Annotated in this window: 37 protein-coding genes and 1 rRNA gene (1 of these 38 cut by a window edge); 19 read left to right on the top strand and 19 right to left on the bottom strand. The window is 26.7% G+C overall.

The window, feature by feature from the left end:
• The 6 genes from EI91_RS02100 to EI91_RS02075 all read right to left on the bottom strand — a co-directional run.
• The coding region (locus EI91_RS02100) for a hypothetical protein (protein ID WP_036452547.1) at window positions 1-4285 on the bottom strand (4285 nt) is incomplete at its 3' end.
• 113 nt (window positions 4286-4398) lie between these two features.
• Window positions 4399-11082, bottom strand: a complete 6684-nt coding sequence (locus EI91_RS02095; protein ID WP_036452545.1) for a hypothetical protein — start codon at window positions 11080-11082, stop codon at window positions 4399-4401.
• Between the two features lie 189 nt (window positions 11083-11271).
• Window positions 11272-13317 (bottom strand): ATP-dependent zinc metalloprotease FtsH, encoded by a 2046-nt coding sequence (gene ftsH / locus EI91_RS02090; protein WP_036452543.1) that lies wholly within the window; start codon window positions 13315-13317, stop codon window positions 11272-11274.
• Window positions 13318-13365: 48 nt separating this feature from the next.
• Window positions 13366-14244, bottom strand: coding sequence for a tRNA lysidine(34) synthetase TilS (gene tilS, locus EI91_RS02085; protein ID WP_036452542.1), 879 nt, complete (start codon window positions 14242-14244; stop codon window positions 13366-13368).
• The gene (gene pth / locus EI91_RS02080) at window positions 14225-14800 is read right to left on the bottom strand and encodes an aminoacyl-tRNA hydrolase (RefSeq protein WP_036452539.1); all 576 of its coding nucleotides are present in this window, start codon (window positions 14798-14800) and stop codon (window positions 14225-14227) included. The genes tilS and pth overlap by 20 nt, the downstream gene beginning before the upstream one ends.
• 2 nt (window positions 14801-14802) lie before the next feature.
• Window positions 14803-17013 (bottom strand): ATP-dependent DNA helicase, encoded by a 2211-nt coding sequence (locus EI91_RS02075; protein ID WP_051789171.1) that lies wholly within the window; start codon window positions 17011-17013, stop codon window positions 14803-14805.
• Between the two features lie 288 nt (window positions 17014-17301).
• On the opposite strand from EI91_RS02075, the gene EI91_RS02070 reads away from it, so the two are divergent.
• From EI91_RS02070 to EI91_RS02060, 3 genes are all read left to right on the top strand, one after another.
• The gene (locus tag EI91_RS02070) at window positions 17302-18732 is read left to right on the top strand and encodes a DnaA ATPase domain-containing protein (RefSeq protein ID WP_036452536.1); all 1431 of its coding nucleotides are present in this window, start codon (window positions 17302-17304) and stop codon (window positions 18730-18732) included.
• A 134-nt stretch (window positions 18733-18866) separates the two neighbouring features.
• On the top strand, window positions 18867-19979 hold the full coding sequence (locus EI91_RS02065; RefSeq protein ID WP_036452533.1) for a DNA polymerase III subunit beta: 1113 nt from the start codon (window positions 18867-18869) through the stop codon (window positions 19977-19979).
• 10 nt (window positions 19980-19989) lie between these two features.
• The gene (locus tag EI91_RS02060) at window positions 19990-20205 is read left to right on the top strand and encodes an RNA-binding S4 domain-containing protein (RefSeq protein WP_036452530.1); all 216 of its coding nucleotides are present in this window, start codon (window positions 19990-19992) and stop codon (window positions 20203-20205) included.
• Window positions 20206-20230: 25 nt separating this feature from the next.
• On the opposite strand, the gene EI91_RS02055 is transcribed toward EI91_RS02060, so the two are convergent.
• From EI91_RS02055 to EI91_RS02045, 3 genes are all read right to left on the bottom strand, one after another.
• Entirely contained in the window at window positions 20231-22357 is a 2127-nt protein-coding gene (locus EI91_RS02055; protein ID WP_051789170.1) for an ATP-dependent Clp protease ATP-binding subunit, read from the bottom strand.
• 94 nt (window positions 22358-22451) lie between these two features.
• On the bottom strand, window positions 22452-23180 hold the full coding sequence (locus tag EI91_RS02050; protein WP_036452528.1) for a hypothetical protein: 729 nt from the start codon (window positions 23178-23180) through the stop codon (window positions 22452-22454).
• Window positions 23180-23782: a ribonuclease HII gene (locus EI91_RS02045; RefSeq protein ID WP_036452525.1), complete on the bottom strand. Its 603-nt coding sequence runs from the start codon at window positions 23780-23782 to the stop codon at window positions 23180-23182. Before EI91_RS02045 ends, EI91_RS02050 begins: the two co-directional genes overlap by 1 nt.
• A 36-nt stretch (window positions 23783-23818) precedes the next feature.
• Here EI91_RS02045 and EI91_RS02040 point away from each other — a divergent pair, with 36 nt between their 5' ends.
• From EI91_RS02040 to EI91_RS02030, 3 genes are all read left to right on the top strand, one after another.
• Window positions 23819-24340, top strand: a complete 522-nt coding sequence (locus EI91_RS02040) for a hypothetical protein (RefSeq protein WP_036452522.1) — start codon at window positions 23819-23821, stop codon at window positions 24338-24340.
• Window positions 24341-24432: 92 nt separating this feature from the next.
• Entirely contained in the window at window positions 24433-26205 is a 1773-nt protein-coding gene (locus EI91_RS02035; protein ID WP_036452520.1) for an ABC transporter ATP-binding protein, read from the top strand.
• A complete protein-coding gene (locus EI91_RS02030; RefSeq protein ID WP_036452517.1) occupies window positions 26205-28016 on the top strand; it encodes an ABC transporter ATP-binding protein in 1812 nt (603 codons plus the stop codon). Before EI91_RS02035 ends, EI91_RS02030 begins: the two co-directional genes overlap by 1 nt.
• 23 nt (window positions 28017-28039) lie before the next feature.
• Here EI91_RS02030 and EI91_RS02025 read toward each other — a convergent pair whose 3' ends face one another.
• Together EI91_RS02025 and EI91_RS02020 are read right to left on the bottom strand one after the other, a co-directional pair.
• Entirely contained in the window at window positions 28040-28735 is a 696-nt protein-coding gene (locus tag EI91_RS02025) for a ribonuclease HIII (RefSeq protein ID WP_036452514.1), read from the bottom strand.
• 9 nt (window positions 28736-28744) lie between these two features.
• Window positions 28745-29680 (bottom strand): Cof-type HAD-IIB family hydrolase, encoded by a 936-nt coding sequence (locus EI91_RS02020; protein WP_036452511.1) that lies wholly within the window; start codon window positions 29678-29680, stop codon window positions 28745-28747.
• A 204-nt stretch (window positions 29681-29884) separates the two neighbouring features.
• On the opposite strand from EI91_RS02020, the gene pyrH reads away from it, so the two are divergent.
• The 10 genes from pyrH (at window position 29885) to fusA (ending at window position 41745) form a co-directional block, all read left to right on the top strand.
• Window positions 29885-30601 carry a UMP kinase gene (pyrH, locus tag EI91_RS02015; protein WP_036452509.1) on the top strand — a complete coding sequence of 239 codons (717 nt, stop codon included), beginning with the start codon at window positions 29885-29887 and terminating at the stop codon, window positions 30599-30601.
• Entirely contained in the window at window positions 30601-31152 is a 552-nt protein-coding gene (gene frr, locus EI91_RS02010; protein ID WP_036452505.1) for a ribosome recycling factor, read from the top strand. The genes pyrH and frr overlap by 1 nt, the downstream gene beginning before the upstream one ends.
• A 91-nt stretch (window positions 31153-31243) precedes the next feature.
• Entirely contained in the window at window positions 31244-32596 is a 1353-nt protein-coding gene (gene mnmE / locus EI91_RS02005; protein ID WP_036452502.1) for a tRNA uridine-5-carboxymethylaminomethyl(34) synthesis GTPase MnmE, read from the top strand.
• 1 nt (window position 32597) lies between these two features.
• Window positions 32598-33410: a TatD family hydrolase gene (locus EI91_RS02000; RefSeq protein WP_036452499.1), complete on the top strand. Its 813-nt coding sequence runs from the start codon at window positions 32598-32600 to the stop codon at window positions 33408-33410.
• Complete coding sequence (gene rsmA, locus EI91_RS01995) at window positions 33400-34182, top strand: 16S rRNA (adenine(1518)-N(6)/adenine(1519)-N(6))-dimethyltransferase RsmA (RefSeq protein ID WP_036452496.1); 783 nt, start codon at window positions 33400-33402, stop codon at window positions 34180-34182. Before EI91_RS02000 ends, rsmA begins: the two co-directional genes overlap by 11 nt.
• Window positions 34183-34328: 146 nt before the next feature.
• The gene (locus EI91_RS01990; RefSeq protein ID WP_036452493.1) at window positions 34329-35858 is read left to right on the top strand and encodes a DUF2130 domain-containing protein; all 1530 of its coding nucleotides are present in this window, start codon (window positions 34329-34331) and stop codon (window positions 35856-35858) included.
• The gene (locus EI91_RS03530; protein WP_051789169.1) at window positions 35851-38469 is read left to right on the top strand and encodes a UU173 family protein; all 2619 of its coding nucleotides are present in this window, start codon (window positions 35851-35853) and stop codon (window positions 38467-38469) included. Before EI91_RS01990 ends, EI91_RS03530 begins: the two co-directional genes overlap by 8 nt.
• A 227-nt stretch (window positions 38470-38696) precedes the next feature.
• Window positions 38697-39107: a 30S ribosomal protein S12 gene (gene rpsL / locus EI91_RS01980; RefSeq protein WP_036452491.1), complete on the top strand. Its 411-nt coding sequence runs from the start codon at window positions 38697-38699 to the stop codon at window positions 39105-39107.
• A gap of 50 nt (window positions 39108-39157) precedes the next feature.
• Window positions 39158-39628 (top strand): 30S ribosomal protein S7, encoded by a 471-nt coding sequence (gene rpsG, locus EI91_RS01975; protein ID WP_036452487.1) that lies wholly within the window; start codon window positions 39158-39160, stop codon window positions 39626-39628.
• A 26-nt stretch (window positions 39629-39654) separates the two neighbouring features.
• Window positions 39655-41745, top strand: coding sequence for an elongation factor G (gene fusA, locus EI91_RS01970; protein WP_036452485.1), 2091 nt, complete (start codon window positions 39655-39657; stop codon window positions 41743-41745).
• Window positions 41746-41871: 126 nt separating this feature from the next.
• On the opposite strand, the gene EI91_RS01965 is transcribed toward fusA, so the two are convergent.
• From EI91_RS01965 to serS, 3 genes are read right to left on the bottom strand one after another with little or no spacing between them, the layout of a single operon-like run.
• Complete coding sequence (locus tag EI91_RS01965) at window positions 41872-42654, bottom strand: PQ-loop domain-containing transporter (protein WP_051789168.1); 783 nt, start codon at window positions 42652-42654, stop codon at window positions 41872-41874.
• Window positions 42655-42684: 30 nt separating this feature from the next.
• Window positions 42685-43515 (bottom strand): HAD family hydrolase, encoded by an 831-nt coding sequence (locus EI91_RS01960; RefSeq protein ID WP_036452482.1) that lies wholly within the window; start codon window positions 43513-43515, stop codon window positions 42685-42687.
• A gap of 37 nt (window positions 43516-43552) precedes the next feature.
• A complete protein-coding gene (gene serS / locus EI91_RS01955) occupies window positions 43553-44821 on the bottom strand; it encodes a serine--tRNA ligase (protein WP_036452480.1) in 1269 nt (422 codons plus the stop codon).
• A 236-nt stretch (window positions 44822-45057) separates the two neighbouring features.
• Here serS and rpmH point away from each other — a divergent pair, with 236 nt between their 5' ends.
• The 3 genes from rpmH to EI91_RS03730 are packed head-to-tail and all read left to right on the top strand — an operon-like array spanning window position 45058 to window position 47790.
• A complete protein-coding gene (gene rpmH / locus EI91_RS01950; protein WP_027333701.1) occupies window positions 45058-45204 on the top strand; it encodes a 50S ribosomal protein L34 in 147 nt (48 codons plus the stop codon).
• A gap of 11 nt (window positions 45205-45215) precedes the next feature.
• A complete protein-coding gene (gene rnpA / locus EI91_RS01945) occupies window positions 45216-45548 on the top strand; it encodes a ribonuclease P protein component (protein ID WP_036452475.1) in 333 nt (110 codons plus the stop codon).
• Window positions 45535-47790: a membrane protein insertase YidC gene (locus EI91_RS03730; RefSeq protein ID WP_036452472.1), complete on the top strand. Its 2256-nt coding sequence runs from the start codon at window positions 45535-45537 to the stop codon at window positions 47788-47790. The genes rnpA and EI91_RS03730 overlap by 14 nt, the downstream gene beginning before the upstream one ends.
• A 48-nt stretch (window positions 47791-47838) precedes the next feature.
• On the opposite strand, the gene EI91_RS01935 is transcribed toward EI91_RS03730, so the two are convergent.
• The 5 genes from EI91_RS01935 to EI91_RS01915 form a co-directional block, all read right to left on the bottom strand.
• Complete coding sequence (locus EI91_RS01935) at window positions 47839-49158, bottom strand: aldehyde dehydrogenase family protein (protein ID WP_051789167.1); 1320 nt, start codon at window positions 49156-49158, stop codon at window positions 47839-47841.
• Between the two features lie 122 nt (window positions 49159-49280).
• Window positions 49281-49589: a thioredoxin family protein gene (locus EI91_RS01930; RefSeq protein WP_036452470.1), complete on the bottom strand. Its 309-nt coding sequence runs from the start codon at window positions 49587-49589 to the stop codon at window positions 49281-49283.
• Between the two features lie 143 nt (window positions 49590-49732).
• Window positions 49733-49838 (bottom strand): 5S ribosomal RNA (gene rrf, locus EI91_RS01925).
• Between the two features lie 39 nt (window positions 49839-49877).
• Entirely contained in the window at window positions 49878-51158 is a 1281-nt protein-coding gene (locus EI91_RS01920) for a DNA cytosine methyltransferase (protein WP_036452468.1), read from the bottom strand.
• A 281-nt stretch (window positions 51159-51439) separates the two neighbouring features.
• Window positions 51440-52497, bottom strand: partial view of a DUF4011 domain-containing protein gene (locus tag EI91_RS01915; RefSeq protein WP_036452466.1) — the 3' portion only. It continues 3766 nt past the right edge of the window; only the last 1058 of its 4824 coding nucleotides appear in the window; its start codon lies beyond the right edge, outside the window — the gene reads right to left on this strand; its stop codon occupies window positions 51440-51442.

The raw sequence follows: 52497 nt of genomic DNA, 5'->3' as shown, positions 1-52497 counted from the left end.
CGCTAATTCAATCATGAACTAAATTTTGAGCTTTTGATGCATTTTGTTCAGTAAATAATCTATTACTAAATTTTTCTGGATAAGCTAGTGAATAAGTGACACCGAAACCAGAATCGCTAGCTGCAACAATATTTTTGCTATTTGCTTCACTTAAATCAAATGAATTAACTTCTTTTAATAATTCAGGATTGTTAGCTAAAGCAATTAATGAATTTAAAAACTCGATTTTTGCTACCATCGGTAAATCTAGCTGCATAGCTTTAAAAAATAAACTGGTCAAGCTATAAGCTGGTTTTAAATATGAATATTTATTGCTTGCATTAAATTTATCAAATAATCCTAATGCTTTTTGCACAATTGAATAAAATAAAACATTATTTGATGTATCTGTATTATTGATAAAGTAAGCAAATAAGTCTGAAATACTCATTTGTGGAGCTAAATTCTCATCATTTCCATGGTACTGAACGAAAGCTAAAATTTTTGTTCAAATATTGATTTTCTTTTTAATTTCTTCTTTAGAATAAATTATTTCATTATTTTGATCATCAACTAATTTTCAACCAAAAAATAGGTTTAATGTTTGACGATCTCCTTTGGATAAGTCATTTAATTTTACAGAATCTAAATCTTTAATTTTTTCAATAACATTAGCTAAATTCATAAAGCTATTAACATCGTTATCATTTTGCTCAGCTTGATTCTTTTGTGCTGTTAAACTTAATAAATCAAAGTAATCTAGTTTATCATGATCTGCAGTTGGAATAGTTAAATAAGTATCTTTATCTAACTTGATTGAAGTTCCTTTTGATGATAAATTAAACATATTTATAAGTATTTGCTTAATTTGTTTGTTTGAATTTGGAACATTAAAGAAAGTTTTTAATAAGCTATAAATTCAATCTGTTTGTGTTAAGTATTTTAAAATGTAATGTCTATTCAGTGTAACATCTGTGTTAAAAGTTTCATCAAAAATCTTTTCTTGTAAATCAAACCGATCAGTTTTGATACGCTCGTTAACCAAATTAATAAAAACATTTAAATCGAATACATTAATTAATTCTTTAATACCACGAATTATATTTTGATAGTGTAATCCAGATAAATTTGGATTTTCATCAACTTGTCTTAAAATAGCTTCAATATTGAAAGGTAGAGATTTTAATAAATAAGAAAAAGGATTATTAGAATTATTAATATCTAAAATAAAAGATAAATTAACATTATCAATAATATTCATTAAGGCTTGCTTAAAGTTATCTCAGTTAATTGATTGTAAAAATCATAAAATCATTTCATGATATGAAAATTTTCTTTGGTAAGCTAATTCATTTGGATGCTCTTGGACGTATTCATCAGTAAGTCTATTACCATTTATATCAAAATATTTGTTATATTCGTTTGTAAAGAAATCATTGGTGAAATCGGTAAATCTTTTAATATCAATTGCATTTACTAAATTGATTAAATTATCAAGGACTACAACAGGATCTTTAACTAAATTTATAAAAGAAGCTCAGTTGATAGGATATTGTGCTAAATCTCCGATAGCAACTTTCATAAAGTTGTCAAATTTTTCAAATTGTTGAACTAAGTATTCTTTTTGTTTGTCTTTTGGATTTTCTAAAATTTTTTGTTTAATTCTAGTTAAAATTGAAACCAACATTTTATTAATATAGTCACCATTACTACTATGCGTCATTTCGTATAGAGTGTCTAAGATTAATTTCGGAACAATATTTAAGTTTACACTTCCTTCAGAGAAAATACTTGCGAAGTTATTTTTTTCAGCAGCTATTGCAAAAGATTTTTGGAAATTATATAAAACATCCTTAGTAATAAAACCATCTTTAATTAAAGTTGTTTCTAATAAGTTTTTCTCTACTTTTTCTAACGCTTTATTTAAAGTATTAAAATTTGTAGCTTCTAAAACAACTTCACTATCTGGACCACGATATCCAAAAGGAACATAAAGTCAGTTTGAATATATATCTGATTTTGCAATTCAACCATCTTTCCCAATTTCAGCTTTAATAGTTAGTTGATTGTTATCACTATTAATCAAATTGAAAAATTCATCAATTGTAATTTCTCCATTTTTGTTAATTTTTAAACTAGTATTTTCTCAGTAGGAAATCTCTTGTGTACCATCTTTATATACTGGATGAATTAAAATTAACTTATTACCATTTCAAGTTACACCTAAATTAGCAAAATTTGGTTCTAAGTCGTATCCGTATTTAGATAATTTATAAATTTTCTTACCACTTAAAATTTGCAATTCTTTAGTATCATAGTCAAAAAATCTAACATCAGAATAAGTTAAATCAATATTAATATATTCTGGATCTGGGCTAACGTTTGACTTCGCTTGTGCAATAATGGTTTTTGAAACAAAGGGTGGAATTTGTTTACTGTTAAACACTTGTTCAGCATCTATTTTGTTTCCATAAATTGAAAAATCTTTTTCATCACTTGTAAGCTTATTTAAATTGTTTTTAATTCCATTTATTTCAGCATCACTATTTCCTGTGTTAACTAAGTGAAAAACATATTTTTCATTATTATTGAAAGAATCTACAGTAATTGATTGTCTAATTCCGATGTTTTCACGTCCAACTTTCTCTGCAATCTGATTGTAAATATTTTGCTTAGTAATTTTTAAAGCACCATTTTTAATAAAATCAAACTTTTCATTTCTAATATTTCTATTACTAATATCGTTATATTGCTTTAATGTTAAGGTAGGACCATAAGTTTCAATTCTTGCTATAGTCTGTGGATTTTCTAAATAATAAAAATCGTTAATACTTGTTGTCAGACTAATATTTTCATTTGAGACTTTCAAAATTTTACGATCTAAAGTTTGAGGTGAAATTTCTTGGTACTGCGGTTCAGCAAACCTTAAGTTAACTTGATTAGCTTCATCATAAGAAACAATTGAATTTGATTCTAAATCATTTAATTCTTTTAATGAACTTAAATTTCCTTGCGAATCATAATTTCTAATATATGACTTATGCAACTTAGTTCATAAAGAAAATTGAACCATTTCCGGTGTAATTTCGTTGTTTTTTTCTAAGTTTTCTATAAAACTTAGATAAGTTCCTGTTCAATCTTTTTTATGAAAATTATCATAGGTTAAACGATAATGTTTCCTAGTGTAAAAAGTGTAATTTTCTTGTAACGCTGTTCATTCATAAGGAATATGATATTTTTTATTTGCCTCAAATTCAAATTGTTGAGGTGCACTTGCAGTAATTTCATTTGAATTAAAAACATTACTATAAGAAAAAAGATTTTTTAAACTTTTTTCATAAATATTTTCTAAAGTGTCATTTTCATCAAAATTGATTAATCCATAGTCACCACTTTGATTTATTATTCTTCGAAATTTATCATCCGCTCCATTTTTTGGAAGAAACCCTAATGCACCTGCTACTGATTTTGAATTTAAAGTATAAATTAATTTGTTTTCTTCTTTTCATTTTCTAGCTTTAATTAAATCAAAAGTTGCTATTGGATTACTTTCTGATAAATTAATATACATTTCAGGAACTTGTGAAATAACAATAAAATCATTTTCATTGTTAATAGAAACTAAATCACTTAATTTATAGGTTTTATCAAATGCAAAAACGCTAGCAGAACTATTATTAAGAGTTCTAGAATTTATATTTAAAGAGTACTTTCCGTTTTCTTTAACATAAGAATTAATTAAATAATGATTTTTTAAGACAATTTGTTGCCCTTGATCTGTAAATTCTAAATTTAAAAGAGGTTGTTCTTCTAAGGTATCTTTTTCATTATTATAATTTGAATAAAGTGTTAATAAATCACTAGTTTTGATGTACTGACTAGCAAATTTTTCTTTTTCTTCTGGTGAAGAAAAGAAGTTAGATAAATTGAGATACTCTTGATTTTGTAAAACATTAAAATCAATGATTTTATAATTTTGCTTAAAATTAGGTTCACCATTTTGATCTACAGAAACATAACGTAATGCTTTATCGTAGTCAATATGAGAATCATTTTGAGTTAAACCATTAATATAGTATCCATTATTGTAAGCATTTCCGTTTGCATTTAAATTAAAATCTACTGTTAAATCATGAGTTTTAGACTTTAGTTTATAAGAATTATATTGTCTACTCATTGATTGATAAGTATCATTAAGTAAAGTGAAAATACCTGAAGTTAAGAAAATTAAAATTGTTAAACCAGCTACAACTACTTTGTTGTTTTTAAATAGCGATCTTCAAACCTCTTTAAATAACCTTTTCATAAATACCTCTTTATCTTTGAATTAAATTATTAAATGATTATACTAAATTTTAGAATTAAAAATTTTTAGCTGTATTTCTCTAATTTAAAAGAAAAAATCGCCTATGCGATTTTTTATTTTGCACTTCTAGTTCTTGCTGTTCTTAATTGCTGTGGAATAATAACTTCTGTTGGATAAGTAAATAATTCTTTAAATTGTTGCATTGTGCTAATTTCCGTATTTTTATCTAATTCTTTGATAATATCAAAGAACTTGTCAAGGAATTTATCAGTAATAAGTCATTCTTTAAATTTATTTGTTGCAGATATAAAAGTATCATAATCTTCGTATCTTCAAGATCAAAATTGACCAACAGTATTTAAAATATATGGAATATTTTCTGATTTAGCTCTTTCTCCAGCTTTTTTATAAAGTTCATTAGCTGATAAACCTATTGTAGAAAATGAATTTTGTTTGTTACGTAACTCATTTTTACCTCAGTCAGTGTCTAAAACACCAGCTACTGCGGAATAAAATACATAGAAAATTGCTGTCATTTCGGTATTAGTAAGTCTTCTAAATACATTAGTTCAGTCACTACCTGATGAACTAGCACTTTTAATTTTTGCTTCTACATCAATAAAGTGTTTGTTTACATTAATAAGTTTAGTTAAAAAACCATTTTCATCGGCAAGTGAAGTGATATCAGTTAATGGATAAGTTTCAAAAAATACATATTTATCAATTTCTTCCATGTTTTTTGAAATTGGTTGCATTCATTTAAAAAATAACTGCGAAGCATCTAAAATGTTGTTTTTAATCTGATTCTCGCTTTTTGGTTGTGTATAGTATGCAGTATAACTATTTGCATTTGATTGTTGTCATCTAAATCCATCTCTCTTAATTGTGCCATTTTCGTAAGGAGTAACCATGTTTCAGTATTCTGGAGTTTTTAACAAAATTCTAAATGGTAAATATCTTAAAGATTCCATTTTTGCAAATCTTTTGTAACTTCCAAGGTAATCTCAATCTTTTGCTGCACCAAGAGCCGCGGTTATAGCTAAATTTCTGGTTGCAAGTAGGTTATTTAGAAATAATTCTAAATTACCAATGTTTTCAAAACTTATTTTTTCATCTGAATAAGCTTTATTATCTGTATTTACTGAAGATTTAAAATTCTCGTAAATTGATTGTACTGCTTTTTTATTATAAGAAACTTTTTTAGATAAGAAATCTTTTGGTTCAATTCTAATACCATTGATTGAAAATGGTTCATTTGCTTGATCGTAATAGAATAAATCTACAGCTTTATTGTTGTCATTTCTAACTGCTTTTACCATCTGAATTAATGTATTCTTAATTGCGTTTTCTAATTTAGTGTTAATACCATTTGAACCAACAAATGATTCAGGAGTTGAAATACTAATTTGTTCATCTGTTCCAGCAGTATTTAAAACATTATCAATTTCTGTATTTAAGATACCTAACTTAGACAATTGATTTTTAACTCTATTAGCAGTATTTTTTAAGTAATTAAATGATGTTAAAGCTTTAGTCTTTTCTGTTTTTTGATTTTCAATAATTACTTTATCATCTTTTAATATTTTTATAGCATCATTAATGTTTGATAATGTCTCAGTTCCTAAAGCTTCAGCTTTTCTAATAGCTTCATTAATTAAGCTTTGAACATTATCAAATCCTTTTTCTTGAGTAGATACTATATTTTTTACAGCTTTCTTTAAAGCTTCTAACTCATTTAATTTTTCTTCTTTTTCTTTGTTTGATTTTTCACTAAGTTCAGAATCCATTTTTTTAATTAATGCTTCAAGTGTTTGATTAGCTTGTTCAATTTCTCCAGCTGTACTACTATCTAAATTATTGTTAGAACTTGTAATTCCATTTTCTAATGGTTGAGAATTAATTTTTGCATTATTTAATTTAGTAATTAAATCTAAAGCTTTTTGTTGTGTTGCACTAAGTTTGTCTAAATTTAATTTTTTATCACTAATTTCTTTTTCAATATTTGATTTAGCTGTTTGTAGCTTTTTAAGCATATCATCTAGTAATTTGCTATCGCTAGTTTTAGTTAAACTATCAACATCTTTCAGAGCTTCTGTTTTTAAAGGATCTATATTAGATAAGATATTTTGTCTTGGGTTAGTGTTAATTGCCTGAATTTTGTTTTTTAAATCTTGAATTGCTTCAAATGTTCTTTGTTTCTTAAGATCATTATCAGCAATTTTGTTAATAGCGTTTTGAACAACTTTAACTAAATTACCAAGAGATTCTTGAAGAGACGGAACTGTATTATTTTTTAAATCTTTTTGAGCTTTGGTAATTGCTGCTTGCACTTTATTTTTTTGGTCTATAAGAGCAGAGTCTTTTAATGCTGTCATTAATTTTTTAGCCTCTGCAATTTCATTTTCTAAAGCTTTTTTACTTTTTAAAATTAAATCATTTAAAGCATTTGCTTTATCTTTTGCTAATGTTTTTAAATTATTAATTTTTTGTCTAATCTCTTCTGAACTTAAGTTACTTAAATTGTTTTTAATTTCATTAAGTTTATTTTTTAATTCATTCTTAGAATTTATTTGATTATTTTGATTGAGTTTAGCAAGTATCTTTTCAATTTCCGCTTCTGCTGCTGAAAGTGAAGCAATTTGATTTATTTTTGCTTCTTTTTCTCTTTGGATACTATTTTGAGCAGTTTTTAATTTTTGAATAGCAGATGTTATTTCTTCAATTGAATTTGATTTTGTTACTTTGGCACTACCGTTTTGACCATTAATTGCTTCATGAATCATGTTTTTAACATTTTGTAAATTTTGATCGCTTGAATTTACAATTGATTTAACATCGTTTTCAAGTTGTCTAAGCTTTTCAATTTCTGAATTTTTATTTTTATTTTTGTTATATTCATCAACTTTTTGTTGAGCATTTTTTAATGCTTCTTCTAAAGTTTTTTGTCTTTCTTTAATTTGAGAAACATTGAGTGAATCAATATTATTTTGAGCATTATTAATAGCGTTTTCTAAATTAGATTTTTCTTCTGATAAATCTGTATCAGACATTAAATCTTTTAAGGCATTTGCTTTATCAATAATTTTGTTTAAAGCTGCTTTAGCCACTTCTTTTGCAGTAACAATATCATTTTGAGCTTTGTTAATAGCATTTTCTAAATTACTAATTAAAGATTTAATGTCTACAGCAGGTTTGTTTGTTACTAATTGATTATTATTAGGATTAGTTAGATTAATTGAGCTTTGTAACGCAGTTGTGTCAACGCCATTTGATTTTAAATCTTCTAGTACCTTCTTAGCTTCTTCATGTTTTGTTTTTAATAAGCTTAAATTATTTTCTTTTTCTAATTTTTCAGCAATAAGTTCTTCTTTTGTGTTTTTTAAAGAATCAATTTCGTTTTCAATCACTTTTAAAGTTGAGTTATCTTTTGTAACTTTTTTAGATTTATCTACCGCTTGATTAGCTAATTTTTTAATATTATCAAAATTATTGACATTAGCAGGTACTAATCCTAAAATTTCTTTTTCAAGCTCTCTTAATTCATCATCTTTAGCTTGTTTTTGTTTATCTAAGTTATTTTTATATTGTGTTTCTTTAGCCTCATCAAGAGCAGCTTGTAAAGAACTTAATTTATTTTTTAATTTTAAAACTGTATCACCATCTAGTGGACTTGCTGATTTAATTGCGTTTTCTAATTTTGCTTTTGTACTTGCAAGTGCAGATTCGCTCATTGTTTCTGTTAAACTTTGTGCTTGCTCAATTAAATTATTTAAATTTTCAGTAGCTTCATTTTTTGCAGCTGTCAAAGTATTATTCGCTTCATTTATTGAATTATTAAGATTTTCTAAAAGTTTTCTAACTTCTATCGAATTTCTTGAAGGAACTTCAGCTTGAGTATCATTAATTACATTTTCAATAGTTGATGAGCTTAATCCATTATTTTTTAATTTTTCAGAAATCGTTCTTGCTTGTTCAATCTTTGCATTTAAAGTATTAATTTCTTGTTCTTTTGCACTTTTTTCATTAACAGCTTTTTCTTTTGCTTCCTCTAAATTCTTAATCGCATCTTTAATTTCTTTAAGTGTATTAGTAGAATTAACAATATTAGCTTTTTTTAATGCTTCGTTAATATCATTATTAACATTTTTGTAATTATTATCATCTATTTTTTGATTGTCGAGAGCTTCTTTTGCTTTTTCCAATTCTGTTAAAGCGTTTTGTTTTTCTTCTTCATTTATTTTTTTTGCTCTTTTAGCTTCATCAATAGCTGCTTGTAGTTCAATCTCTTTTGCTTTTAATTGTTCTTTAGATAAATCATTATTATTTTGTTCTGCATTAGTAATTGCGTTTTGAAGTTTTTTTAAATCGTTTTTAAGTTCAGGATCTCTAAGATTATTCGCTAAAATATTTGCTTCAACAATTTTATTATTTAAATCTTCTAACGCTTTATCACTTTGTTTTGAAATTAATTTATTTGCAGATTTAATTGCGTTTTCTAAAATTTCATTAAGAGTATTTACTGCATCAGAGTTTTTTGTTCCTAAATTATTAGTAGACTTTTGTAAAGCGTTTTCTAAATCCGACGAATTAAGTCCTAGTTCTTTTAATTTACCAAGTACTTGTTTAGCTTTCTGGACTGTTTTATCTATTTTTTCTAAACTTTGAATTTTATTTTGTTTTTCTTGGTTAATAAAATCTTTTTTAGATTCTATTTTTTTAATTGCATTTTTAATTTCTTCTAAAGTGTTTTTATTAGTTATTTTTTGTGAATCATTAATTGCTGAATTAATTAAATTTGTGATATTATCAAGCATTAAATCTTGATTTGGAGTAAGTGTTTTTAATTCCTCTTCAAGACTACGTAATTTATTAATTTCTGCTTCTTTTTGCTTTTCTCTTTCAGCTAAATTACTTTTTGCTTTACTAATTTCTTTGTTTAAATTTTCTAGTTCTTTGTTTAATTCCGGAATAGTAACACTATCATTACTATTAATAGAATTATTAATTGAGTTTTCTAAAGATTTAGCTTGATCACTTAAGCTTTCTTTATATAAATCTGTAATTAAACCTTTTGCTTCTTTAATTTTTTCATTAATTTGAGTTTGAACTTCAGTTTTGCCATTTTGAATTTTTTCTTTTGCTTTACTAATTTCTGTTGTTAAATTTTTAACACGTTCTTCAATTTCATTAGAATCTAAATTACTAATAGCAAGAAGCGAATTATTATTAGCTGTTTCTAATTCTGTAGAATCAAAATCATTATTTTTTAAATCTTTAATAACTTGATCAGCTTCAGAATTAAGACTATTTAAATTATTAAGTGCTGTCTCTTTAGCATCTTTTTCAACAGCTGAACTCTTAATTAATTCATTAATTTTTTCAACTTCCTCATTAATAAGATTTTCTTTTTTATCATCTGATAAATCACTAGCAGAATTTTTAATCATATCTAAAAGAACTTTTGAATCTGAAAGCTCATTTTCAAGATTTGATTTAATATTATTAAAATTTGAATCTTTATATTTATCTGAATTAATTAAATTTTCTAGTTGATTAATTTTGTTTTCTAATTTTGTTTCTGATAGTTCCTTCTTACCTTTTGAAGATTTAATAGCATTTTCCAAATCAGAAAGCATTTTTTTAGCTTCATTATTATAATTATTTAAATCAGATAAATTTTCTTTGTTCTCAGGTTTTGAGTTATTATCTAAAAAGTCTTTTAATTTTTCAGGAATTGAAATAGTTTCATCATTTTTATACTTATTAAACAAGTCATTTAAGTCTTTATTTAAAGTTTCTGCTTCTGTTTTTTCTCTAATATTTAATTTATTTAATTCTTTATTCAATTCTTCCAAAGTCTTTGTTAAATTATTAACACTATCATTAATCTTTGTATTTTCACCTTTTTGAATTAACTCATTTAATTTGTCGAATACTTTATTTTGATTTTTATCATTAATTCCGTTAGCTAAGCTTTTTATTTCTTCTGTCTTATCTTTAATTTCTTTAAATAATTTTGCTTGCTTTTTACTTTTTTCAATTAAATCCAAAACTTCTTTTTTAAGTTCATCTAGTTGATTATTATCTAAATTTTCTGAGTTTTTTAAGTTTTCTAATTTATCAATTAATTCGTTTAGTTCATTAGCGAAATCTTTTTGATTATTGTCACGTAATTGTTGTTCTTTATCTTGTGCTTGATTGATTAATTCTAAAATTTCATTTCTCTTTAAATTATTTATTCTATCAAATTCATTTATTTGATACTCTAATTCATTTTTAGCGTTTTCTATGTTATTTTTAGCTTCCAAAATATCTTCAAATAAAGAATCTATTGTTAAATTTATAGCATTTTCTAAAGAATTTTCTAATTTCTTGGTAGAAATTGTAGGGTGTTCTGATTTAATTTTTTGATTATAACTATTTCCTAGATTATATGCATCTTCTAAATCTTTTAGAAGCTGTAAATATTTATTAATTTTTTCTTCTAGTAAATTAACATCATTTATTAATGACTGAAATTTATCATTAAAATCACTATCTAAAACTTGTGAAGAAAGTTGGTTAAGAGCAGTTCTCTTATCTTCAATTTCTTCATTAAAAATTGATACACCTTTTTCGTTTAATTTTGCTTGTAAGTCTTGAAGTTTATTAAAAAGATCTTCAACTGTCAGGTGTTCAATTTCATTACCTTCTTGTTCTTTTGTATCAGTGTTTAAAAGACTAGTTCATATACCTCCACCAATAGCAAAAGCTGCAGTTACTGCTCCTGCTGTAATAATAGTTGATTTTTTACTCATAAAATACCTTTCACGACATAAGAATGTCTATATTTTTATAATTTTTATGCATTTAAGTTTAAAAAATATTTAATAATATAAATTAATTTATATTTTACTTTACTTTATAAAAATACGTGATTTTTATCTATTTTTTGGTATTTTTTTTATTAAAAATGAAATAAAAAAACGCATTTAGCGTTTTTTAAATTATTTACTTTCATTTAACTCTGGAGTTTGTTTATTTTTTTCTTCAATTATATTTTCGCTCTTTTTAATTAAATCGTCAACACTTTGAAAGTGATCTTCTTCAATTTTCTCATCTACTTTTTTAGGAGGGAGTTCAAGATGTTCTGCTATATAATCAATCTCTTCAGAAATAATTGTTTCTTTTTCTAAAAGTAATGTTTTGATTAATTCTAATAATTTTGTGTTTTCTTTAATAACTTTTATAGCAATTTCTTTTGCTTCTAAAATAATTTTACGAACTTCCAAATCAATTTCATGACTTATTTGATTAGAAATACTTGAACTTGTTGCTAATGTTTTACCTAAGAAAGGACTTCCACCTTCTTCTTGATATTTAATAGGTCCTAAATCACTCATACCAAATTCAGTAACCATTCTTCTTGCGATTGAAGTAGCTTTATTAATATCATCAGAAGCACCAGTTGTAATTTTATCTGTACCATAAATGATTTCTTCGGCAGCTCTACCACCCATGAAACTAGCAATAGATGCTAAAAGTTCTTCTTTTGTATAGTTGTACTTTTCATTTTCGGGCATCATTAAGTTGTAACCACCAGCTTGACCACGAGGAATAATTGTTATTTTTTGAACTTTATTCCCTCCTGGAATTTTAATACCTACAACTGCGTGACCGGCTTCATGATAAGCTACAAGAGTAAGTTCTTCTTGTGTAATTGTTCTAGATTTTTTAGCAGGTCCCGCCATAACTCTATCAATTGCTTCGTCAATTAAATCTAGACTAATAGCTTGTGCATTTTCACGTACAGATAATAAAACAGCTTCATTAATAACGTTTTCAAGTTGGGCACCTGAAAAACCAGGTGTTCTTTTTGCAACTCTACTAAAATCAACATTATCATTAAAACGTTTTCCTTTAGCATGTAATTTTAGAATTTCTTCTCTTTCTTTTACATCTGGTAATCCAACTGTAATTACACGATCAAAACGACCAGGACGTGTAAGAGCAGGATCTAAAACGTCAGTACGGTTTGTAGCAGCCACAAATAAAAGACCTGAGTTTTCTTTAATACCATCCATTTCAACAAGTAATTGGTTAAGTGTTTGTTCACGTTCATCGTGTCCTCCACCAATTCCACTACCACGTGTTCTTCCTATAGCATCAAGCTCATCAATAAAAATAATTGCAGGTGAATTTTTACGAGCTTCTGCTATAACTTGTCTTACTCTTTTTGCTCCCATACCAACAAAAAGCTCAACAAAGTTAGAAGCAGAAACAAAGTAAAATGGAACGTTAGCTTCTCCTGCTGTCGCTTTAGCTAGTAATGTTTTTCCTGTCCCTGGAGGACCACCGAGTAGAATACCTCTAGGCATTCTAGCACCAGAAATTTCGTATTTTTTAGGATTTTTTAAATAATCCACAATTTCTTTAATTTCTTCAATTGGTTCTTTATTTCCAGCTACATCTGAAAATTTCTTATCAGATTTAATTAGTTGTGCTGGTCCTTTATCACCAAAAGGATTTGCTCCACCATTCATTGCTTTTGATTGTGCTCTATAAAATCAAACAAATACAGCTGCAAGAATTAAAACAGGTATTAATGAAATTACAATTTGTAAGAATACACTAGGTCCTTCAAATTTTGTTCCACTAAATGAACCCATAACTTGTGGGTTTGACATAAAAGGAGTTGGCTTAATATCTGAAATTACTGGACCTAAATAAATTTCCGTTCCTGTTAATAAAGATCTTGAATTTTCACTTAATAAACCTAAATTACCATACACTAAAAATGACTGTAATTTATTATCTTTAAAATATTCAACTTTAAAAGTATTTGCAACTTGATCAAAAACTATACTTTTAAAATAAGTGCCGTCAGAAGTGTTTTCTGAAGCATCAACCATGAATTTTTGAAAATTACTTAATGTTTCTACTCGTGTGTTTACACCACGGAAAAATGATGCTCAAATTATTACTCCAGCAAGAGCTAAAAGAACAATAACTGAAAGAACAGTTGTTCATGCACTTTTTTTCTTGTTTTTCATAAATTCCTTTCTATATTATTTAATTTACAATAATATATAAATTTTATATTATTTAAATAATATTTGTCCCTTGTTTTTTATTAAATAAACATCTTTTTTGAGTAAATATTTGCTTGTTCTATTAGGTGATAGCACAAATTGAACTATTGAATTTATTTTTTTAGTACTTAATTCTATATTTTCAAATTGATTATTAATTAATTTGAAAATTAGTTCATTTTTATATTTTAGTAGCTCAAATAAATCTTGACTAAAATCTTTTTCTTTTCAAATTTTATATTCTAAATTAACTGAATTTTCAATATTTTTTAAACTAAGATTTTTATTTTTAAATCATAAATACATCAAATATTTTGAAAAAAAACTTTTATTTTGATTTGTTAATCTAATTTTATTTCTAGTATATTTAGGTATTTCATTTGTGTAATCAACTGCAAAAGGTATATTTTTCTTTTCACACTTTTTTAATATAGTTTTTTTAAAATATCTATTAACAAAAGGACGATAAATTTTCATTCCATTTAAGTAGCTATTTTTCTTAATACCGTAAAAGAAAGTAAATCTATGACTCTCTTTTTGCATAATTGCAGTTTCTAAAAAATCATCTAAATGGTGTGCTGTAAATAAATAATCAGCTTTTTCTTTAATATAAATTTCTTTAAAAAATTTATATCTAATTTCTCTTGCCCAATTTTGAAAATTACCACCTTGATAATCATTTTTATTCACACATAATTTAAGTAAATTTATGTTGTGTTGTGAACAAAAAACGGACACAATTTGTTCATCAATATAGCTATTTTCCCTTTGGTTGTAATTAATAAAAGCTACTGTAATGTTATATTTCTTATATTTATTTAATAAAAACATGCTGTCAGGTCCACCGCTGACAGCTAAAATTATTTTTTTATTTTTCAGAAACTTCATTATAAATTTTTTTTGAATTAAATTTATTCATTACAGCAACAATATCATTAAAAGCAAAATCAATTGAAGCATCAGCTGCACGTTCAATTATTTTGTTTAAAATTTTTAATTCATCTTCACTAAAGCGTCCTAAAACGAAATCACGTAATTGTGATTGATGTGGAACATCAATACCAATTTTTAATCTTTTAAAGTTTTTGTTACCTAATTGTTCAATTATGCTTAATACTCCATTATGGCTTCCGCCACTACCACCTATTTTAATGCTACTTTTACCTAACGGAAAGTCTTTTTCATCATGGATTATTAATATATCATCAGGTAAAATTTTAAAATAATTAGCTATCGCACTAACAAATTGACCTGAATTATTCATATATGTTAAAGGTTTAGCAATTACTAAGTCATCTATTTTTACGTATTCTCCGTTAAATTTGCTTTTTTGCATTGTAACATTTAATTTTTGACAAATACGATCAATAACTAAAAAACCAGCGTTGTGTCTTGTGAATTTATATTGATCGCCTGGATTTCCTAATCCAACAATTAATTTCATAATTACTCCTTCAATAAATTTAGTAAATTAGTATAAATATTTTCTTTTTTTCGTTCAGGATATATTAATAAATCTCGATAAAAATCTTCATTTGGTGTAATAATTGTCAGCTTTTGTTTAGCTCTGGATGTGGCTGTATAAAGCATTTTTTTAGTAAGCATAAATCTATGTGAAGGATGAACTAAAAACATCACATTATCAATTTCGCTACCTTGAAATTTATGTACTGTAACACCGTAACCTAAAATAATCTGCTCTCTAAATTCTCTTTCACTATATTCAATGTATTTTGTAATATTTGTAAATTCATTAGTAAAACTTACCACGATTTTTTTATCACTTTTTTTGAAAGGATTATTTTTAACATCTATTATTGTTCCAAAATCACCATTGAAAACTTCATCACCAATTCTATTTTCCGTTTGCATTACCCGATCATTTATTTTATAAACAACATCTGTCCCTAAGCGTTTACTTTTATACACCTCTTTTGCATCTGGATTAATTTTACTTTGAATTAAATTATTTAAGATAACTAATCCATCTGCACCTTTATACATTGGAGCAAGTAAAATAGTATTTTTTAAACCAAATTCTTTAACTGAATTTTCGTAAAGCTTTAATATTTTATTTTTTGAATCTAAAGTATCAAAGTTAAGTAGTTCTACTACACCATCACTAAAAAGTGGTGCCTTTTGCATTTTAATATTATTAAAATGTTGTCAAATTTCTTTCGAATCGCTTCTGAAAAAATCATATAAATATTTTGTTTCAAATAAATTCGCATTGATAATATCGCTTAATAAATTACCTGGACCAATTGCAGGTAATTGATCAACGTCACCAATTAAAACTATTTTCTTTAAGTTTGGTAAATTTGCCAATAATTTATAAAAAATATTTAAATTAACCATTGAAAACTCATCAATAATTAAAACTTTAATTAAATCACGATCTTCATCTTCTTGTTCTGGCTCATCATCATCTTTAATTTTTAAAAAGCTATGAATTGTCTTGACTTTTGCATTAATTTTAGAGCTAACATTAGTAGCAGCTCGACCTGTTGGTGCAAGAATTACATATTCTTTTTCATTTTTGTACCCATTTTCATTTAATGTATTTTTAATTTTTTCTATTAAAAAACTTTTTCCTGTTCCTGGTCCACCAGTTATAACTAAAACATTTTGAGTTAAAAAAGAATTGTAAGCTTCTTTTTGTTGCTCTGATAGTTTATTTAAAGTATCTAAGTTTAAACTTTTTAGCAAAAAAGATGAATTTTTTTGGATGTTTTTTAAAGTTTTAGATATAAACTCTTCTTTTTCGTATGTGCTAGTAAGGGTAAAGTACAAATTACCATCAATTCATTTAGTTTTAATAAAATCATTTTGAATTTGCTGTGTAATCATGTCTTGAAAAAAATCAAAATCCATGTCGATGTAGCTAAGCAAATTTGTTGCAACTTCTTTTGAATTAATAATCGTTGAATTATCTTCTTCTAAATCTTTCATAACTTTATGTAAAAAAGCTTTAAAACGCTGAATAGATTTAGGGTTTCAACCAAGTAAAATTGCAAAATTATCTATTTTAAAAAGATCGAAATTATAAGTTAAATACAAGTTATACGGATTATTCATTTTATAGTATTCGACAAAATTTTTAATTTCAAAAGTGTTGTTAAGAAATTCATATAAATCAATTAAATTATGTTCATAAAAAAACTTAATATTCTCATTATTTTCAGGTCCATTTTGAGTTAGACTTTTAACTAAATCACGATTATTTTTTTCAGAATAAAACTGCAAAAAACCTTGAAGTTGTTTTTCCGACATAAATTTTAAAAGATATTCTCTATTCGTGTCTAAATCATTAATTAAATCAAAAACTTTGTATCCAAATTCATCATTAATTATTTGTGCAGTTCTTTTACCTACACCAGAAATATTTTTTGAAAAAAAATCTTCTCAATTAATTTCAGTAACCTCTTCTAAGCAAGGTACATATTTAACTAGTCTTTTACTGTTTTTATATTTTGAAGAATTATCCGTAACTTCTATTTCATAGTTAGTTCTTAATTTGGGAGTGTACCCTGTACAAAACACTGTCATTGTTTGATTTTTTTTGGTATCTTGGAAACACATAAGTGCTCATTTGTTTTCTTCTTGTTTAAAAATTTTTATAAAAACACCTTTATATTTTTCTACTTCTGTTCTCATAATTATTATTAATTATATCAATTTTAAAAATGTGTAATTTTAAGTAAAAATAAAGAATTTTATATGTTAATAAAGTGTGTATAACTTATGTTTATTAAAATAATTTTCCACAACTTTAATAAACATATTTTAAACATACTTATTAACAATTTTTTTACTATGTGTATAAATATGCTTTATATCTATTTTGTAGGTATAAAAGTTGTGAATAAAAATTTAAAAATTAACTTAATAAATTATTTATATAAATTATTAATTTTAAACTAAATAAAATAATAAAATTATTACATGAGTAACATTGATCAAAATACGACTTTATTAAACACAAACGCTTCTTTAAATTCATATACAGAACAATTTAAAGAATTTATGCAAAACGAAATAAATGATAATATGATGTATCAAACATTTTTTAAAAATGTAAAAATAATTCGTTTTCAAAATAACATAGTAACTATATTAGTAAAAGTTGCTACTCCAAATTTTACAAATAAGATTAAAGTTATGTTTGATGACAATATTAATAAAGCAATTAAACAGATTTTCGGTTCAGGCATTCAATATCAAATTGTAGATAAAGAGATTATTGAATATGAAAAAGAAATTTCTAAAACAGAAATTCCTAATAGTGAACAAATTAATATTTTAAAAACAGAAAAAAATCAAAAAAACAATACAATTCATTCAAATTTCAACCAAAATTATCAATTTGATAACTATGTTGAAAGCGAGTTTAACAGTGAAGCTATTAGAATTTGTAAACAACTAGCATTTAATAAAATGGATTTACCAATTATTTATATTTCTAGTAAATCAGGGTATGGTAAAACACATTTATTGCAAGCTTTAGGTAACGAATTTATTAAACAAGGTAAAAGGGTTACTTATATTAATCCAACCAATTTTGCAAGAGATATTGCTGCTTTATTGCAAGAAAATAATCAAATTAAAATATCTAAAATTATCAAATATTATTGCGAGTTAGATTTAGTATTGTTTGATGATTTTCAAATTTTTGGAGATGGTCAAAAAAAAGCTACAAAAAACTTTATTTTTCAAATAATTGACGGTAGAATGCAAAAAGATAAACCTACTGTTATTGCTTGTGAAAGTGAAATAAATGAACTTTCTAATATGTTTGATAATCGTTTAATAACAAGATTTAGTTCAGGATTTATTACAAAAATTAAAACACCTAGCGATCGAGATTTAAATAAAATTTTAGATTTTTTACTAGATTCATGTGAAATTAAAAAAGAAACTTTGGATGATAAATCAAAAGAATTCATTGTTAGAAATCATTCATCTAGTGTTAGGGCTTTAAGTGGAGCTGTAAAAAGAATCAATTATTATAAAAAAGATATTATAAATGCAGATTACGTTTATGGTGTTATCGTTAATGCTTTCAAAGATGTTGTTAAAGGTAAAGAAAATATTACTCCAGAAATTATTCTAAAAACTGTGGCTAAATATTATGCTGTAACTACAAAAGATATTCTAGGAAAATCAAGAGTAGCTAACATCGTTATTGCAAGACATATAGCTATGAATATGTTTTCTCAAGTGCTAAATTTTTCATCAACTGAAATAGGAAAATATTTTCATAGAGATCATTCAACAGTTTTAAATGCACTTAAAAAATACAAAGATGAAAATGTAGATCAGTCAACTATTAAAGCTATGAGCTACTTAAAAGAAAAAATTTTCGGGATAAATTAGCTAGTTATTAGTTAATTATCAACAAGCAAAATGAATTAAAAAGGTTATTTTTTGAATAAAAAACTAAATTTTTATAACTTTTTAGATTTTTATCCACATATCCACAATATATATTTATTATTTAGGAGACAATTATGAAATTTATCATTTCAAAAAAAGTTATTGAAACAGCTGTTGATTTTCTTTACACATATGTAGATTTAGGTGATGTTAATCATTCAGGAAAAAATATAGGTTTAGAAATAGATTCAAGCTCTTTAAAATTTATTGTTAATACTAATTCATTTACAGCTAAGAAAGAATTCGAAGTTGATGAAGCAGATATTAAATTAGAAACATCAGGAAGAATTATTTTAAATGCAACTATTTTAAAAAATGTTATAAAGAAATTTGATAGATATATTACTTTTGAAACATTGAATGAAACTATTTTAATTTATGAAGGATTGACAAAATTTGAATTAGCAACATATCAAGATCCTAACTTTTTTATTGTTGATTTTAATGATTCTTATAATAAATTTGAAGTTAATTCAAAAGATATGGATAGAATAGTAAATGACGTTTGTGTTTCTACCTCATTAGCCTCAGATAAATTAAATTCAATTATGTATAAATGTGTTCATTTAAAAGGTGAAGAAAAAGGAATTCGTTTTAGTGCAACAGATTCATACAGAATGTCAACAGAAGTACTCAAAACTTTATTACCTATTAATATAGATGTTGTTATAGAAGCTAAAGCTCTTAAGAAAATAATTACAAAAGAAACACCTAAGAAAATTTTTGTATTTTTTAATACATCAAAATTAGGTATTTCATATGAAAATACAATAATTCAAGTTAATTTAACATCAATTAAATATATCGATACAACAAGACTTTTTGATTTTGGTATTAAAAATGTTATTAAAATTGATAAAACAGAACTTAATAATCTAATTAATAAAGCATTGTTTATAAACAGTGAAAAATCAAGAAGATTAGAATTTAATTTTTCTCAAGCTGGTATAAATTTAAATTTTGAAGTTCCTGAAATAGGATCAGCAAAAGCTCACACCGTAAATTATGAATTAGAAGGACCTGATTTTGAGATAGATTTAGATTATCTTTATTTAAAAGACGCAATTAGTACATTAGAAAATGGTAAAATAATAATAAGAATTAGTGATAAATATGATCGTTTACTTTTCACAGCTGAAAACGATACAAATAACAAACAATTAATTACTCCATTAAGAAGATACTAGAAAGGGAAATATGATTATAAAAATTAAAGGTGAATCTATTAAAGTAAGTCAATTTTTAAAAAAAATAGACGAAATTCAAACAGGTGGTGCAGCAAAATCTTTTCTAGAATATAACTCTGTCAAAATAAATGGTGAACCCGCAAAAGGACGAACAAGCAAAATTCGTCCTGGCGATATTGTATGAGTAAACGATACATTAATTAAAATTGAAGCATTAGAAGAATAAAAAAAGCAAGCTTAAACTTGCTTTTTTATATTGTTTTAAGAGAAAATTTATTATTAATTACCCTACAAATATATTGATGTTCATTAATTAAATCACCATTAATAATGTGTAAAGCAATTAAATTTTCAATATTTTTTTGAATGTATCTTTTAATAGGACGTGCTCCATATTCTGGGTCATATGACTCACTTAAAATTTTATTAATAGACAAATTATCAAATGATATTTTTATATTTTTTGATTGATAAATTCTTTTATTTAATTTATCTAGTTCTAAAGTAATAATTTTATTTAAAGATTCCTTAGATAATGGATTAAACTGAATTATTTCATCAATTCTATTTATAAATTCAGGCTTAAAAAATGAATTTAAAATTTTTCTAATAACATTATTTTTTAAAGGTTTTTGATTTCTTAAAATTTCTGATGCTCCTAAATTAGAAGTCATAATGATAATTAAATTTTTACAATTAACAAGTTTACCAGATGAGTCTGTAAACTTACCACTATCTAAAATTTGTAAAAAAACATTTGTTACTTCACTATGTGCTTTTTCTATTTCATCAAGTAATAAAATTGTATAAGGATTTTTTCTAATTTTTTCTGCTAAAGTACCGCTTTCGTTATATCCAACGTAACCAGGAGGAGAACCGATAATTTTAGAAACTGAATGTTTTTCCATATATTCACTCATATCTAGTCTTATCATTTGTTTTTCGTTATCAAAAAGCTCATATGCTAATTTTCTAGCTAGCTCTGTTTTCCCGACACCTGTAGGACCTAAAAACAGAAAGCTTGCAAGTGGTCTATCTGGATCGTTAATATTAGCTTTTGTTCTAATAATTGCGTTTGAAACTAGCTTGATAGCTTCTTGTTGGTCAATTAAAACTTTATTTAGGTTTTCTTCCATACTCAATAACTTATTTTTTTCTGTTTCTAGAAGTTTGTTAAGCGGTATTTTTGTTCATTTAGAAATAATTTGAGCAATATCTTCTTTAGTCACTAAATCTTTAATTAAAGAATCTGATAAGTTTTTATTATCATTTAATTTTTTTAATTCTTCTTCTTTGTTAGGTATTAAACTATATTTTATTTTTGATGCTAATTCATAATTACCATCATTTTGAGCATTATTCATTTTAAAATTTAATTCATCAATTTCTTTTTGAATTTTAGCAATTAAATTTAATTGCTCTTTCTCATAATTTCATTTTTTATTTAATTGATTAATTTTTAAATTTAATTTTTCTAGTTTATTTTCTAATTCTTTTATTTTTTCATTGTTATGTTTTTCTTTATTAGAAATTAAAGCTGCTTTTTCAACTTCTAAAGTTATTTTTTCTTGTTGAGCTTTTTCTAATAATTCCGGTTTAAAATTCATTTCAGTTTTAATTGTTGCTGCTGCTTCATCAACTAAATCTATCGCTTTGTCTGGCAAAAATCTATCAGTAATATAACGATTAGATAAATTAGCAGCTTCGATTAAAGCATCATCATCTATTTTTACTTTATGAAATTGTTCTAGTCTAGATTTAATTCCACGCAAAATAGTTATTGTGTCACTTACACTAGGTTCGTTTATATCTATTTTTTGCATTCTCCGTTCTAAAGCTGCATCTTTTTCAATGTATTTACGATATTCATCATAAGTTGTTGCTCCGATTAAGTGTAATAAACCACGAGCCATTAAAGGTTTGATAATGTTTGCGGCGTCCATACCAGAATCTGCACCTGTTTTACCAGTTCCGATTAACATGTGAATTTCATCAATAAATAAAATGATTTCATTTTTAGATTCTTCAACAGCTTTCAAAACTTCTTTTAATCTTTTTTCAAATTCACCTTGATAAGAAGCTCCTGCAATTAAAGATGCTAAATCAAGTTCTATAACTTCAGAATTTTTTAAATTTTCTGGTACTTGACCTTCTAGAATTTTAATTGCTAAACCTTCGACTATTGCTGTTTTCCCTACTCCAGGTTCACCGATAAGGACTGGGTTGTTTTTAGTTTTTCTACTTAAAATTCGAATCATTCTACGAATTTCTTCGCTTCTACCTATCACTGGTTCTAATTTATTTTCTTTAGCTAAATTAGTTAAATTACGTCCATACTTTTTTAAAGCACTTTCATTTGGTTCTCAACTTGCATTCATAATTCTCCCTTCCAACTTTCTTATATATTAATTTTAGCACTCTATCAAATAGATTGCTAAAAATAATTAAAATAAAAAAATTAGCAAAAGCTAATTAATTTAATACTTTTTTAATCGCTGCTTCATACTTAAATAAATTAATTTTTAATTCTTTTTGATATGTTTTAAAAAAGTATTTTAGTATAAATAAAACTGATTTTTCTAAATTTTCGGGTTTTACTTCGTAAAAATCTGTGTTTGAATTTGAAACAGGACATCAAGATAAATAAGTGATTAAAGAAAAAACAATTTGTTCATAGTAAGCGTCAGATTCACGCTTTTTAAACGCTAACGCAGTTCTAATATGACTTGGTAAATCAATTTCAATAGATTTAAAATTTCTAATTTTTTTTAAAATATAAGAATTTTTGAAATCAAATGAAATGTTAGTTTCTTCTAAACTAAATTTTTGATAATCAACTAATTTTATTTTGAAGTTATTTTTCATTTTTGATATAAAAATGAAAAATGAAATTAAAACATAGATTCAAATCAGAGATGAAAATCCTAAAATAATAATTGGAGTTAATCAAATAACTTTATCAAAATCTTGCGGTGCTTCATTTGAATTAAAATAATTTATCATAATAATTAAATAAGGAATCATTAAAGATATGGTGATGATGATTGAAATTCATAAAACATTAAATTTTTTTCAAATCCTTCTTTTTATATTTTTTGTATATAAACCTGATTTATATAAAAATTTAACTTCTCGAATTATTTCTAAATAATATAAAGTAAAAAGAGAAATTATAGCTCAAACTAAAATAACGTATTGCATTATATTCCTTTCAATATTTTTTTAATTGGTGCATAAGACTTTCGGTGTAACTGCGAAACTCCATTTTTTAAAAGTTCTTCTTGGTGCAATTTAGTTCCGTATCCTTTGTGTTTATGAAATGAAAATAATTCCGATGATTTTTCAATCATAAAATTATCACGCGCTACTTTAGCAAGAATGCTTGCAGCAGCCACATTAATTGATTTTTGATCACCTTTAATTAAATTGTGTAAAGGTAAACTGGTATCTATTTTTTCAAAATCTGTAATAACAACATCTAACTGTAATTGACTAATTATTTCTGTAAGGCATTGTTGCATTCCTAGTTGGGAAGCTTTTTTTGGACCAATTTGATCAACTATATCTGAATTAATAAATTTAATTGAGTAGGCTTTTGCGTTTGTTTTTATCCAAATTGACAATTCTTGTCTGTCTTTCTCATTTAATTTTTTAGAATCATTTATTTTTTCGTGATATTTTTTGGTTAAGTTTAAGACACAACCAGCGACTACAACAGGACCTGCTCAAGCTCCGCGACCGGCTTCATCCAAACCAATAACATTCAAGTGTAAAAAATTATTTTTTATTTCATAATCTAGCATATTTTAATTATATAAATATATTGATAAAATTAAATTATGATTAATACAGTAGAAGCTCAATGTGAAAGATGCCGCAAAACCTACCAATTTTTTTTCGGTGATTTGGATATAAATGTGCAAGTTAGATTTTTTTTAGAAATGATTAAAACAAAACAAATCAATCTATTAAAATGAGAAAATTTTCAAAAATTCTATTTTGATTATATGAAAAAGAATGTTGATAAAAATCTAGATGAAGCAGATGAAAAAGTTATTTTAACTATAAAAGAGTTGTATGATGAAATTTATAATTTTTTTAAAGAGAATGAAATAGAAATGCTACAAAAGAACATTTTATTAAATTTTTCTTTATCAGTTGTCCCTGTTTATAAAAAAGAGTTCTTTTTTAATGAAGAAAAAGCAGAGATTTCACATATGCAGCATTTAACATTAGAATTTCTTGGTAAAGAACCATACACAAGAAGTTTACTAGGGTACGATATTTTAGATGTTAATCCAGAAACTAAAAAAATACTTTGTCCTTATGATGGTCAATATTTGATGAAAGAATTAAACTAAAGTTTAATTCTTTTTTTCTTGCTGGAGCATGAAAAAGCTTTTTATTTGTTAAAATGGATTTTTCTTAACTAAAAAAATTTATAATTTTACATATGTGACAGCTATTTAAAACCTTACCGAAGACAACTAGAATTCGGATATTTTTGTGCTTTTTTATCTCTATTTTTCCGAGTTTTTTCGCTATGATAATTCCTCAATTTATAAAGCAATTTATTTGAATTAGTGATGCTTCTCAAAAAATAGATTATGTTGAAATTTTGATGTGAAAAATTCATCCACAAACAATTGAAGTTGTTTGATTTTTAGTTATTTTGACAGTTCTTGCAGGTTTTTTTGAATTAATTTTTAACTTTGCTTCAATGCGGCTTAGTGAATATACAATTAGTCATATTAGACATATTATTAGAATGAATTTATTTAAAAAATTAATTACTTTAAGTAAAGAAGATGTTGAAGAAATTACTTATGCAACTATAATTACTCGTTTTGGAAATGATATTAATAAAATTAATGGTGGTTTCTTTGTTTTGTGTCGTTCTTTTGCTAATGGTTTATTTTTACTTGTCTGAGGTTTTATTTTCGCTTTACTAACTAGTTTAAGCTTATCAATTGCTATTTTAATAACTTTACCTTTTTTCTTTATTGGTTCAGTTTTTGCAATACGTAAAATTTTTCCTTATTATCGAAAAGAAAACATTGTTTTAGATAAATTAAACGCAAGAGCAAAAGAAGATATCAATGGAATAGAGCTAATTAAAGCTTACAACTTAGAAAGTTTTAGAGCAAATGAGTATCAAAAAGAAAACAACGAATTATTTGATATTGGATGAAAGTCTATTAAAATTTCAGGAACTGCCTGACCTTTAATTAATTTTGCTGTATCTTTTGGTAATGTTATTGTTTACCTAATTTTAGGTTTAACAGCAGCAAAATTTACTAACGCTAATATCGGAACTTATGTAAGTAACGCTTTTTTATTTGGTTCATATTTACAAATGATTTCTTTTGGAGTTTTTCAAATTTGTTTTGAATCTAATAAACTTTTTCGAGCTGGAGTTAGTTCTAAAAGAGTTTTTGAATTACAAAATATTGAGTCAAGTATATCTAAAGTTGTTAGTGATAGAAAAATAAAAAACGGAAAAATTGAATTTAAAAATGTAACTTTTGCATATAGAGATAATCCGAATAACAAAGTTATCGATAATTTATCTTTTAGTATTCCTGCTAATACTTCTGTAGGTATTATTGGTAAAACGGGAAGTGGGAAAAGCACATTAACAAATCTGTTGTTGCGTGAAGTTTTACCTCAAAATGGAAGTATTTACATTGATAACCAAAATATCAATGAAATAGACACCGAAAATTATTATGGAAATATTTCGGCTGTGTTTCAAAAACCAATGTTACTTAGTGGAAGTATTTCAAATAATCTAAGTTTCGCACTAGAAAACGAAGACAATTTTGATAGCGATAAATTTATTCAAATTGCTTCAGCTGACTTTATTAATGAATATGAAACAAAAACTAATCAAATTATTGGACAACACGGAATTAATTTATCCGGTGGGCAAAAGCAACGCGTTGCTATTGCACAAGGAATAGCAAAGGAACCTAAAATTTTGATTTTAGATGATACAACGAGTGCTTTAGATAATAAAACAGATTATCAAGTTCGTCAAAATATTTTAAATAACTTCAAGAATATTACTCTAGTAGTTGTTGCTCAAAGAATCAAATCTATTCAAAAATTAGACAAAATTTTGGTTTTAGATAAAGGTAAATTAGTTGGTGAAGGAACGCATGAAGATTTATTAAAAAATAATAGTTATTATCAAGAAATTTACAAATCACAAAAGGAATCATAATGAGAAGATTTAACTTGCAACAAGAACCTCAAAAGTTTAAATTTAAAGATTTAAGAGATATTTTTAAGCTTGTTCCATTTACTAAAAAGAACTGAGTTGCATTAATAACTTTATTATTTTTTTCAGCGGCTGTAGGAGCTGCAATTTCTTGATTAACCGGATGATTGGTAAATTACTTTTTCAATGCTGTGAATTTTGAGCAAACTTGAGAAAAGAATTTTGTGTTTTATCTCATAATTTTAGCTGTTTTGATTTTATTTTATCTTTTTAATGTTCTGATTAATATTTTAAATAACTTAATTTTAGGCAAAATTTTTAATAAATATTCTTTTTTACTTCGTAAAGAAATTTATGAAAAAATCCAAAGCTTGCCAATGAGTTTTTTTGAAAATGAAAAAACAGGTGATTTAATGGCTGCAATAAGCAATGACACTCAAAATATTAGTGATTCTATTTCAAATATTGTGTCAAGTGTTTTAAGAGTTATTTTTACTTTCGTTTTTACTTTAACTTTAATGTTTTTATATGCACCTGTTTTAGCTTTAATTTCAATAGTAATTATCCCTTTAAGTGCAATTATTTTTCTTAAAATTATTGGTAAAACAAGAGCGTACTTCCGTAAAGCACAAAATGCTTTTGGAGCTTATAATGGTTATTTAGAAGAAGTTTTAGATGTGTTACCTCTGGTTAGAGTTCATCAACAACATAATAAAATTTTAAAAAGTTTCGAAAAATATAGCTTAGCAGAAAGAGATGCTGGTAGAAAATCAGTTCTTTTTTGACATGTTATGCGTCCTACATATAATTTTATTCACGTTATTAACAAATTAATCATTATTGCGTTAGCAACTTATTTTTACTTGCACGACATCCCTTCTTATGGAATTGTAGCTTTTAATTTTGGAGTAATAACTTCGTTTTCAATGTACATTAGTACTTTAACAAATCAAATTATGGCTATTATTGATTTTTCTAGCACGATGCAAAACGGACTTGCTTCATGAGATAGAATTAAAAGGATTTTAGACTTAGAAAGCGTTGATTTAGATCCTAGATTAACTGATTTAAAAGTTAAAGAAGGACAAATTAATTTTGATAATGTTAGTTTTTCATATCCGCTTAATTTAGATATTAAAGTGTTAAAAAATGTTAATTTCCAAATCAAAGTAGGTAATACTTTAGCACTTGTTGGTCATACAGGGTGTGGGAAAAGTACTATCGCAAAACTTTTAGCTAAATATTACAGTGCAACAACTGGTAACATTTATATTGATAATCAAAATGCAAAAGATATAACTGAAAAATCTTGACGTGAAAATATTGCGATCATTTCACAAGATGTATTTTTATTTGAGGATACCTTTTTAAATAACTTAAAAATAGTTAATCCTAAATTAAGCGAAGAACAAATTAAAGAAATTTGCAAGCTAACACAAATAGATGAGTATATAAATTCACTTCCTAAGGGATACGAGACAGTTATTCAACATAACGGAATTAATTTATCACAAGGACAAAAACAACTACTTTCAATTACCAGAGCTTTAGTCTCTGGGAAACAAATTATTATCATGGATGAAGCTACAGCAAATATAGACACAATAACAGAACAAAAAATTCAAAACACACTAAATTATTTAATGAAAAATAAAACAATGCTAATTATCGCGCATAGATTAAGCACTATAATTGATGCACATCAAATTTTAGTTATTAATCACGGTGAAATTATTGAAAAAGGAACGCACCAAGAGTTACTCAATCAAAAAGGATACTACCATAGCTTATACCAAAGTGGTTTTAACGATTAATAAGCAAAATAAAAGTCAAAGCACTAAGCTTTGACTTTTAATTTAAAGTTTGTTTTGCAAACCTCGTTTAATGCTTTTTTACCATGTAGTTTTTCAAATTCTAAAACTGTTTTTTGAGTTTCTAAACTTGCACCAAGCGGGAAGTCAAAATTTCATTCCTTCTTTTGATCTTCCATATGTTTGATTAGGTAATAGCGTGCAATAATTGATGCACAAGCAACAGATAAATTGATTGATTCGGCCTTTGTTACGAAAGCAATAGCTAAATCTAAATCGTGCAACTGTGCTCAGTTATCTTCTAAAACAATTTTTTTATAGTATTTATTAATTGAATTAATTGTAGAATAACGATCTACGATTACGAATTGAAATGCATTATTACGATTAATCAATAAATTTAAAGCTTTTTGATGAGTAAAAAACTTTAATTCATTTGCATTATAATTTTGTGACAATTTATTATAACCTGATTGTGATAATTTATAGATTCCATAAGGAATGTGATTTATTAATTTTGGTGCTATTTTTAAGATTTCTTTTTCTGTTAATTTTTTAGAATCATCAACACCCAAGCTAATTGCTCAATCATACAAATTCGTAGGTAAATAAGCTGCACAAGAAATTAAAGGTGTAAAGTAATCACCAACTCCTGTTTCATCAACTCCTGCTACTTGTAAATTTGCTAAATCAATATTTTCTAAATTATCTAAAATTCTCATAATAAGATTTTATTCTTCTTCAGTAAATTTTGCAACTTTTTTAGCTCTTAAAATTGATTTTTCAATTTCTGCTTGTGGATTATCAAGGAATTTATTAATATATCATCCAACTCCACCTTCTTTGTTAGTTTTACCACATCTAATTGTTGCGTATTTTTTAACATCTTTTGATGCGTTTGACATAGCAACCGAGATATTTGCAACTTTAAACATTGGAACGTCGTTAAATCCATCACCTAAAGCAATGGTATTTTTAACATCGATGTCGTAGTAACGAATAAGCATGCTAAGTGCTTTACCTTTATTAGCTGTAATATTTGTCATATCGAAAACAGGAGAAAGCCCTTCACCTTTTGATCAGTATGAGAATTCAGCTAAATCTCCATAACGTCTTTTAAGGTATTGTCTAAGTTCTTCAACATTAGTTGTTTTTTTAACGTCAAAAATAATTCCTGTTGGCATTAATGGTAATTTGTGAAAATCTAAACCAATTTTAAGGTTAGAAGATGTATCAAATCCAAAAACTTTTTCTAAATCAGCATCTCTGTGTTGCAATTGCACTCAATCTGGTCCTTCAATTGCGATATTTGATACTTCAGCGCTTACTTTTGGATCACCAAGTACGTAAAGTGCTTCGTTAAGATTTAAATATTTAATGTATGGAATAAATGCATCATCATAAGGGTGGTGAATGTGAGCACCATTATAGTTTGAAACAACTGTTTTTAAACCTAATTCTTCGTAAATAAATTTTGTACTTCTTCATGGACGTCCTGTAAGAACACAAACTACGTGCCCTTCATCGGTTGCACGTTTAATTGCAGCTACAGTTTGATCGTGAATTTGACCTGTGGCACTTGATTTTAATGTTGTACCATCTAAATCAATTGCAAAAAGGTATCTTTCTTTTTTTGTTTCTGAGTTTCTAAGTTCGTCTTTTTTCATAAGTCTCCTTTTTGACTTTAAAGCTAGTTATGTAGTCATTTTAGTTTATAAATTATATATTATTTTAACTTTTATGGTTACATTTCCATATTGTTGCAGAATCTATTTTTATATAAAAATTAATTATTCTTTAATATTTTGATATTTTTTTATGGTATTTAGGTAAAATTTTCATAGTATAAAATTACTTCGTTAAGGAGAAATATGAAATATAAACGAATTTTGCTTAAGCTTTCAGGTGAAGGTTTTGCAAATAAAGAAAAACATTTAGCAATTGATTATGAGCTTGTTTCTAAAATTGCAAAACAACTAAAAGAAGTTGTTGCACAAGGAATTCAAGTATCAATTGTGATTGGTGGTGGTAACTTTTGAAGAGGTGCTTCTGCTGAAAAAAATGGTATTCCAAGAAATAGAGCTGATTATATTGGTATGTTAGCAACTATCATGAATGGATTAGCTTTACGTAGTGGTTTTGAACACGCTGGACTTAAAGCACGTGTGCAAAGTTCTTTAAATATTGATAAAAGAGTAGCAGAATACTACATTAACGAAAAAGCATTAAAATATTTAGAAGAAGGTGAAGTCGTAATTTTTGTCGGAGGTACAGGTAGACCGTACTTTACTACAGATACAGCCGCAACACTTTATGCATCAGAAATTGGTGCTGATGTTATTTTGATGGGAAAAAATAACATTGATGGTATTTATGATGCTGATCCAAAAGTTCATCAAGACGCACAACGTTTTGATCATATTACTTATGATGAAGTTCTTGAAAGAGGTCTACAAGTTATGGACTTAACTGCCACAAGTATGGCGAGAGATAATAATATTACATTAGTTGTGTTTAATTTATTAGAAGAAAACTCAATTTTAAGAGCACTAGAAGGAACAATTAAACATACGGAGGTAACTAAATAATGGAATTTGATTTATATCAATTAGATTTTGAAGATAAGTGTGAAAAAGCTATTTCGCATTATCGTTTTGAAATGTCTAAAATTTCAACAGGACGTGCAAATCCACAAATTATTAAGGGAATTAAGGTAAATTACTACGACGTTATGACACCACTTGATGAATTAGTAAACATCAGTGTACCTGAACCTCAACAACTTTTAATTAAACCTTACGACATTACATCAGTAAAGGAAATTTTAAAAGCACTTGATAAAGCAAATTTAGGAATTACACCTGTTGATGAAGGTAACCAAGTACGTTTAACATTCCCTGCTTTAACAACAGACAGACGTAGAGAAATGGTAAAAAGCATTGCTAAATTTACAGAAGCTGCAAAAGTTGGAGTTAGAAATGCAAGACAAGATGCTAATAAAGCAATTAAAAACGATGAAGAATTATCTGAAGATATGCAAAAAAATTATTTAGATAGAATTCAAAAACTTGTTGATAAACAAACAGCAGTAATTTCTGAGTTAGTTAAACAAAAAGAAGATGAATTAATGAACAAATAATGATGCTCTAGCATCATTTTTTATTCAAATTAACTAATTTTTAATATGTATAATAATAATTAGTTAATAAAGCTAAAAAGGATGGTTTCAAATGTATGATAATATAGCAGCAATTAGCTCTGGAATGCATATTAATCAACCAATTTCGATTGTACGCGTGAGTGGACCTGATGCAGTTAGTATTGTAAGCAAAATTTTTAAAGGGAAAATTGGTAAAGATCACGAAATTACATATGGACATATTTATGATCAAAATGAAATGATTGATGAAGTGCTCGTAATGTGATTTGTGGGAAAAGAAAAGTTAGGACAAAAAGTTTTTAATAATTATGTGGGTGAACCACTAGTTGAAATTAACTGTCATGGTGGGATTGTGGTAACAAATACCATTTTAGAATTACTATTAAAAAATGGTGCTCGCCTTGCTGAAAAAGGTGAGTTTACAAGAAGAGCTTTCTTAAATGGGAAAATGGATTTAATTAAAGCTGAAGCAGTTCATGATTTAATTTTTGCTCAAACAAATTTACAAGCAAAAGCATCAATTAACCGTTTTAAAGGCAAAAGTTCTGGATTAATTGATCAATTTTTATATGATTTAGGATATTTAATTGGTCTTTGTGAAGTTAACATCGATTATCCTGAGTATGAGGATGTTGAAAAATTAGATACTAAAATCATGCAAGAGAAAGTTGAAAGCTTAATTAAACAGCTGCGTAATATTGTTAAGGTTTCAGAAGATGCTAGATTTATTTTTGAAGGTGTTAGGGTTGCTCTTTTAGGAAAGCCTAATGTAGGTAAAAGTAGTATACTTAATGCACTTTTAGCCGAAGATAAAGCTATTGTTACTGATATTGCAGGAACCACAAGAGATTTAGTTGAGGCTAGTTATCAAATTGATGGGATGTTATTTAAACTGGTCGATACAGCTGGTTTAAGAAAAACAGATGAAAAAATTGAGCAAATTGGTATACAAAAATCGCTAGGTCAAATAGAGCAAGCTGATTTGGTGATTCATGTTATTGACCCAACTCAACCAAAAGATGAATTTGATAAAAAAATAGAAGAAAAAACCAAGGAATTAGGAAAATTTTACTTAAAAGTCCAAAACAAGAAAGATATACAGTTAATTGAAGCTCAAGATTTAATTCATATTTCAGCCATAAATAATGATATTGAACCATTAGAAGAAGCTTTAGTTGAAAACTTCAAAAACATTGATATTATGGATGAAAAAATTTTTAATAATGCACGTCAGTTATCTTTAATCAAAAAAGCTTTAATGAGTTTAGAGGAAGCAAATAATTCTTTAATCGATGAGCAAACTTATGATGTTATTATTATTGATTTATATGAAGCATGAGATTCATTACAAAATATAAAAGGAAATGTAAATAGAGAGGATTTACTAGACATTATGTTTAGTAATTTCTGTTTAGGAAAGTAATATGAGTAAAAAAAGAAACAAATTTATTGATGCCCACTGTCATTTAAGTCTTAAATATTATAAAAATGAAGAAATTTTAGATGAAATTATTTTAGCTACAAAACATAATCGTTTAGAGTTTCTTATTGTCAATGGAGGACATGCAGAAGAAAATTTAGAAACGCTAAAGTTAGCGGAAAAATATCCAGAAATTGTTAAACCATGTGTAGGGTTACATCCAGAAGATAAGCTCAGCGAAAATGATGGTGAAATAATTGAAAAAATTGTTAATAATCAAGTTGTCGGGATCGGTGAAATTGGATTAGAGTACTTTTATGAAACAGAAAATAGCAGAGAAATTCAATTAAAAAGTTTAGAAAGTCAAATTTTGCTTGCTCTAAAACTTGATTTACCTGTTGTGGTGCATTTAAGAGATAAAGACGATAGTGAACAAGCGTATCAAGATTTTTATCAAATTATGAAAAAATATCCAAATCTAAGAGTTATGCTGCACACTTACGCTGGAACAAAAGAATGATCTGAAAAATTTTTAACATTTAAAAATTTATATTTTTCATTTAGTGGTGTAGCTACTTTTGGTTCTGCAGATCAAACAAGAGAGGTTATTAAATTTTTACCATTAGATAGAATTTTGACAGAAACAGATTCACCTTATTTAAGAGTGCATCCATATACCGGAGAAACAAATGAGCCTAATACAGTTTTATATGTATCTTATTATTTAGCTGGTTTAAAATCAGTTTCAATGGAAAAATTTGTGGATAGAGTAAACCGTAATTTACGTACGTTATTTAGGATTACTGATGCAAAATAAAAAAGAAGTATTTGCTAAAAAACAATTTGGGCAAAATTTTTTAAATGATAAAAATATTATTAACAAAATTCTGCAAGTCTTTCCTTATCAAAATAATAATGTTTTAGAAATAGGTCCAGGTAGAGGTGCTTTAACTAAAGAGCTCATTAAAGACGCTAAAGAAGTGATTTGTTATGAAATTGATGCCGATATGGTTGAAATTTTAAACAAAGAAATCCAGGCAGATAATTTTAAACTTATTCATCAAGATTTTTTAAAAGCTAATTTAAGTGATATTCCTGAAAACACATTTGTTATTGCTAATATTCCTTATTACATTACAAGTGATATTTTGTTTAAGCTTTTTCAAAACCGGCAAAAGTTCGCTGGATTACTACTTATGGTTCAAAAAGAAGTTGCTCAAAGAATTGTAGCGAAAAAGAATTCAAAAGATTATTCAAAGCTTTCTGTTAGTTCACAGTATCTTGCAAATTGTAAAATTGAATTTATTGTGCCTGCAAAATGCTTTGTTCCAGCACCAAAAGTTGACTCGGCTATTATTTCGCTAACATTTAAAAATTCAGAACAAACTAGTGATTGAGAAGCACTACAAGATTTTTTTAAACTTTGCTTTTTGGCTAGAAGAAAAAAATTGTCTTACTCTTTAAAAACGAAATATTCAGTAAAACAAATTTCGTTTGCGTATCAAAAACTGAATAAAAATGATAATTTAAGAATACAAGAATTAGATCTAGAAGAAATTGTAATCCTTTACGAATTGCTTAATCAATAAAAAAGTGCGGTGCATCATTGTGATGTTCCTGTGCTTTTTTTAATTTGTGAATTTGTAATAAATTAACAAAATTATGGTTAAAAATTTTATTTTGTTCTTTTATAGTTTATTTAAAAATATAATTTAATTATTAGATAAGGATGGGTATGAAAAAAATTAAATTTAAATTAAAAAATATAGATAACTATGAATTTGAAATATTAGAAGACGCTCCTAAAGGTTCGTATTTTTCTCTTTCAGATTGATTAACTGATGATACAGCTGCTATTCAAAAATTACTTAGTGAAAAACAAGGTCAAATTATTGAGAGTATTAAAATAGAAGCTCAAAAAAACATTGAAAATAACTGAGAAAATATTGGAGAAGTGCAAAAACTAAAAGAACAATTAAATAATCAAATTAATTTTTTAAAAAATCAGCTTGTTATTTTGGAAACAAAGCAAGAAACTGAAATTAGTAAGAATAAGCTTGATGTTGAAAAAGAATTCCGCGGAAAGTTAGAAAACGCTAATTTAGAAAACTTAGAATTAAAAAACAAATTAACTTTAAAAGAGCGCGAGCTGCAAGACATTTTTGTGCAAAACGAAAGAAAAATGCAAGAGCTAGTTCAACTAGCTGAAATCAAGAAAAATAGTTTTCTGCTAGCTAAAGAGAAAGAAATTGCTGAACTGAAACACGAAGTTGAAAAAGTTCAGTTTGAGACTAAAAATAAATTACTCCAAGAATTTAACGAAAAATTAAATGCTGAAAAATTAGTTTGAAATGAAGAAAAACATAAATTAGAAATAGAAATGGCTAAGCTTCAAGGTAAATATGAAGGTGTAATTACTAGAAAAACATCAACTGGTTTAAAAATTGCAGCTAATGAGTTTGAAGATGCAGTTTATGATACTATTTCAAATACTTTTGGAGTTTTCACAGATGAGGTACATTTTCAAAAAACAACAAAACCTGTTGAGTATCAAGATGCAAATAATATTACAAAAAAAGCGATGCCAGATTTTGAAGTAACCTTTTTTGATCCTAAAAATAACGAAATTCCAATTGGCAAAATAGTAATTGAAGCCAAATCAATTCAAAGCAACACAGGTTCTAAAAGCAATGTGGATTTTCTAAAAAAATTAGAAATTGATAGAAAAAATTTTAAAGCAGATAAAGCAATTTTAGTAACAGAGTTAAATCCTGAGGATGATTTTTTCATTTTGAATAATAAAGAGTATCCCAATATATACATAATTAGAATTGACATACTTAGTAACTTACTAAAATTATTTTTCTTAATTGCTAAAAAGGAAGCTGAAATGAAAAGTCAGTTTGAAATTTATAGATCTCAAACCCTTGAAAAAAATATGATTTTACAAAAGTTCAATGATTTTAAAAATGAAATTATAAACATTCAAGTGAAAAATTTAAATAACTCTGTTAATGTTCTACTTAAAGAAGTTAAAAAATTAAGAGATTCAGCTTTAAGCATAGAAAAAATAGCAGAAACAACAATTAAAAGACAAACAGAACTAGTGGAAAGTAAAATTAATAATTTTAATATTGAACGTAAAATTATTTTACCTTTAGAAAAATTAAATCATTTTGATAAAGAAATTAATATTTTTGAACCTGAAAAAGAAATATCAAACAAGATTGAAAAATCAAATGCATTGGAAAATATAGATGAATAAAGAGATTTTAGTAACCTGAACAAACTTTAAAAGGATTTTTGATAAAAACCCAATTTTAATTTTTGAAAAAAAAGCAAATTTTAAAGAAAAACTTTCGAAACTGTTTAATGATATTAGTTTTAAAAAAATTCAAAGCATAGATATAGAAGAATTGAAAGAAGAAGACATTGAAAATTCTGATAATTCAGAAATTGATATCGAAGAGTATGAAAATGGTGCACAAAATCTAGAAGAACAATACTTTGAAAATATTTTTGATTTTGATAATTTTAAAAAGATTACTCATGAATTTGAATGATTTGATTTTGATGATAAAAGTTCTAATGAACTTTCTCAAAATGATAAATACATGATTATTAAAGGTAATAGCTTTAATCAGTATAAATTACAAGCTATTGAAAACTATATAGAAAAAAATAATTTAAAAAGCAGTCAAATTAAGTATGTTAGTGTTAGAAACTCAAATGATGATAAAGCTAAAATCACAGAAAATTTAATTAAACAACAAGATGTTGACTTAATAGTTAATCCAGTATTTATTTTTGAATACAAATATAAAGAAGTTACTTTTAAATTTGTATTAACCGCTCTTTTATATGATAAACGCGAAAATAAACTTGTAGATTTAAGTTTTAAATCTTTTAGTTCTTTACAAGATAATTACAAATGTTTATTTTCTTATTTAGTTCTTAAAAATATTGGTTTAAATTCGGTTCCTTTTGATAATTACAGCGTTTTAATAGTTGATCCACTTTTAAAAATTACAAAAAATTTCAAAAAACACAAAATTGAGTTTTTTGAATCTTATGCTTCAAATTATCGTTTAGAACCTGCTGCTTCTAAAATTTCGGAAGATGAATTTTCTAAAAAAATATTTAAAGTATTAGAAGATAGTGGAGCAATTTTAAATCTTTTGGATTCCAATAAAGAATTAAAAAATAGTAAGTTTAGCTTTTTTAACAGTGTTAAATATAATAATCAAGTTACTTTTAAATTAGACAAAAACTTAGTTTTTGAAAAAAATAATTTAAATGAAAACTTAAATACAGAGAAATTGATAACAAATTTTAAAGAGTGAAATAAAATAGAACTTAAAAATCCACAATTCAATGATTTTTATACTACATTTAACGACTTAATAGAAATTTTATATAAATCTTGATTGGATTTTGGTTCTAAAGAAGAATTAGACTTACAAAGCTTAAAATACTTCTTTTTTGCCAATGGTAATTACTTAACTAATATACCAAATGGTGACAAAAAAAGCAAAACATTAAAAGAGCCTGTTGTTGATAAATTATTTCATAATTGAAAAACTAATTGAAATATGAATTATTCTTATGAAAATACAGTCAAAGAACAACTTGCTAAAACAAGCTTTTTAGCTAATGATAATAAATATTTTGGAGGTATTTTTCTTCCTGCTTGAATTAAAAAAGATGTGGAACTCAAATATATTTTAATTAATACTTTAATAGGTGAAGAATTCGAAAGACTTTCTGGGAAATATTATCAACTAAGAGAAATATACGGATTAGATTTTATTAATCATAAAAATAATTTATTTAATAAAACTCAAGACTTTTTTAATTTTAATATTGCTAATTTAATTAAAAAATTACATGTGAAAGACGCTCGAATTTGCTGATACGACTATGAAGGTTTTTCAGATATTTTTCCAATTTTTAATCATATCAACCCTTATAATCAAGTTGTTAATCAAGTCTCTATTATTGTGACACAAAATGGAAAAGAATTATCTTGCTCTAACATAGTAAAAGATACAAAAAATTTAAAATTACAAGATCTTTGTGACATGATTTTTGAAATTTATTCAGATTGTGCTGACGCTTTTGTTGTTTTTAATAAAAGTTATGAAAACACAAGAAATATAGAAATTTTAAATTTAATCAAAATGAATTTATCTGAATACGAAGAAAATAAAAATAAACAGATAGAAATAGATAAAGATACAAATGAATTTATTAGTTACTTTTTTGAAAAATTTAAAACATTCGAAAACTTCAAAAATATGATTTACCACATCAATTCAAATACGGTAGATTTAGCGGATTCGTTTATGATTGGTAATTTATCTAAAAATGAAAAATATATTTCTTTTAATACTGCAAATATTGAAACTTATTCTGCTTTCACGGTAGAAAACAACAAAATAGTAAAAGAAAATTTAGATAGCAATTTTATTGTTAGAAATGTTGCGACTTTTGGTCGTATGATGATAAGCATTAAATATTTAAAATATTTCTATTCAATTAAAAAGATAGAAAAATATATTACACATTATAATATTGATTTAAAAAATAAAATTATTCCTTATACATCTTTAAAAGAGGTTCAAAAAGGAACTGATGCAATGGAAAAAGCAATTCAGCGTTATTTAGGATCTATTGGTGATAATTTATGAGAAAACCAAATTGTACCTAATTTAAAAAGATATTGTGAAAACGATGTTCGTGCAATGCTTATGGTTTATGATTTTGTTATGGAAATCTTAAAATCAAGTTACCCTGAAATTGCTAATTTTGAATATAATCTCGAAAGTGAAAATAATAATTATCAACTTAAAGAAGGCAAACTAGTAGTTTCTTAAAATAACTAGCAATTATTTATTGTTAGTTATTTTTAATTTTAAATATTAATTTTTTGCTTTATTTTTTAAAAAACTCCTAAAAAATCAATAAAAAAATAAAAAAATATTGATACACACGGATAAGTTGTTGTATAATATCCAAGCTATTTAAAATATAGCTCTCATTTTGACAAATTCAAAGTAATAAAAGAAATTAAATTTATAAAAGATTGAAAGGAAGGAAATAAATGCCTACAACAAACCAACTTGTTACTAATGGTCGTAGCTCAAAAATCAAAAAACAAAACGCTCCTGCGTTAAACATTAGCTACAACTCATTAGTAAAAAAAGCTAAAAAAATGGCTTCTCCATTTAAACGTGGTGTATGTACTCGTGTTGCTACAATGACACCTAAAAAACCTAACTCAGCTTTACGTAAATACGCTCGTGTTAAGTTATCAAACGGAATGGAAGTTACAGCTTACATCCCTGGAGAAGGACACAACCTTCAAGAACACTCAGTTGTTTTAATTCGTGGAGGACGTGTTAAAGACTTACCTGGAGTTAGATACCACATCGTTCGTGGAACACAAGATGCAGCTGGTGTTGCAAAACGTAACCAAGGACGTAGTTTATACGGAACAAAAAAAGCTAAATAATTTTATTTAGAAATTTCAAAAAAATAATAAAAATCACATAGGAGGAAATTATGTCAAGAAAAAAACAAGCGCCTATCCGTGAAGTACTTGCAGATCCAGTTTTTAACTCTGTTATCGTTACTAAGTTAATTAACCAAATTATGCTTGACGGAAAGAAATCAATCGCTCAAGATATTTTATATTCAGCTTTCGAAATTATTAAAGAAAAAACAAATAGAGAACCAATGGAAGTTTTCTTAGAAGCTGTTGAAAACATTACACCACAATTAGAAATTCGTACAAGAAGAATCGGTGGAACAAACTACCAAGTTCCTACTGAAGTTCCTGCACGTAGAAAACAAACATTAGCATTAAGATGATTAGTACAATACTCACGTTTAAGAAACGAAAAAACAATGGATGTTCGTTTAGCTAATGAAATTATTGACGCATCAAACAAAACAGGTGGAGCAATCAAAAAACGTGAAGATACTCACAAAATGGCTGAAGCTAACCGTGCATTTGCACACTTCAGATGATAGTTTGTATTTTTTAGGATATTAAAATTATGGCAAGAGAATACGAATTAAAAGATTACCGTAACATCGGTATTATGGCCCACATTGATGCTGGTAAAACAACAACAACAGAAAGAATTTTATTCCACACAGGTAAAATTCACAAAATCGGAGAAACACACGATGGTGCTTCTCAAATGGACTGAATGGCTCAAGAGCAAGAACGTGGTATTACTATTACTTCTGCTGCTACTACAGCATTCTGAAAAGGTAAAAGAATTAACATTATCGATACACCAGGACACGTAGACTTCACAGTTGAGGTTGAACGTTCACTTCGTGTACTTGATGGTGCTGTAGCTGTTCTTGATGCTCAATCAGGAGTTGAACCTCAAACAGAAACAGTTTGAAGACAAGCTACAAACTATAAAGTTCCACGTATCGTTTACGTTAACAAAATGGATAAAGCTGGTGCTGACTTTGCAGCTTCAGTTGCTTCAGTTAAACAACGTTTAGGTGGAAATGCAGTTGCTATTCAATGACCTATTGGTGCTGAATCAGATTTCAAAGGAATTATTGATTTAGTTACAAGAACAGCAGTTACATATAACGGTGAAGCTGCTGAAGAAGAATTCCCAACAGAAATTCCTGCTGATTTAGTAGATACAGTAGAAATTAAACGTCAAGAATTATTAGAAGCAGTTGCTAACTTTGATGAAGAACTTATGATGGTTGTTCTTGAAGGTGGAGACATTGATGAAGAAACATTTAAAGCAGCAATTAGAAAAGCTACTTTAACATCAGAATTTTTCCCAGTAGTTTGTGGAACATCATTCAAAAACAAAGGTGTTAAGAAAATGATTGACGCAGTTGTTGATTACTTACCTTCACCAATTGACGTTCCAGCTATTAAAGCTTACAACGGAGAAGAAGAAGTTTCAGTTCAAGCTACAGATGAAGGTGCTTTCGCAGCTTTAGCTTTCAAAGTTATGACTGACCCATTTGTTGGTTCACTTACATTCTTCCGTGTTTACCGTGGAGTTTTAGAAAAAGGTTCATACGTAATTAACTCTACAAAAGATCAAAAAGAACGTATTGGACGTATTTTACAAATGCACGCAAACAGTCGTGTTGAAATCGATGAATGTCGTGCTGGTGATATTGCTGCTGCTGTTGGACTTAAATTTACAACAACTGGAGATACTTTAGTTGCTGAAAAAACAGACGCAATCGTGTTAGAAAAAATGGTTTTCCCAGAACCTGTTATTTCACAAGCGCTTGAACCAGAATCAAAAGCTGCTACAGAAAAACTTTCATTAGGACTTCAAAAATTAGCAGCAGAAGATCCTACATTTAGAACATACACAGACGAAGAAACAGGACAAACAATTATTGCTGGTATGGGTGAATTACACCTTGATATTATTGTTGACCGTTTAAAACGTGAATTTGGTGTACAAGCTAAAGTTGGTGCACCTCAAGTTTCATACCGTGAAACAATTACAAAAACAGCAGATGTTGAAGGAAAACACATCAAACAATCTGGTGGTAAGGGACAATACGGTCACGTATGAATTAAATTTGAACCAAATCCAGATGGTGGTTTTGAATTTGTTGATAAAATCGTTGGTGGAAAAATTCCTAAAGAATACATTAAATCAATTCAAAAAGGTCTTGAAGACAAAATGGCAGCCGGTATTTTAGCTGGTTACCCAATGATTGATATGAGAGCTACATTATTTGATGGTTCATACCATGATGTCGATTCATCAGAAATGGCTTATAAAATTGCTGCTTCTAAAGCACTTACTAAAGCAAAAGATATTATTGGTACAGTATTATTAGAACCAATTATGGACGTTGCAGTAGTTGTTCCTTCAGATCACATGGGAGATGTAATTGGTGACTTATCACGTCGTAGAGGACTTGTTAATGACCAAGAACAAAGAAATGATGGAGCTGTTATCGTTAGAGCACACGTTCCACTTGCTGAAATGTTCGGTTACTCAACAGAACTTAGATCTATGACTAGTGGACGTGGTACATACCAAATGCAATTTGATCACTACGAAAAATGTCCAAGAAATATTTCAGAAGAAATCATTAAACGTAGAAACATTCAAGCTAAAGACGAAGAATAATTTTACACAAAGTTATATTTAAAATACCAGAATCTTCTGGTATTTTTTAATCAAAAAAATAAAAATCACACCAATGAGTGTGATTTTTGCTGTTTGAAGGTCAGCCACCCGCCTTTCAAAAAATAATTATGCGATTTTTTTGCCAGTTTTAATAAGATGTTTGTCGTATAATGTGAATCCTAATTGGACTCCGAAAATAGTTAAGCTGATAATTTGTCAAATTAATCCAGCAAGCAGTGATTGATATTGAAGATTTAAATCTACTGCTCTTAAGATTTCTAAAATTCATCAAATAATTCAAACAATATTGTTAACTTCATAAATGACGAACATTCAGATAGAAACACCTTGTCATTTTTTGGTTTTGAATGATTTAATAAGTTGAGGCGTGAATGCAAGAGTTGTTAAAGCAGGGAAAATATAACCCATAATTGCTGAGTAGTTATCTGACAATTGAATTAATTTTGCGTCAGCTGCAGATAACTCATCATGAATAAATAAAGCAATTAAAACGATATTAATTACTCAAGTAACTAATACACCAATTAAACCTTGCATTTTCTTTTTAAATGTAAACTCTTCTTTGTAACGGTAAAGTAAATAAGTCATTACACCGTTAACAAAAACACTTAAACCATCAGCTATAACTACGTTATATAAACTATGCATGTTAGTTGTACCATAGATAACTCATCCTAAAATTCCTAAATGGAATATTCAAAATGAAAGAAAACTAATTTCACCAGTTTTCTTATCTTTAATACTTTTATATAACTGTGGTAGACTTAAACAAACAATTAAAATACTTGTTAAAACTAGGAAAATTGTAATAGGTAAGTCATAAACTGAACTTTTTGAAGCTCCATTTTCTGATGCTTCAAAAAGTCTTGTTATATTTGCTGTTAGCATATTTTTATTTTATCAAATTCTTGTTAAATATTATTCATTAATAAATTTGAGTAAAGTTTCACCGATTGTATCAGTTTCGTGATGACCAATAATATTTTGTGAAATTTGTTTAACATCTTCTGCTGCATTAGACATTGTGAAGCTCAAGTTAGCTTTTGTTAACATCTCTAAGTCATTTCCGCTATCACCAAATGTTACAATACTTTCACTAGGCCAATTTATTAGTTTTGCTAGTTCAAGAAGTCCATTTCATTTTGATGTTCCTTGTGGATTAACATCAGTATAAACTAAATTTGTTAAATAAACCTCATATTTGTTTGGATCTAGTAAACTACGCATTTCTTCAGTAATTTCTTTTGCTTTGTGATTTGGGTTACGTAATGCCATTTGAGTAACTATATTATTTGGATCTGTGACAATATTACTTAGTTTTTCGATGCTAGCATGATCAACAACATTCATATCCATTACTTGTTTTTCTGAAATTCAAGAAGGCATTTTATCATTTGGGAAATATGTACCATTATATTTATCCGTATCAACAGTCAGAATTGATTCATGTTTTAAAGCAAGCTTTAATGCAACATCAAAGGCTTCTTTATCCATTTTTTTAACAACTGTGAGCTTTTGATTTTTTAAATCATAAATAGCTGCACCATTTGAACAAACCATATAATCAATAAATTGAATATCTTTTCTGTTAATTAGAGGTAAAACTTTTTGAATTCCTCTACCGGTAGCTAAAACGTGAATATGACCTGCTTCGCGAGTTTTTTTCATCGCTGCTGTAGTATTTGGATGAACTTTATTGTTTGACATTAATAAAGTTCCGTCTAAATCGTATGCAAATATTCTTTTCATTATTTCTCCTTGCAAAATAAAAACAAGTTACCTTGTTTTATTTAATAATTTCTTGTCCTTGCATGTAAGGTCTTAAAACATTTGGAACAGTAACTGTACCATCTTCGTTTTGGTAAATTTCTAAAATTGCCGCAATAACACGATCAATAGCTAATGCTGAACCATTCATAGTGTGCGCATATTCTGTTTTACCATTTTCATCACGATATCTTATCATAGCTCTACGTGCTTGAAAGTCACCCATGTAGCTAACTGATGAAACTTCACGATAACGATTTTCAGAAGGTAATCAAAGTTCTAAATCAACTGTGTTACGAGAGCTAAATCCCATATCACCAGTACATAATTGCAATTCACGATATGGAATTTCTAATTTTTCAAGTACATCTTTAGCATCATCAAGCATTAATAAAAATTCTTTTCAAGCGTCATTAGCATTTGTTACTTTTACTAATTCAACTTTTTTAAACTCGTGTTGTCTAAGAATTCCACGTGTATCTTTTCCGCTACTTCCTGCTTCGCTTCTAAAACATTCAGTATATGCTGTAGCTCTAAAAGGAGTGCTTAAATCTACTATTTCACTATTGTAAATATTAGTTAAAGTTACTTCAGCAGTTGGAATTAAGTATTCATTAGCACCTTCTAATTTATATAAATCCTCTTGAAACTTAGGAAGTTGTCCAGTTCCATAAAGTGCTAAATCTTTAACAATAACTGGTGTGTTAAATTCGTTGTATCCTTTTGAAGTGTGTAAATCAAGCATAAATGCAATTAATGCTCTAACTAGTTTTGAACCTGAGTTTTTGTAAATTACATATCTTGAACCTGATAATTTAACAGCTCTTTCAATGTCAATAATATCTAATTTTTTAGCAACTTCATAGTGCGGAAGAACGTTTGTCACAAGTCCTCTACCTAAGTTTGGATATTCACGAATTACTTGATTTTCATTTTCATCTAGACCAACTGGAACGCTGTCTAATGGTAAATTAGGAATTTGTAGAAGTAAAGTATTCATCTCAGAATTAATTTTCTCGACTTCTTCACTTAAAAGATTACTGCTTTGTTTTACTGTTTCAATTTCTTTTTTAATTTCTGCAATTTTGTCTGGATTATTTTTAAATTTACCAAATTCTTTTGATAGTTGTCCTAACTGAGCTTTTAAGTTTTGTTCAGCAAACATTTTTTGTCCACGAACAGAAGCTAAACTCACAAATTTATCAAAAATTTGAAGATCAAAACCTCTGTTTTTTAGTCCTTGACGTACTTTTTCTTCGTTGTTTAAAACGTATTTAATATCTAACATAATACCTTCTTTGTTTAAGTGCGTTATTTTGTTTAAATTATATATTTTTATCAAAAAAATAGTGGTTAAAACTGTAATCAAATATAAAAAAATTTTTGAAAAGATGAAAAAAATAAAAAAACGGATAAAATATTGCGAAAAAATAAAATTATGGTATTTATAAACTATAAAAAACGAGCTTATTTATTGTATAATATAAAACGCTTATAAATTAAAGATAAAACAAGGAGGATCTAATGAGCAAAAGAACATATCAACCAAATAAACGTAAACATGCTAAAGTTCATGGTTTCCGTGCTAGAATGAAAACAGCTAATGGTAGAAAAGTTTTAGCTAACAGAAGAGCTAAAGGTAGAAAAAGATTAACAGTTTCAGACAAATAATTTAACTTAAAATGAAAAAAATATATCGACTAAAGAAAAATTGAGAATTCGATGCGGTCTTAAATTCTAAAAAACAATTTATCAATAAATATGTAATTTTGTATTACAAAAAAGCTGATGAATTTAAAATTGGAATTACTGTGCCAAAACGTTTTGCAAATTCAGTAGGTCGGAATTTATATAAACGGCAATTAAGATCTATTGTTGGTGAAGCACATTTAGAAAATGTACCTTATCAATTTGTAATAATTGCTCGCAAAGATTTTTTAAATACAGATTTTGCAATCAAAAAAGCTGAGGTTTTAAAAATCTTTGAGAAATTTAGGAAAAATGAAAAGATCTAAACAATTTAACTATTTTACCAATGGATCTGATCCAAAGGAAAAACGCAAATCAAACTGAAAAAAGACTTGAAAATGAATTAAGACTTTTTTATATGTTGCTGTTTTTGGTTTAACCTTAACGGGTTGTGTCCAAAACTTCACAATTAAAACTTCTTCAACCGTTGGTAACGGTTTTGAAATTTATACCAGTGAAGAAGAAATAGCTCCCAAAGTTACTACCTTTAAAGTTGAAAAAGCAAATATTGGTGAAGCTAAATCAGATGATTCATCTTCAAAACAAGAGTTTGCACTTTTAAAACAAACAAATATTAACTACCATACAAACGACAAAGGTTTCCAAACAGGTATTATTAAACAATTAAAAGAACAAACTGAAAAAGCAGGTGGTCAATACGGACAATACAATGCTTATACTTCATCAGTAAGAATTGATTTTAGTCAATTAACAGAGGAAGAAAAAACAGCTTTACTGCAAAAATTAAGTGAGCAAGGTTTTTCAAATCAAGAGACTCCAATTCTTAAAAGTACATCAGATAAATACTTATATAAATCAAGTACTTCAACTGGTTATGAAAAGATTAATGCTGCTGAAGATATCTATTACTACTTAGATTCTCAAGGTAAAGGTACAATATTTGACTTTATTTCTGCTACAAACGACAAAGGTGAAAAAACAAATACACCACAAATTACAAAAGTGGATAATGTTGATTCATACTCAATTATTAATGCAGGTTTTGGTGATCCATTAGCTTCAGTATATATTGCTGAGGATGTTGCACCACTAAGTGCTGATGCAGATGAACAAGCTAAGTTAGTAAATCTTCAAAAAGCAAACAATGCTTATAATTCAGATGTTTTATTAACATTTTACAATTTCTCATTCGGTCCAAATTCAGACTTTATGAAATTGGTAAAAGAGTATAACCCAAGTTACACTTCAGTAAGTCAATTTATTAAATCTACAAAAGACTATATAAATTTAGATATTAATGCACTTAAAAGAGTTGATCCATTTTCTCCTTCTGCAGCAAAAGAAGAAGAAAGAGATAAAGCTTATAACGATTTAGTTGCATTTTACAATACTAAAATTGCTAATGCTAAATCATATCAAGTAGAAATTCCTAATTTAGTAAACATTCAAGGTTACTTAGAAAAAATTTCACAATTAGTTAGTTCAAAACCAGAGAATTGACAAGCAACAGCTACATCAACAATTTCTGATCTTAGAACTAAGTGAATTGAATCAACTAGAGAAATTTTAGTAGGTAGAATTCCTGTGCAAGTTTATAATTTATTATTAGCTTACAACACAACTATGCAAAACTACTTAGCTTTAACAAACTATAGAGTAGATTCTGTTTCACAAAATCAAATTCAGTTCAAAACAAACGAAAATGTTGATTCTGATTTATCATTAAGAGGTGATTATCCTCAAAAACCAATTACTTCTTGAGGACAAGCCTGAGAGCTAGGGCCATTTTATGGTTTATTAGTCTATCCACTTGGTGCTTTAATGCAATCAATTAGACGCCCAATGCCTGATTTAAATGGTTGAGCATCAATTATTGCAGTTATTATTGCGGTTATTATTACTCGTGCTCTAACATTAGGTTTAACATTTAGAGCAACAATGATGCAATCACTTCAAGAAGACCTTAAAACTAAGAAAGCCGCAATTGAAGCTAAGTACAAGAATTTTGAAAATAATAAACAAATGAAACTTAGAAAACAACAAGAAATTGCTGCGCTTCATAGTAAATATAATATTAACCCACTCGATCAACTTGGACAAATGCTATTCCAAATGCCGATTTTCTTTGCTATGTGAAGAGTTATTCAAGGTATTCCTGAAATTAAAGCTACATTCTGATTAGGAATTAATTTCTCTTCAACTTCATATCAAGAATTATTCTCAGGAAATTGAGTATATATTTGAATTTTAGCTGCCGTAATTATCGTGCAACTTGCTTCACAATTATTACCTCAATGACTTAATAAACGCAGAATGAAGGAAAGAGCTACAATTGCTGAAATTGAAGCACTTAAAAAATCAGAGCGTACTCAAAGAATGATGATGATTGTTTTCACAGTTATTACAGTCTTCTTTACCGCTGGTGTGCAAGTATACTGAATGTTCGGTGGACTTTGACAAATTGGTCAAACACTAGCACTTCATAAAGTTAAGAAAACAAGATGATTTAAAGATAAGTACTCTAAAAAAGCACTTAAAAATAATTAAAACCAGGTTTATACCCTGGTTTTATTTTTTAATATATAAATTTAATAATTATCTTTTGAACTTTTTAAATCATTTAATAACAAAATGTTCTTTACTTGAAAACATAATTTTATTTAAAAACGCTGTTGATAAAAGTTTTGTAGAAGATGAAGCAAAAACAATTCTTTTATAGGTAAAAGTGTCGAAACCTGCTTTACCGTGGTATCTTCCAATCCCACTTCCTTTCACACCTCCAAATGGTAATTTGGAATTATAAATAAACTGAGACATAGAATTTTGCACAAACGTACCTGATTGCAATGTATTTTTTACAAATTGAAATTCTTTACGATTTGTAGTAAATATATACGCTGCAAGAGATACGTCATTTTTAATTAACTTTTGTGTAACTAAATCAGTTAAGTTTTCGTATGCTAAAATAGGTAAAATTGGAGCAAAAATTTCTTCTTGCATTAATGGTGAATCTTCGTCTACATGCACAATTTTCAAATGATGGTGTAAATCTTCTTGATTGTTAAATTCTAGCTCTAAATTAAATTTAGCTAATCTATTTCTTGCATTGATATCGACTAAATTAGATTTTTGGAAACTTGCTTGGTTTTCAGAAATAAATAGATTTTCATAAGTATCTTTTAAAATTTTTTCGAATTCATTTTGAATACTTTTATGAACATAAATATGATCAGGAGCTAAACAAGTTTGACCTGCATTCATCACTTTGCCAAATATGATTTCATCAGCAGCTTTTTGTAAGTTAGCTGATTGAGTAACTATTACAGGATTTTTTCCACCAAGCTCTAAAACGCAAGGAATCATTTTCTCAGCAGCTTTTTGATAAATAATTTTCCCAATTTGATGTGAACCAGTAAAAAATAAAAAATCAATGTCAGAATTGATTAATTCATTAGTTTTTTCCACACCTGCAGTATAGCAACTAACTTCTTCTTTTGTGAAAACTTTTTCAATGATTTTTTCTATAACTTTTGCAGTGTTACTTGCTCGTTCTGATAATTTTAAAATAACAGTATTACCAGAACCAAAAGCGTCAATTAAAGGAATAAAAGCTAAATTAATCGGATAGTTTCAAGGAGAAATAATCATCACTTTACCGTAAGAAACTTTTTCAATTCTTGTTTTACCAAACATAAGTGAAGCAGAAGTTATTTTAAATTCACTTTTACTTCATTTGTTAATTTTTCTAAGATACAAATTAATTTCATTAATTGTAGGCAAAATTTCAGTCATTTCTACTTCATTTATTGATTTATTTAAATCTTTAGCCAATGCGTCATAAATCTCTGGACGAAATTCAATAATGGTTCTTTTTAAGTTTCTAAGTTTTTCTTTAATTAATCTATTTTTATGCATAAATTAAATTATATTAAATTAATTTCTATTCATTATGATAATTATCTAAAAAGTGCTTTTTTAAATACTTTTATTTATTTTTTTCAATTTTTTAAAAAAACTAGCTTTAAGCTAGTTTTAATTTATTTTAAGAATTCTGATAAATCTTGTTTAAGATTTTCGTATGGTTTGTATCCTTGTAATACACCTTGAAATTGTCCATTATAATATACTTTTGTATGAGGAATTGAAGCTACGTTGTTTTCAATTGCGAAGTCTTTGTCGCTGTCAATATTAACTCTAAAAACTTCTACATTATCTTTTTGTGAAATTTCTTCTAATGTTCCTTTGTACATTTTACATGGACCACATCAGTCAGCGTAAAATACTAATAATTGTAAACCTTCTTTAGCAGCATCTAAAAATTGTTGTTTGTTAACTTCTTTTAACATAATTATCTCCTTAATTCTGTATATATTATAAACTAAAAAGTTATTTTTTTGACTAAATTTAATAAAAAAAATCACTTTTTATATTATTTTATGTGTTTTAAAAAAGAATATAAAAAGTAAATTTATTTAAAAAAAGCATAAAAAAACAGCGGCGCCCTATCTTCACCTTTCGGCTATTGTCGGCACTAAAGAGCTTAACTACTGAGTTCGGAATGGTATCAGGTGAACCTCTTTGCTATAACCACTGATAATATGATACCATGATTAAAAAAAATGTCAAGAAAAATTTTAAATTTTTTTATTTTTATAAAAATCACCTAACTGTCTTAATATTTCTTTTGCAATTTTTTCAGCCAACTGAACAGGAACAGCATTACCTACTTGTCTATACTGAGAATTAATATTTCCTTCAAAAATAAAGTCGTTAGGAAAGGTTTGAATTAAAGCACATTCTCTAACAGATAGTCTTCTCTGTTTATTAATGTGTATTTCTGGACTAGTTGCTGTAATTGTATCGCTAGGTCTATTTCAATTAGTTATTCTGAGTGATTGATCAAATTGAATTGGTTTTTCAATAAACGTTGTTACTAGTTTATCGTATTTATCATCAAATTTCAAAAGCCTTTTAAGTTCTCATCAATCACTTGGTTTTGGTATCGAACCAGAATTATTGTCTTTTCTAAATCAATGACCTGCAGTGTGTTTGTAACCAAAATGCTCATCAATTTGTTTTGTAGTTAGGCTCTTTAAGTCTCTTCAATACTTTAAGTAATCACAAACATCTGCTTGATTAACATTATATTTTCTTCCAAAAAATTTATCTTTAACACTTATTAAAGCAATGTGATTATAAATCTTTTTGTTATTCACTAAAACAAAACTTTCTTTCTTGTCTTGTGACACATTCACATTTTGTAAATGCTTTATAGTTTGCTCTACTGTAATATATGGTTTTAAACCTTTATTTAATAATTTAATATTTGGTTTGTTATAGTTATCTTCGCCAGGAAAAATGTCTGCGTGTGTTTGTTTTGGAAATATATTTTTTACTCCAATCCTATTTCCTATTATAATGATTCTTTCTCTTTGTTGTGGAACACCGTGTTGAGCAGCATTAATGATTTTTCAATCAACTAAGTAACATAAAGTTTCAAAGTCTTTGATAATCATCTTTAAGACCTTGCCATTTTCCGTGCTCGCTAATCCTTTGACATTTTCAGCGACAAAAAACTTAGGCTGCTTATCTTTTATTATTCGTAACATTTCTAAGTATAAAAAATTTCTTTTATCTTCCATGTTTCTTTTTGTATTTGCAATAGAAAAACCTTGACATGGAAAGCCACCAATAATTACATCTATATTTTTGTAATTTTTTGCTATTTCTGAACTAGAAATTTGGGTAATATCACCCAAAACAATATGGTTGCCAATATTTCTTTTATAAGTGTTTACGGCATCAATATTAAAATCATTCGCTCATATAATATCAAAACCAGCTTGCTTAAAGCCTAAATCCATTCCGCCTGCTCCTGAAAATAATGATATTATTTTATATTTTTTTGAATTCATAAAACCTTTCTTTTCCCTAAAAGAGGGTAAAAAAAGTACTAGACAAAGCTAGTACATAATTAAAACGATTTTAAGAACTTTTTGATTTTATTAGCCAAATTATTAAATTAAATACTATTTGAAATAGTATCTAATTTATTCTAAATTTATTTCTAATTTAATTATACAATTTCTTTTCATTTAATTTTTTAAATAAACTTTTTTAAAAAATAGGTTGATGATATGTTATATATAAAATAAAAAAGTCGGCAAGTAACTTGCCGGCATAAATAATTTAATTTTTATCTTCTAAGTTCCACTAAAGAATCTTTAACAGTTGCTTTATTTTCGTTTACTAAGTATTTAAGACTTTCAGAAACTAGTTTTTTCATGTTTGCTGAAACAGTTTTGTATTGACAGTAGTCAGAAAATTGTTTTTCTAACGCTTCAACCGTTGTTGAATTTACTAGTGTTAAAATTTTATAAATTCCACTAGCTAATTCATATTTCGAAATGTTATTAATTTTACGTTTTGTGGCTTCACTTACGCTTTTTCTAAATTTTATTTCATTCATTGAATTTTTATCAAATATAAAGTCATCTTCGATATAAATTAATCCCATTTTTTCTATTGTTTTTAAAAATAAAGTAAATTGATCTTTTAATGCTTTTGTTAATGTTTGCTTTCCGTAAATTTGCGGAATAAAGTTTTTTAAGTCATCAAAAGCAATTGGTGACGCTTGTCTAATTACTTCTTGAATATAAGTTAAACCATCACTAAAATCTGATAAATTAATTTCTGATAAATTAGGGTAATTTTCGAATAATTCAAGTAAGTTTTCAGTGCGTTTAGTAAATTCTAACGGAATTTCTAACTCTTGTGTTTGGGATTTTAAATTATTGTCTTCTGAATTATTTTTTACTAATTTGTCATTTTTACGAGTTTTAATATTTTTGGTTTTAGAAGTTTTGCTTTGTTTTTCTTCTGTTTTTTGTTCGCTGATAACCTTCTTGATAAATTTATCAAGTTGAGCAAGTTGTTGCTCTTTGTTTTTGAATCAATCTGTTGATCAAATGCGATAAATTTTTCAACCACGAGCTTCAAGAACCTCTTCTCTCAGACGGTCGCGATCACGAGCTGATTTAGAAGATTTGTATGTAGTACCATCACATTCTATACCAACTACAAACTTATTAGGATCGCTTGGATCTTCAATAGCAAGGTCAATTTTGTATCCTGAATTTCCAACAGTAGTTTGTACCTTATAACCTAATTTAGTGAGTTCATTTAAAACTGATTTTTCAAATCCTGCTTCAAAGAACTTTTGATTTTTTTCACTCGAAGACATAATCTTCTTGC

This window comes from Mycoplasma buteonis, from assembly GCF_000733865.1.
In the GTDB taxonomy this organism is placed as follows: Bacteria; Bacillota_I; Bacilli_A; order Mycoplasmatales; family Metamycoplasmataceae; genus Mycoplasmopsis; species Mycoplasmopsis buteonis.
This window is presented reverse-complemented; position numbering and strand designations above follow the sequence as displayed.